This window comes from Rickettsia endosymbiont of Pantilius tunicatus, assembly GCF_964291875.1.
Taxonomy (GTDB): Bacteria; Pseudomonadota; Alphaproteobacteria; order Rickettsiales; family Rickettsiaceae; genus Rickettsia.
Genome location: NZ_OZ198175.1, coordinates 978,450 through 1,035,652, shown reverse-complemented (window position 1 = coordinate 1,035,652; position 57,203 = coordinate 978,450). Strand labels below are relative to the sequence as shown.

The window sequence follows — 57,203 nt, the reverse complement described above, 5'->3', positions numbered from 1 at the left end:
ATTCTCATCCAATTGAAGAGGCAATTATGGTGGCAGAGTTTACAGCCATAGAAGTACCAAAGCTTTACACATCTGCAATGATGCAAGCAGCACTGCTTCATGATACTATCGAAGATACAGAACTTACTGAAAAAATGATTACTGAAATCTTTGGGGAAGAAGTTGCAAAGCATGTAGAGGGCTTAACCAGAGTTAAACCTTATGGAAAAATTAGTGCTGAAGAAAGCCTGAATATATTAGTTAAACAAAAACGATACGACACAGTATTAATTAAGCTATTTGACCGCATCCATAACGTACAAACCTTAGGGGCTAAATCTCCTGAGAAAGCACAAAAAATTATACAAGAAACTTTGAGGAAGTTTTTAATTTTAAGTGAGATGCTTGAAATTTCTATAGTTTCTGAACTTATATATAATGAGTGTTACAAAAATAATTTAAAATTTAATTTAATAAATGGTACTATTTTTAATACAGCTATAAATCACAACCCTTTTCCATTTTTTCAAAATAACTTACTCCCATAAAATAAGTTATACCTATAGGAGCAAAAATTAAAAATAATCCCCAATATCCTAGGTAATTAGTATTATAAACTAAACCAAATGATGTTATGAGATAAGTAAATAACTTTGCTATTGCACTTAACATACTAGTATAAGTAAATCTTTTGAAAATAGGAAAATACTGATAAAATATAGGTGTTGCAGGAACATGATCAAATACAAATAATGCCGCTAAACACTGGAAAATAAAAATGTAATGGGAGGTAGGATTATAATGTAACATTACAGGGAAAAAAATTATTGATGCGAAAAACAAATATAGTTTTATCTTAAGTATCTTTAAAGGATAAACTTTATAACTAAGCCAAGCGAGTCCAATAATACCAAATAAATCTACTATAGATACCCAAAAATTTTGATTTATAACCTGATTAGGAGTAAATCCACACTCTCTTTTTAGTATATCGCCACAATATATATATGAAATAAAAGCACGGTGGTCTAGCACATTGAATAAAAAAGTACCAAATAGACGTAGCATTCGGTACTTTTTGATTTAAGACTTCCTTATCAATTTCATCAATTTTGATATTATTGTCTTTAAGCCTCAACTTTAGTTTTTTCTTTTTATTTACAAATTCATCAGCCTCTTTTAAGCTGGTTCGTGCTATAGTACCAACAAATGCAATACCTGCTCCTACGAAAAAAGCTATACGCCAACTTGATTCATTTTGATAAATATTTTGATTGGTAAAAATTGCTGCAATACCGAGTGCTACTGTAGTACCAACTGCAGAAAAAACAGTTATTAAGGCTACTAATGGATACCGAATAGGTGGAGCTGAGCTTTCAGTCAAATACAATTCAGCCCCTCTAGATTCTGCAGTAGCCGACATTCCTTGAACTACACGACAAATAGTAAGAACCCAAGATGCTGTTATTCCTATCTGTGCATATGTTGGAATACTTCCTATAATTACACAAGTTACAGCCATTAAAATAGTGGTTAATATCACTACTATTTTTCGCCCCAGATGATCTCCTATATATCCAAATATTAAAAGCTCCTAGAGGTCTTAAAAGGTACGTAGAACAAAAGGAAAAAGCAGATAACAGTGCAAAAGTAAATGGATCATATTCTGGAAAAAATAAAGTATTTAAAAGTAAAGCCATATGCACGTATAACATCAAATCAAAGTACTCTAAAAACGTACCGATTGATAGCAATCCAACTGCTTGCTTTTGCTCTCTTGTTAAGCTTCTTTGCTCTTTTGCGCAACCTAGCATAAACCCTTTACGAAAAATTAAATTGTAAAGAAATTATACCTTTTTATATAAAAGTCAATAGGAATTTTTACTGTATAGCTTAATGCGATAAGGTAGTGACTTTTTCAAGAGCATAGTAAACCGCATCAAAAAAGTGCTCAAAATTAGAAACAGTTTTTCTTATTTCGTTCTTGATTTTAAACCAGTAATGCTCAATAGGATTTAAATCAGGAGAGTAAGTTGGTAAAAATAAAATACTGCAACCAACAGATTCAATTAACGTTTTCACTTTTGTACTTTTATGAAAATTAATATTATCCATTACTACTATCTGACCAGGCTTTAACTCTTTAATCAATATCTCTTGTACATAAGTTTCAAAAATGTCCTTATTACATGTCCCATCAAATATTATTGGGGCAATAATATCTTTGGCAGACACCCCAGCAATCATACTAATCCGTGATTTATGTTGATAGACCCTTTCACCATAACATCTTTGACCGATAATGCTCCACCCGTGTTCTCTACAGCTATTATCTTCTATCCCAGATTCATCGATAAATACTAAATCTTGTTTGTCTATAGTTTTTAGTTTCAATATAAACTCATTCCTTAGACCAACATCTCTTTTGGGATGAAGAAAAGTTTTTTTTATAACTATAACCTAATTTATTAAGCAATCTTGATATCGTACTTGCAGATACTTTTTGACTCCAGTTGTTAGCTAGTTCCATGGTGGTTTTATCAAAATTTAATTCTATAAATTTTTTAAATCCCTCTATGTCTCTTATTATTCTACGATGTCCTGTATGATAACCACTTTTTGCTTTGATATCGCCGGTTTGTTTCTTTAATTTTTTCCATTCTATTATAGTCTTCCTACTAATAGAGTATATCTCAGAAGTCTCTTTTATTGTTTTACCATCTGTTAAACTTTTTATTACTCGTATTCTTAAATCGTATGAATATGCCTTTGCCATAAGTTTTTCATTTAGTATAATCTAACTCATACTCTAAGTCATTATCTTATCGCATTAAGCTATAGGTTAAAATTTATCACTTGATTGGTAGTATAATCGAATAGAAATTCAAAATAATGAAGAGTTTTGTATATTCGTATATCAATTTTTTTAGGAATATATAACGGTAGAGAGAAAAGAAAATAAAAGCTTTAGAAAAAAGTACTACTTAATATGTGTTAATTTTTAGCTGGCGGATAGAGGGGGATTCGAACCCCCGACACGTTGCCGTGAACACGCTTTCCAGGCGTGCGCCTTAAACCGCTCGGCCATCTATCCATGAATAATGAGTATTTAAGATGAAAAGCAATTCTTATCTAAAATACAAATTTAATTTATTATCCATTTATGAGAGCTATAATAATTTATTATTTGAAAAAATATTGTTAGCTTCCAGAAGCTCATTTTTAGTGTTAACACCAACAATTAGATCATGATTATCAGATAATAAATACGAAACTTTTTTTCCGTTATCTTTACACAATTTTACCAGTTCTGTTAAATAAACTTCTTTATTATCCCTAGAATCATTAGCAAATAGGGGGAGATATTTATTTAAAATTCCAGGATTAAATGCCATAATTCCGGAATTACAAAGCTTTATTTTCTTTTGTTCTTCAGTAGCATTTTTATATTCAATTATTTCCAAAAATTCACCATTTTGATCTATGGAGATTCTACCATAAAAAGCGGGATCATCTCTCTCAAAACATAATGTTACTAATGAAGCATTGCTAAAATTTAGGTATTCTACTAATTCATTCATTAAGTCTGGAGTAATAAGTGGGTGATCACCGTATAACACTAAAGTTGTTTTATTCTCATCAATCAAATCTATTGCTGCATGAGTTGCGTGAGCTGTACCTTTAGGTTCTTTTTGCAGAGCAAAACGACACATATTTTCATAAGGTGTCAAATATTTTTTTAAATCTTCTGAATAAACTATAATAACGTCATTAGTTACTTTAAGGGAGTTCTTTAATACTGTTTCAAGCATTGGAACGCCACCAACTTCATGCATTACTTTTGGTAAATCAGACTCCATTCTGCTGCCTTTGCCAGCTGCTAAAATAATTATTTGAATATTATTCATTCGCTACCTTGTAAAATTTCATAAATTTCATCTGATAATTCGTAATTACCAAAAACTCTCTGCACATCGTCGCTTTCTTCCAAAAGATCAACAAGCTTTAAAAGCTTTCCAGCTTTTTCTTTATCATCGATAATTATTGTATTTAAAGGAATCCATCCTATATAAGCTTCTTCAGCAGTACCATATTTATCCGTTAGAAATTCTAGCACCTTAGTAAAATTTTCAATATCAGTGTATATAGTATGAAATAACTCATCTGAGACTATATCATCCGCTCCTGCTTCTATCGCAGTTTCTAAAATACTTTCAGCTGAGCTAATTTCTAAAGGATATTGAATGACACCACAATGTTTGAATAAAAAATTAACACTACCAGTTTCACCTAAATTACCGCCATATTTAGTAAAGCTAGAGCGTACCTCAGCAGCAGTACGATTTTTATTATCAGTTAAAGCCTCAACTATTATAGCAATACCGCCGGGTGCATACCCTTCATATCTAATTTCTGTATAATTCTCGTTATTAGAAGAATCATTAGCACTATTAATAGCTTTATCAATTCTTTCTTTAGGAAGATTTTGGCTGCGGGCAGTGGCTAAAGCAGTTCTAAGGCGTGGATTATTATCGGGGTTTGTAGAGCCAGCTTTGATGGCAGTAACTATCTCACGGATTAATTTAGTAAAAACTTTTGCTCTTTTCTTATCTTGAGCACCTTTACGATGTTGAATATTTTTAAACTTTGAGTGTCCTGCCATTTTATCTATACTTTAAAAATATTTAACCTTGTTTTGCTTTAAATCTTTTATTCTTTTTATTTATTACAAAAATCTTGCCTCTTCTTTTAACGATTTGGCAATCTTTATCACGTTTTTTCAATGATTTTAACGAACTAACGACTTTCATACATGTCCTAACTATATTTAACTTGAGGTGATAATAAACTTTTTTGTCTAATCCGTCAATTACCAATTTATATAGTTACAATATATCGACCATATTAAATCAATTATCTTTGAGAACTTTCTTGTTTACGGTTTTTTGGTATTATATTTAATTTTGGTTGGATATCTAATTTTACGTTCATTTTATTAAGTCTTGCTGTTTGAATTCCTTCTTTTCCGCTTCTATTATTCATTAATACCTCCCTTATATCTGACGTAATATTTTGTACATTTTCAAATTTATTAATTTTGTTTAATGTTTCAGGATTAATTCTTGCTTTAAGATCATTTGCTATCCCTTTAAAACCAATTTTTTTTACAAAATTTTGCTAATTTATAATGAACTTTATCTGTTTTTGATATATCAATTTTGTTATCATTATTTATGAATTCTGTAGTATTTTTAATTCTCTCTTGAAAACCTTTATCATTTTTAATAATTGCTATATCTTGATCTGTTAGCAATTTTTTATCTTTCATCACCTGAAGCGTATCATCATATAATTTTTCCATTGCTTCTATTGTTATAGTATTTTCTGAATTATTTTTACAAATTTTTGAGCTATGGTAAATTAAGTTGAAGTTTGCGTATTAAAGAATTGAATTAAAGCATTATATAATTGATCAAATTGAGTAATTGTAGCTTTAATCCATCGCTTCATATTGGTCCAAAATTTCTCTATTGGATTTAGATCAGGGGAGTAAGGTGGTAAGAATATTATCCTACAACCTACTGATTCTATTAGTTCTTTGGTCCTTTGAGACTTATGGAAAGCAGCGTTATCCATCACTACAACTTGTCCAGGTTTTAGCTCTTTTATTAAAAATTCTCCAACCCAACTTTCAAATAATTGTCTATTACATGTTCCATTAAATATCATCGGTGCTATACACTCTTTATTAACATAACCAGCTATGATATTTGTTCTGTTGTAATATTTACCGCTTTTTTTACCAATAAGTTTTTCGCTTTTTTTGCCCCATCCTCTATCTTTGCAGATATTTATCTCAATACCACTTTCATCAATATATACAAGATGTTCTATTGGTGTATCTTTTATGACCTCTTGGTACTTATCTCGCTTTTCTTGACTTGCTTCCAAGTAGGAAAAGTCTTTTTTTTATAGCTAAAACCTAGTTGCTTTAACCAATAATACGCACCCACAGAACTCATATTAAAATACGTACCCATTTCTAATAATGTGAAATTAGGATTAGAACTCACGTACAACTCAACATCTTGACTTGTTACCCGTCCTTTTTTGCCTCCTATTCTTCTTGCTAAATAATGTCCTTCGGACTTATATCTCTTATACCAATTCCTTACTGTGTTTGCTGCTATTTCAAATCTTATCGCAGTGCTATTGCAGCTATTACCTCTTTCTACATATCCTATAACTCTTTTTCTAAAATCTTGACTATATGATCTTGGCATTTTCCTTTATATATATCATCCCTATACTCAAACCTCAACTTAATTTACTATAATTTTTCAATTTCAGCATTTATAGCTTTATCGTCTCTACTAAGATTTTTAATTATATTATCATCTTTAAAGCGTGTATTTTCTTTATAAGACTCATCAAGATTGTTTTTTATATCTAAGTTTATAGCTTGATTTAAAAACTCTTTTTCTGATTTTGATATTGCAACTTGATTTCTAGACAATATATATTTTAGAGGGTCTATAGATCGGTATTCTTTTTGTTTTTTTCTACTTCTACCGAAGTCTCTTCCCATTTTCCGTTTGCATTTTTACTCCATTGGTTTTCTGTTACTTTTTCAGTTTTTACTTCTGATGTTGATATTTCAATTTTATAGTTATTTTCATGTGCCCACTGTAAGGCGTTTTTGCCTTCAATTTGAATATCATTATGTGCTGCATATGCTATAGCTTAATGCGATAAGGTAGTGACTTTTTCAAGAGCATAGTAAACCGCATCAAAAAAGTGCTCAAAATTAGAAACAGTTTTTCTTATTTCGTTCTTGATTTTAAACCAGTAATGCTCAATAGGATTTAAATCAGGAGAGTAAGTTGGTAAAAATAAAATACTGCAACCAACAGATTCAATTAACGTTTTCACTTTTGTACTTTTATGAAAATTAATATTATCCATTACTACTATCTGACCAGGCTTTAACTCTTTGATCAATATCTCTTGTACATAAGTTTCAAAAATGTCCTTATTACATGTCCCATCAAATATTATTGGGGCAATAATATCTTTGGCAGACACCCCAGCAATCATACTAATCCGTGATTTATGTTGATAGACCCTTTCACCATAACATCTTTGACCGATAATGCTCCACCCGTGTTCTCTACAGCTATTATCTTCTATCCCAGATTCATCGATAAATACTAAATCTTGTTTGTCTATAGTTTTTAGTTTCAATATAAACTCATTCCTTAGACCAACATCTCTTTTGGGATGAAGAAAAGTTTTTTTTATAACTATAACCTAATTTATTAAGCAATCTTGATATCGTACTTGCAGATACTTTTTGACTCCAGTTGTTAGCTAGTTCCATGGTGGTTTTATCAAAATTTAATTCTATAAATTTTTTAAATCCCTCTATGTCTCTTATTATTCTACGATGTCCTGTATGATAACCACTTTTTGCTTTGATATCGCCGGTTTGTTTCTTTAATTTTTTCCATTCTATTATAGTCTTCCTACTAATAGAGTATATCTCAGAAGTCTCTTTTATTGTTTTACCATCTGTTAAACTTTTTATTACTCGTATTCTTAAATCGTATGAATATGCCTTTGCCATAAGTTTTTCATTTAGTATAATCTAACTCATACTCTAAGTCACTATCTTATCGCATTAAGCTATACTGGATCTTGCATAGGCGAATTAGCCATATCTTTTAACCATTTACCATTTTCAAATTCTGGTGAAGGGTTACTATATTTTGCCACTATATCAACTTTTTTTGCTATTTCTTTCATTTTAGAAAGATTTTCTTTGATATTATCTTTATAATATTTTCTTAGCTCTTGTTCGTTATTAAAAATAACGCTCGTATCTAGTCCTTTTATATCCAGTTTACCCGGACATATCCCTTTAGCATCAAACCCATTTTTCACTAATTCGTCTACTTTCTGATCAATTATATTATCAATCTGATTATCATCTAATTGATTAAGCATTTGATTTAGTGATTTACTATATTCCTTAACATTAAATGTTAATTGTCCTTTTTCTATGTTTCTGTTATATCCAAAGCGTTCAAACTTTTCATTTGCATCCTGAAGCATTGAAGTAAAATCTTTATTAAAATTCATAAAAGATCTCCCATGATCAATCTTTACTACAGTATCATTATTTTGAACCATTAAATTTTGAGTATGATAATCCGATTCGCCTAATATATGAGAGGCAGCAATAGCTTTTTCAAAGCCGGCTAATTTTGGTACATTAGTTTCTTTTAATACCTCTCCCAAATGTTCAGTATTCTCTAAAAATTTAGAACGTACATATAAGAGTTTAGAAACAAAATTAGGTAGTTTAGGGGTTGCATAACCAGTTACTAACTCTTCTTTGGGAGCACGATTATATAATAATTGCTCATACATATTACCGCCTATTAATTCACGCACTGCGTCATTTCGATCCATCCATTGTTGAGTTGTTTCTACATCTGCTCCTTTCTTATAAAAATTTTTAAGCATAAAAGTGTTATGTGTTGCCTGTTCATTTGCTATATAGCCTCCTGATACTCCCTCACTTTTATCACCCTCTTTTTTAAATTCTTGAAGACTTGCAACTCTTCTATCACGTATAAGATCAGAAACAGCTTTTTGATTAACTTTATTTTTTTGGGGAAAATTTTCTTTTTCTTGATTATATTCTTTAGATTTTTTTTCTGACAAATATTCTACTAGTGGCATATCAAGAATTTCTTTTACTTCGGGATTTTGAATAGAAGGTAAAGTATCTTTTATGGCTGTTAGCATTTGAGCTAGTTTTTTTCTTTAAAGTCAGGAATTTGTTTGTTTATTTTTTCTATTTCAGTTAGATAAGTTGTAGCTGTTTCTGAATTTAATTCCTTATTAATATTTATAATAGAATTAGCTAAATTATCGCATGAAGCTTGAATATTTGCATTTTTAGTTTGATCAGTGTCTTTAAGTATATAAACAATTTAGAAGATAGTTGCTCAATTTCGTTACCTGCCATAAATACCTTTATTAATAATAATTAAATTTTATAGTTGATTATGAATTTTTGTTAATAATGTATTTTAAAATGAGTTATTTTTTAAAAAATGTGGTAAAAATACGAAAATAAATTACCATGTTTCATGGTTTTTCTTGACATATATTAATAATATAGCATATTGTATCTTTACAAAAATTAATAAAACCATATTTTATGGTTTTTGCTAATAAGTCTTTATAAACATATGGAGTATTTAAATATGCAGCAATATTCAATTCATAGCCTTAGAGAAAACTTAGATAAAATTGTCAGAGATAATAAAGAATGGAGTCTTATAGATTTTGGGGGTTTTGAAGCTCTTCAAAAGTTACCTGAGATAGTTAAAAATAGCCCATTATTTGCTAAAGCAGTAAAAAACTTTAACCCTACAGTTGAGGGAACAAGCTTGTCTATATTTAATTCTGTAAATAGTACAATACCTTATACATACCTGTTAAATTCACAAAAGTTGCTCTTGAATTGGAGGCAGAAGGTAAAAATGCTACCCATGTATGGGAAACCTTGTCAGTGATGTTAGAAAAAGCTCAAGGGAAAGGAATAACTTACTTAAGTTTAGGTAGAGGCTGGGATGGTAAGCAAGACATAGCAGGTGGTAAAAAGATATTGGATCTTATGTCACAAAATTTACAAGCAACTCGAAATGATCCACTCAAATCTAAAATATTTAATATATTATTAGATGAAGCGGATAAAAAAACAAGGTTTATTTGTTATTCCTGATACCCATAAGGAATATCCAACTGTAATGAAAGCATATGCAGAATATGAAGCACTTGTTGAAGATAGTGAATTTGTAGTACTTGGAGTACAATTTAATACCCTTAAAATTCAGGAACAAGAAAATCTACCTGAAGCAAATAATGATAGTGAACAAGCGGAAGCTACAAGTGTGGAAAACGATATTTTAGGTATGCCTGTTAATCAAATGTCAACTTCGACTGATTGGTTCACTCAAATTTTGGGAGGAAATGCTGATCATCAAGGTAGAACAGCTAGAGACTTTTTTACTCAGGCGATGAATCTTGTAGATGCGTCAGGTGGTAATCTTGAGGGGTTAGCTAATATAGCTCCTGATATAATAAATAATCCTCAAAATACTAACTCTCAACCTAATGTTCAAAGTGAAGCTAATACAGATTTACCAACTAGGGCACAAAATCTTGCTGCAACAGTAGATTATAATATAGAAACGCTATTTGATATTGCTCCTCATATAGCACGCAATCTTAGTGATGCAGATGCAAACGAATTAATTGGTCTTGCATGTGATATAATAAGTAATCATAGCTAATAACAATTAAAATTATTAAATGTCATAACTTTTTTTGTCCTATAAAGAGAGTTATGGCATTCTACTTTATGTCTTAAAAACTCCTAAATTTTTTTAACCTATCCGTTTTATTGAAAAATCTTAATAATATTAATATACTGCATTTCCAAAAATTAATACCATATTTTAAGGTAAGATTTGACATTGTAAAACCCATAGAATCAGGTAAAGAGATATTTTATAAGCAGCCAGAGTTAACCCTAAGCAATAATATAAAAATACTCGAAGTCAAATTAACAAATCTATTTTCTGAATTAGAACAATTATTAAAAACCTTAGGGGAAGTAGAAAGTAATATAGATGTTAATAATTTAGAATAATTATTTAATCTTTTGTAATATAACTTTTCTTGCTTAATTAGAAAAGTTATGTTACGTTAATTTATCCAAAAATAATTAAAATAATTTAGGGTAAATGTTTGTTAAGCTATTGATCTTCGCAATTCCTTATATCTTCTTTTCATCAATAGCTATTGCTGATCTTGAAATAGCTGAGTCTTTAAAATGTTCTAAACTTTTCCCTTATTTTGAAAAAAAATTTAATATCCCGTCTAACACGCTTCATTCAATTGCTTTAAAGGAGTCGGGTAAAAAACATAAAACTCGTAACCTTAGAGTAGTATGGTCTTGGACTGTTAATGTTGAGGGTAAAGGTTATTACTTTAATACTAAAAGAGAGGCAGTAAATTTTGTAAGAAAAGAGATTATAAGAGGGCATGAAAGCATCGATATTGGATGTATGCAGATTAATTTAAGGCATCATCTAGGGGCTTTTAACTCTCTTGATCAAGCATTTGAGCCAAGTAATAATGTTCGTTATGGTGCAGAATTTCTACGTTCAAAATATGATCAACTTAAAAACTGGCATAAAGCTATAGCACATTATCATTCAGCTACTCATTCTTTAGGTTTTAAGTATAACCAGGATGTAGTAAAAATAGCAAGTAATATGGCTCTTTATAAAGAATCATTGCATAATTACTTAAGTAATAGTGAGGATATTTTAGTGGATAAGGTTGTAGTCAGTAATCATAAAGTTCAAAAAAAGCCATTTTTTACTAGTAATAAAAGATATAAAAGTAGTATTATGGTCCCAATCCCAGTTAAAATTAACTAAATTTATGAGTATTAGATCAATAATATGTTTTGTAATATTAATAAGTGCGGTAAAAATTAATGCCAATTTTAACGATATTCAAGTTACAGAAATTACTCAAGATATAGTAATAGAGCAGGAAACTATAAAATTGCCCTGGAGTGATTGCACCGAAATACATAAATCATTTGAAAGAAAATTTTCTTTTTCAGAAAAACAGGTTAAAAAAGAAAATAAAATTTATGAAGGATATAGAAAATTTTATTTAGATCATAATAGTCCTAGCAATTTTTCTACGCAATTTATTGAAAAAGAAAACAATAAAGCCGAAGTAATTATTTCAAATTTCTTTAAGTTTTGTGAAGATAATTTTCAAACTAATAAATCTGACTCTTTAAATTATAATATGAAAAAACAGCAAGAACAGTGGTCTAATAGTATAAGAAGTGAGAATTATAAAATATATTATAAGCAAAAATACTATAATAACGCTGTGTTACCCTCATATAATAAATAATTAATTACTCATTAATACTTGCATTTTGTATTTATTAATTTATTTTAATAAACTCAATATAATAGGTAGGTATTAATGTTTAGAAAGTTTATATTGATAGCATTATTATGTTTAAATAGTTATAAAGCTTTAGCAGAAGATAATAAATCAAAATATGTAATAAATAATTCGATATATGTTATGGAAAGTTTTAAAAATAAAGATTCATTAGTAAAAAATAAAAAAAATATCTTAAGGAAGGTATCAAAGAAAAGTTATTAGAGCCTATTTATTTTAAAGATCCAGCCCTAAATAGTGTAAAGCCATCAAAAGAAAACCAAGCAAATCCTTTTCCAAATAATAAAAATCAAACTGATTTATTTCAGCCAGATTTTACGAAATTAGATCAAAATTTTCCCTATAATATGCACATAAAAAGACAGCAAAAATTTCTAAAAGATATGCAATTAAGACTTCCAAAATCACGTTTTAAAAGCAAAAAAGATGGTAAATATTATCCTCACCAAATCTATCCTTATCCAGAAATAAAAGAATTATATTAAGATTAATAATGTCTATATTTGATCGATCGAAGCTAAAAAATAACCGCAATAATGCAGTAATTGGAATTAGCAACAGCTTATTTATAAAGCAGGCAGCAGATGATCTAATTGATCGTTTAAAAATGATCAATAAAAACTTTTCTAATATTTTAGAAATATCCGCTAAATGTGGTTATCTGACTAAATTATTAAAGGTTATCTATAAGGATGCTAAAATTACTGCAACTGATATGTCGCATTTATTGCTTGATTCATTTGAGCATAATAATAAGTTATGTATTGATGAGGAGCATTTAGAATTTCTAGAGGGTTCATTTGATTTAATAGTTTATTCTTTAGGTTTGCACTCTATAAATGATTTACAGCGTTTTTTGTTTAATATAAGAAAATTCCTAAAAAGTGATGGTGTTTTTGTTGGTAATTTTATTGGAGGTAGCAGTCTTCAAAATTTGCGTAAATTTTTAATAGAGCTTGAGATAGAAAGTAGCTCTCAACATTCCCCTCATATCTCACCGTTTATTCATTTCGATCACGTTCCAATCTTATTATCACAAGCGGGCTTTAATGAAGTAATTGTTGATTACGAAAATGTAGAGCTGAAATTTGATAATCCATTAGGGTTAATGAGAGAAATAAAAAATATAGGCGAGTCAAACTCGTTAATTCTACGTCAAAATTACTCTATTTCTAAAAAAATGTATTCTTTGCTACAAAATCATAAAAATGGCTTTGAAGATCATATTACCTTAATTAGTTTTATTGCTTCACCTAATAAAAATAGTATAAGATTAAAGTTGTTATAAAAGTTATAATATAGTATTTTTTGAAAAAAATGTAAGGTCAACAAATATGCAAGAATTTGATTTAGTAGTAATAGGAAGCGGTCCTGCCGGTTATACAGGTAGTATCAGAGCAGCGCAGCTTGGTATGAAAGTAGCGTGCATTGAAAAAAATGATATGCTTGGTGGTACATGTCTAAATATAGGATGCATCCCCTCTAAAGCACTTCTTAATTCTTCTGAAAAATATGAAGAAGCTTTAAAGCATTTTGAGAATATTGGTATTACTGCGGAAGTGAAACTAGATTTACAAAAAATGCTTGCTAATAAAGATAAAGTGGTTTCAGACCTTACAAAAGGTATAGAAAGTTTATTTGCTAAAAATAAAATTACTAGAATAAAAGGTGAAGCTAAAATTATATCAAATAATATTATTGAAATAGGTGGTGAGCAGATTTCGGCTAAAAATATTTTAATTGCTACAGGATCGTACGTTATAGAAATTCCAAATATTAAGATTGATGAAGAGTTTATAGTTTCCTCGACTGGTGCCTTAAAGCTTTCAAAAGTGCCTGAAAATTTAATAGTAGTGGGTGGTGGCTATATCGGTTTAGAACTTGGCTCTGTTTGGAGACGTCTAGGTTCTAAGGTAACAGTGGTAGAATATGCACCTAGTATAGTACCGATGCTTGACAAAGAAGTCGCTAGCCAATTTATGAAGCTTCAGCAAAAACAAGGAATAGAGTTTAAGCTAAACACTAAAGTATTATCTGCGGAGGTAAAATCCGGTAAAGTTAACCTTACAATCGAGGAGGGGGGTAAAAGCTCTGTAATAACTTCGGATGTAGTACTTATGTCAGTCGGCAGAAAAGCCTACACGCAAAATTTAGGTCTTGAAGCCGTCGGCATTGCTACAGATAAACAAGGTAGAATCGAGATTAACGAGCATTTCCAAACAAGTGTACCAAACATTTACGCAGTTGGTGATGTTGTAAAAGGTGCTATGCTTGCACACAAGGCTGAAGAAGAAGCAGTAGCTGCTGCCGAAATTATGGCAGGGCAGGCTGGTCATGTAAATTATAACCTGATTCCAAGTGTAATATATACTTTTCCTGAAGTAGCAAGTGTTGGTAAAACTGAAGAGCAATTAAAGGAAAAAGGTGTTAGCTACAAAGTGGGTAAGTTCCCATTTTTAGCTAATAGTAGAGCAAGGGCAGTAGGTAGAACTGAAGGGATGGTGAAGATTCTTGCCGATAGTAAAACTGATAAGGTTTTAGGGGCTCATATTATCGGGGCTGATGCAGGAACTTTAATCGCCGAGCTTACGGCTTATATGGAATTCGGTGCAGCTGCAGAAGATATAGCAAGAACTTGCCACGCCCACCCAACGTTGAGCGAGGCAATTAAAGAAGCAGCTCTTGGGGTGGATAAAAGAACTATAAATATTTAATGGTCATCTAGTTGCTTGTGGCTTCAATGTCATGCCCATCTACGCAGGAATGACATCGGAATCACGCAACAATGCCATCACGGGATGACAGGAGAAAATGATCCACGCGGGCAATGCCATCACGGGATGATAAAAAAACTGAATATATTTAAAAAATATGAAAATAATAAAAAAGTTATCAATTATTATTTTGCTCTCATTAGCAGCAAATTTTAAAGTATTTGCTGAATCTAACAATAATATAGAGCAAGCTTTTTTATATATAGATCAAAAAAATTGGTCACAGGCAGAGCAGTTATCTAGGGAGTTAAATAACAAAGCTTTAACAAAGATTATTCTGTCGCAAAGATTTTTAGATAGCGATTATCCAAATAATAGCTTTGAGCAAATAATTAAGTTTTTGAGTGATAATCCAAATTGGTCTCAAGGTAAGCTATTAGAAGAAAAAGCAGAAAAATATTTAAATAATAATACAAATAAAAAAACAATTTTTGAATGGTTTAGTAAGCATCCTCCTCTTACTGGTAAAGGTTATAAATATTATGCATTAGCTGCAAGTAGCTTAGTTAATGATCAAAAAATATTATTACCTATTATTAAGGATGCTTGGATATATGCTGATTTTAGTCCTGAAGAAGAAAGTACATATTATAGCAGATGGAAAAAATACTTAACTATAAATGATCATTTAGAACGAATAGAAGAACATCTTTGGAAATCTGATATTAGATCAGCTGAGCAATCACTAAAATATGTAGATCGTAATTATCAAAACTCTTTTAGAGCTCAAATTGCTATTATAAATAAATCGCCAAATGCTGAAAAGCTTTTCCGAAAAGTCTCTGAAAAATATTATACTTCTGGTTTGTTATATCGTTACTTAGATTCTAAGAAAAAACAAAAACCAACTGGCGAAATTATTACTTTATTTAAGAAAGCAAAGAATAATCGTAAGCATTTTGCTAAATGGTGTCGCTTGCAGCTCTACTATGCTCGTGAGTTTATCGATTATAAAGATTTTGCTAATAGCTACAAAATAGCATCCTTGCCCTTTGCTACCTGTCCTGAAACGATAAGAGAGCAAGAGTGGATGGCTGGATGGCTGTCTCTAAGCTTTTTAAAAAAGCCTGATCAGGCATTAGCACATTTTAATAAATTTATCAAAATTGTTAAAACTCCAATTAGTTTAGCACGTGGATATTATTGGTTAGGACGAAGTTACGAAGCAAAAGGCAATAAACAAACTGCCAAACAATTTTACGAACAGGCTGCTAAATACTCTTTTACCTTTTATGGTCAGGTAGCAAGTATTGAGTTAAATAAGACTAATTTAGTATTGCCTCCTGTACCTGCAGTTAATAATGAAGAAAGAAAAGCTATTGAGAATAAAGATATTATTAAAGCAATAAGATTATTAGTTAAATATGATAAAAATAAATTAGCCGTTATATATTCTAAAGCTGCTATTAAAGAGACTAAGAATCCTGCTGAAACTTTAGTAATCGCAAATATTATTAAGTCAACTAATAATGCTAACTATATGGTTGATGTTGCAAAAATTGCTGCTCAAAATAATATTTTTATTCCAAATTGTGCTTTCCCAACACCTTATAATCTTGCAGGGCTTCCTATAGATCCTCATTTAATTTATGGAATAATTAGGCAAGAATCAGTTTTTGATCATAAAGCGGTAAGTAGTGCAAATGCTAGGGGCTTAATGCAGCTTATTGACAAAACCGCTTGTGATACTGCTAAATCTATAAGCGTTAAATGTAGTGTAGCAGATTTAACTAAAAATCCTGCATATAATATTAAACTTGGTACTCATCACTTTAAGCAATTACTAGGTGATCATCGTGGATCTTATATTTTATCGATTGCATCTTATAATGCTGGCAGTCACAATGTCTTAAAGTGGATAGATAGATTTGGTGATCCAAGGAATATCAAGGATATGAGGAAAGTTATCGACTGGATGGAGCTTATACCTTATCGAGAAACAAGAGATTATGTTCAAAGAGTTCTTGAGAATATTCAGATTTATCGTACAATCTTAAATAAAAATAGTACATTCAAATTTAGGCAAGATTTGCACGCTTGTGATATATCAAAAAGTTAATTTATATTAATATTTGTTTTGACACATGATAAAATATCAGTATTATTCATATACACAATAATAAATTAACGGAGGAAATTATGCCATTTGGAAAAGCACTTAAAAAATTGGGTAATCAAATAAAAAAAGAAGGTAAAAAAAAACCTAATGATCATGATAATAATGTGCACAATATTAAGGAGATGCTTAGCAATTTAGGTATTAATAATGAAAATAAAGAAACTTTTGACATTGGGATGCCACATCCTTTGAAGCCTCTTGATAAACAAGAGCCAATTAAATATAGATGGATAGCAAGTACTTCTGGTTCAGGTGATAATAACCAAAAAAAGGGTGAACAAGCTAAGCTAGTATTAAAAGCTTTGTTAGAAACAAAACATAGCAATGAACTAAGTGATGTAACAAGTGAATTTATAGATCATTTCTCAAAGTTAAATCCTGGTAGTGTAGTAGCATATATGACTACAGCAAAAAAATTAGGTATTAATCTCGATGGATGTGTTGCTACTGCTCTTAAAGATATGGGAAAATATCCTGTAAAATGGAATAATGTCTCAACAAAAGAATTATTTGCAAAATATGATGTAACAAATCCATATTGTTCTTTTGATAATAAAATAGAACAAGAAGAGATTATATCAGAGAACTCCTCTTCATTAGAAACTCCTAAAGAGTCAATTGAGTTAGCAGCTAAGGATAAAGAACTCATATTATTAAAGCTTGCATATAAAATTAGTAAAAAAGAGTTAACTATGTCAGAAGCTTTTGTAAAAATTGGCTCTTTTAACGACAATACTTTAGCTACAAAATGGTCAGATTATAATAATCTTACTACTGAAGAAGTAATAAGTAAGGCAGTAGATATTACCGGTGATGTTTCTTGCTTATTAATAGATTAAATTTTCTATATTGTTCTATAATAAGTTTCGCCTTTTAATGTCATTCTTGCGTAGGCGGGAATCCAGGGAAAAAAGTATAAATGCAGCAAATTTTTAAAATTAAAAGCTTGATTTATCTCGCTTTATACTGGATTCCTGCTTTTAGCTAAGAATGACATTCAGGACATTTTCCGATCCACGCAGGCAATGCCGCCACAGGATGACATAATAGTAAAACTCTAATAATAAATATCATGAAACTTAAAAATTTAATTTCATTAATATTACTATATTCTTCATTATCAGCTTTTTCGCAAGCTACAATACCCAATCTTTTAAAAAATATTCCAATTAATGTTGTTGCACCGGCTTCAGGTGCTGATAGCAAAACTTTAGCCGATTTAAAAAATATCAAAACTCTTAACTTAAATATACCGATTAAGTGCCTTAGTAAAGGTGATTTACCATTTTTAGCAAGTACTGATGAGATAAGGTTCAATTGTTTGAAAGATACCTTATATAATGAATCTAGCAACATAGTATGGAGCTTAAGAGGTGGTTACGGGTCAGCAAGATTAATTCCTGATTTATTAAAACTTCCAAAACCAAATAAAGAAAAGTTTTTTATAGGATATAGCGATATAACAGCTTTGCATCTTTTTCTATCGCAAGAATGGGGATGGAAAACAATACATGGCACTAATGTAGCCGGTTTACTGAAACCCGAACAAGATCAAGGTAACTTTATAAAACTTGCTGAAATATTACAAGGTAAAGTAAAACAGGCTACCATTAATGAGTTAGTATCTCTTAATGATGTAGCCAAGCCAATAGAGCTTGTTAGCGGCAAGCTAACCGGCGGTAACCTAACTATGGTATTAACTAGTATAGGAACTAAATGGCAAATAAAAACTGCTGGTAAAATTCTTTTTTTAGAAGATATAAATGTAGCTCCTTATCAATTAGATCGTGCTTTGCTCCAATTGAAACAAGCCGGATTACTTAATAATATTAAGGCTATAATATTTGGTACGTTTGATAAAGATTCTAAAGTCACAATGTTAGTGCTGAGTAATTTTGCCAATAGTTTAAAAGTACCGGTATTTAAAACTGATAGATTCGGTCATGAAAAAATCAATGATCCAATTATTTATAACACGGATAGTAAAATTATAAGTAACGGCGAAAAATTTAAGTTGATAATGGATTTGTGATAACTCCTATTGCTTTATACACACAAATATACTAAAATAGGAAAATAGGAATTTTGTAAATGAAATATTATGATAGCAGAAAGTCAAATAGAAACAATAAAGCAAGTTGGAGCTAACGGGCAGGTATCACTTGGGGAAAAATATGCTGGTAAGCAAATCCAAGTTTTAACGTTAATAGATGGTACTATAATAATTAAACCTGGTAAATTTATTCCTGATAATGAAATGTGGCTTTATAATAAAAATAACAATGAGATAATTGATAGAGCTATAAAATGGGTAGAAACAAATAAAAGGCATGAAAATTTTGATGAAATAGTAGATTTGGTACAAAATGACTAAAATATTACTAGATATGAATTATCCTGCTTTTCAAGAACAATTATTTAGCATAGAAAAGCAAGAGCAACGTGCTTTACTTACTACTTTAAAGAAAATAAACAATTAGAATGGGAAGAATTAGATAAAGGTATAAGGTGGGAATTAATTACCTCAAAAACAACATCAAAAGGTAATAATGTATATTCATTTAGATTTTCACAAAAATATCGTGGCACAGCATATAGAGATGGTAATTATCTTGTATTGCTCGCACTATTTCCTGATCATGATGGTGCTTATATCTAGTTAAATAGTGTGAAAGTCATTATAAGAAGAGGCAAGTGTTATTGCATGGCTTCGATGTCATTCCCGCAGAGCGTTGTTGCGTATATCATTTCCCCTGTCACTCCGTTGCTTGACCACGGGGTCCAGCTAAAAAATAATAATAATATTAGTATTTTTATTATTTTTCTGGATCCCGCGATCGAGTTGCGGGATGACACTGAGAAACTACTTTCACCCCCTCAAATGCAAATAATCATTATATTTAGACATATCCAAATCATAAACAAAAGACTTGTTTATAACATAATATTCAAGCAATCTAATTAATCCTTGTTTATGTTTTTCTAGTGTTTCCATGCTTAAACTTATTTCTGTTGTTTGTACATAAGGCTCGGTGCTAGTTATTTTTACATAGGCAATGGTGATGTCTTCAACTGGATTCCCGCCGTTGCTGGAATGACATACAGGAGAGTGAGAATGACAAATATTAAAGCCGTTTTCGAGTATCATCAAACTTTCTATAATAAGCTGAGGTGAAAGTCCTAGCTCTATTTCTTTTTTAGTTGGGATAGTACCAGTTTTATAATCTAATATAGTTATGCGGTTTGATTTACTGATTTCAATTCGGTCAGCTATACCAATTATTTTTATATTCTGTCCTGCTATATTTAAGTTCAGCTCTCCCTTAATTTCAAAATAAATTTTTTGACAATTTTTTCTGCGTTCCATATCAAATAGAATAAAAGTTTTGCTAAGTAGTGTTAGTTTTGTTTGCCAAGTTTTCTTTGTATATGTTGGTAGAATAGTGCTATGTAAAATATTATTGCCAATATTTAGCAAAGCCTGCTGTTTATCAAGCATATTTTGCTGGTCATAATTCTTAGAATATTCTTCTAAAACTTTATGAATAAAGTTCCCAAAATCTGATATTTTTGGCTCTTCCCATATCTTATCTTGAGTCCGTAGCTTTAGAATTTTCTTAGCATAAAAACCATATGGATTCCTGATTAAAGTTTCTATATCTGTTACAGATAATATATTGGGGAAAAAAGTACTGTGTGCCGCCTGTTCTATGTCATCTTGCGTGCTTGTAGTGGAATCCAGAAATATAACTCCAGAGATACCGCGATCAAGTCGCGGTATGACACTTTTATTCGGGATGATATTTTTGTTTGATAACTTTAAAAATAAATTACAAGGAGTGGATAATTTTCCGGCATATTTTTTTGCATTTAATATGATTACTTCTTCATTTTGTAATAACAAATCAAAATAGTCTGAATATATTTGGGTATTAACTTCATCATAATCTATGTCTAATATTTGCTTTGCTTCCTTGCTTAAATAAGGGTGAGTAGTGGCAGCAGTACTCCAATTATCGCTATTAAAATGTGGTAATATAACTAAATCGAAACGAGATAAAGCAAGTTCTTCAGGTAAACCAATAATTATCTTAGATTCAACATTTTTGTAATATTTAACGTTAGAAAGTAATAAAGTAAAAATTTTAGGAAAATCTTTTTTACTGGTGTTTATACTACCGCTAAACTCTATTAAATTATTTAAAAATTCTAATAGCTCAGCTCCTCCCTCTTTTTCCCAAATTTCTGGTAAAAGCTTTTCAGCTATTTCTTTAGAAACTACTAATATATCATTGATATTATAAGGTTTTGTAGCAAATAAAATATCTATTAAATTATGGCTGTAACTTCTTAGATCCTCATTATCAAATTGTAACTGTAGTAAATATTTTGGTGAAGATATAAAACGATTTTTACCTGATAATAATAACTCAAGTTTTTGAACATTAGTGCAGTTTATTAAAGGGTTTTTAAGTAATAAAAATAAAAGTTTTAAATCAAAATTATTACATAATATATTGATGATAGATATTAGTAAGCTACTTACATTTGTTAGTTTTAGATCATTACCGATCAAATCTTCAAACACTAACTCATATTTATCTAAATAGTTACAATATATCCTTTTCAATTTATTGTTATTTATAACAATAGCTATTTTTTTATCCGCATTCTGCTTGCATATGTGAGCTATCTGCTCAGCTTCTTCATAAATATCCGTAGGCTCATAATAATATATGTTATTGTGAGCTAGTTTTATCTCATTATATTTAATTATTTGCAGTTCTTCTTCATATTTTTTTAAGAAAGAATCAGGTTTGAATATGCCGGCTAATATTACCTTTTTATTGCCGTTTTTGGTTCTTGCTATCTCTTCCAAGAGCAATTTTAATTTATAATTATTGCTGCTTTGTTTTTCGTTTTCTTGCCATTTAAAAAAACTATATTCTAAGAATTTATAAATATTTTGCCAATATTCTGAATTATTGTAAGTCTCAATTAGTTTTATATCGATATTATTATTTTCTAAATCTGCAAATAATTTATTTAAAATTCTAGCAGCTTTTAACGCTTCCTCAGGAGTAAAATCTAATTTTTTATATTCGGTAATTATTTTTGACAGGATGAATAATTCTTCCATTTTAGACATGTAATCTTCTGAAGAATCCTTTTTTGAGATGATAGCATTAAACGAGATAATAACAGGTAGATTTTGTACTTTATATTTCTGAGTTAAAATTTCTTTTAATTCAAGGCAGAAACGACTATTTGGGAATATTATTTTAAGTTCTTTATGCAAATTCTCTTTACCAAATTTACTTATAATAAATTCAGCAAAATCCTGTAAAAAAGGAATAATAGGAATCATAAATATCGTTTTTATATTGAATATATCATATTTGAGGTCTAAAACAAATTTTATTAAAAAATCATATTTTATGGTAATTAATTCTTGATTATTAATTTTTGTTAACTATTATGAGGGAAATTATTAACTTAAAATCAAGGAGGATCATATGCCTAACATTTCTAATTTAATAATAAAAGCTCGTAAATATTTAGAGCAAGGAAATATACAAGAACTTTCTCAGTTGATTGATGAAAATCCTAATCTAATCAGTGAGAAATTTGAAATAGAAGAATCTGAAAATAGAAAAAATGTAGTAACATTACTTATTGAAGCATTTAGATGTCTCAATATAAAGGGGATTGAAATTGTTGTTAGACAAGGGGGCTAATATTAAAGCAGTAGATGATACTGGTCAAACCAGCATACTACATCTTTTCAACACTTGGGAGCTGGATCAAAATGTTGTAAGAGATCAAAAAGAACATGATAAAAAAGTTGTGGAAATATTAGAATTACTAAAAGAAAAAATATTCCTATCGATTGCTTTACTGTTCAAGATAGTAATAATGAAATGACCCCGCTAATTAGGGCAGTATTAGCTAACTTACCAAAATCTACAAACTTTATTGTAGAATTATTAGAAGATAATAATTTGTTAAAAGAACAAATCATACATAAAGACGCAGTGGGAAGAGACATTCTAGATCAGTTATTATATACAAAAATTTATCTTTATAAACCATATAAAGAGAATTTTATTGAAAAAAAGTTAATATCTGTAGTTCCTGAAAAAATAATAAATTTTCTTACTGAGAATTCTGATGATCCTTATAAATTTGTCCAATTATTTTGCGGAAGTGGCGAATTAGTATATGCAGCTACTGGAATTAATTTTAAAGAATATTAAAAAAATTTTATTAATTTTTTTAATTCTGAAAGAGTAGAAGATAAATACATATTACAGCTTATTAAAAGCACCGATATTTTATCTAATCCTAAAGCAAATTATGAAGATGTAGATGCATCACCTGCGAAGAATTTAGCCTTAAAAAGAGTATGTTTTCTAATAGCTAATGAAAAAAACCTTGAAATATCAGAAGAATCGGAAGCAGGTAAGTTATTATGGTTTATCAATACTCCAAATAATATTTACGAAGCATATCATGGTAATATTTATAATAATTTTGTAAAACATCTAATAACTGAATGCAAAACTCCTGAAAAATTAAAAGAAGTTTTAGATAATTATGGTAGTAAGATAACTGAATTCATTAAATCTGAAATTGATTTTATATCCAAAGTCAGAGAATTAGAGGATTCATTTAAAGATAATGTAGATATACTAACTAACGAGATTGAAAAGTTACTAAATCCGGATCTTATAGATGTATTACCTCGTAAAGCATTTTTAAATTTTATTGATCAGAAAAGAGAAGCGTTAATTGATCAAAAAACTCAAGAATTTATTCAGGAAAATCTAAAATTTTTCACTGCTCCGCATAAATTTGAAATTCCTGAATATGAAAAATTGGACCAAAAGAGACTCAATTTTTCTATTGAGCATTATAAAAACAATCCGGAAAGTTTATTACCAAATTTAGTATTATTAAAAACTGCTAATGATGAAGCACAACTTTCTAAGTTGGAAAGTATTTTAAATGATCAATATATAGCTTAATGCGATAAGGTAGTGACTTTTTCAAGAGCATAGTAAACCGCATCAAAAAAGTGCTCAAAATTAGAAACAGTTTTTCTTATTTCGTTCTTGATTTTAAACCAGTAATGCTCAATAGGATTTAAATCAGGAGAGTAAGTTGGTAAAAATAAAATACTGCAACCAACAGATTCAATTAACGTTTTCACTTTTGTACTTTTATGAAAATTAATATTATCCATTACTACTATCTGACCAGGCTTTAACTCTTTGATCAATATCTCTTGTACATAAGTTTCAAAAATGTCCTTATTACATGTCCCATCAAATATTATTGGGGCAATAATATCTTTGGCAGACACCCCAGCAATCATACTAATCCGTGATTTATGTTGATAGACCCTTTCACCATAACATCTTTGACCGATAATGCTCCACCCGTGTTCTCTACAGCTATTATCTTCTATCCCAGATTCATCGATAAATACTAAATCTTGTTTGTCTATAGTTTTTAGTTTCAATATAAACTCATTCCTTAGACCAACATCTCTTTTGGGATGAAGAAAAGTTTTTTTTATAACTATAACCTAATTTATTAAGCAATCTTGATATCGTACTTGCAGATACTTTTTGACTCCAGTTGTTAGCTAGTTCCATGGTGGTTTTATCAAAATTTAATTCTATAAATTTTTTAAATCCCTCTATGTCTCTTATTATTCTACGATGTCCTGTATGATAACCACTTTTTGCTTTGATATCGCCGGTTTGTTTCTTTAATTTTTTCCATTCTATTATAGTCTTCCTACTAATAGAGTATATCTCAGAAGTCTCTTTTATTGTTTTACCATCTGTTAAACTTTTTATTACTCGTATTCTTAAATCGTATGAATATGCCTTTGCCATAAGTTTTTCATTTAGTATAATCTAACTCATACTCTAAGTCACTATCTTATCGCATTAAGCTATATACAAAATGTGGAAAAGTTAAAAATATTAATTTATTATGCAAGAAAGTGGATGAGTTCTTAAATATCTATTATTTAACTTTATTATTTGAAGAGTATCATGATAATTATCAAGCAATAAAGTCGGAGGTTAATGAAGCTGAAAAAGTTTTAGGGAATATTGGAATAGAATGGAGTTTTGATATTTAATTAATATATAGTAAAACTAGTACGAAATATAAACTTTATCTCGTACTAGCTTTAACAAGCTTTTTAAATAAGGTTAAATCTATATTGCAAGAAAATTATAAATATTAAGTTGTTGATGCTACATTATCTCCCATAGTTTCAACATTTTCTTCTTCATGAATAGCAGTTGTAGTATCTTGATGAATAGGTTGCTGATTGGCTCCTACATATTCTTTCAAATAACTTTTTATTTCTTCATTGCTGAGTAATTTTACAGCATTAGTCATATTATATTTATCTATAAACTCTTTCGGCATAGTTTCTTTAAGAGCTTCAGAAGCATTATCTAACAAATAAGATGATAAAAAATCCAATATTTTATTACTTTTTTTTAATGGTAAAAAACTTAATACAGATTTATTAACACTTTCAGCTAATAAACAAGTAACAATAATTCCATAATCATTTAATTTTTTACACCATTCTTGAGTTTCATTTATACCGAAATTTGGTTCTTTTACATATGCTTTGGCAAATTTTACAGTTTGTAAAGCATATAATATTTGATCATATGTTTCGTCCATAGAAAATTTAGTTGGAACTATTTTATAAGCTGATCTAACTTCTGATCTGTAATAGTTGAGATTTGATCTTACATTTAGTAAAATAAATTAATTATTAAATGGAGATAAGAAATGAACTTAAATCAAAAAATAATAAAGCCAAAATTAGGATTACTAGAACTCGCTAAGAGTCTTGGTAGCATATCATCAGCATGTAAAGCGATGGGCTATAGCAGAGATAGTTATTACAGATTTAAAGAACTGTATGAAACTGGTGGTGAAGAAGCGTTGTATGAAATTAGTCGAAGAAAGCCAATAATAGCCAATAGAGTTGATCCAGCGATAGAGAAGGCAGTAATGGATATGGCAATAGAATATCCAGCATATGGTCAGCTAAGAGTATCAAATGAGCTTAAGAAGAGCGGTATACTTGTATCACCTGGAGGAGTGAGATCAATTTGGTTACGTAATGATTTAAACAATATCAATAAAAGGCTTAAAGCATTAGAAGCAAGGATGGCTCAGGATGGTATTGTACTTACTGAATCTCAGTTACAAGTACTAGAGAAACGACGTAGCGAAAAAGAAGCCCATGGCGAGATTGAGACACAGCATCCAGGTTATCTAGGATGCCAAGATACATATTATGTAGGAAATTTTAAGGATATAGGTAAGGTTTATTCTCAGGTATTTATTGATAGCTATAGCAGAGTAGCTGATGCTAAACTATAGTAAATTAAGTTGAGGTTTGAGTATAGGGATGATATATATAAAGGAAAATGCCAAGATCATATAGTCAAGATTTTAGAAAAAGAGTTATAGGATATGTAGAAAGAGGTAATAGCTGCAATAGCACTGCGATAAGATTTGAAATAGCAGCAAACACAGTAAGGAATTGGTATAAGAGATATAAGTCCGAAGGACATTATTTAGCAAGAAGAATAGGAGGCAAAAAAGGACGGGTAACAAGTCAAGATGTTGAGTTGTACGTGAGTTCTAATCCTAATTTCACATTATTAGAAATGGGTACGTATTTTAATATGAGTTCTGTGGGTGCGTATTATTGGTTAAAGCAACTAGGTTTTAGCTATAAAAAAAAGACTTTTCCTACTTGGAAGCAAGTCAAGAAAAGCGAGATAAGTACCAAGAGGTCATAAAAGATACACCAATAGAACATCTTGTATATATTGATGAAAGTGGTATTGAGATAAATATCTGCAAAGATAGAGGATGGGGCAAAAAAAGCGAAAAACTTATTGGTAAAAAAAGCGGTAAATATTACAACAGAACAAATATCATAGCTGGTTATGTTAATAAAGAGTGTATAGCACCGATGATATTTAATGGAACATGTAATAGACAATTATTTGAAAGTTGGGTTGGAGAATTTTTAATAAAAGAGCTAAAACCTGGACAAGTTGTAGTGATGGATAACGCTGCTTTCCATAAGTCTCAAAGGACCAAAGAACTAATAGAATCAGTAGGTTGTAGGATAATATTCTTACCACCTTACTCCCCTGATCTAAATCCAATAGAGAAATTTTGGGCCAATATGAAGCGATGGATTAAAGCTACAATTACTCAATTTGATCAATTATATAATGCTTTAATTCAATTCTTTAATACGCAAACTTCAACTTAATTTACCATATATACTGATAAAACAGCTTTAACTGCTGCTGATATGCTTAATGACCGCGTGTTACCATGGTATGAAACTCAAGGCATACAATACTTCGTATTCTGACAGATCGCGGGTCAGAATATAAGGGAAATATAGAGCATCATGCTTTTGAATTATTTCTAAGTATCGAAGGTATAGAACATACTATTACTAAAGCATATTCTCCTCAAACAAATGGTATGTGTGAACGTTTTAATAAAACTATGACACAAGAATTCTTTGATACAGCTATGCGGAAAAAGATCTACACTGATCTTGATGATTTACAATTAGATCTTGATATTTGGTTAGAGCATTTCAATAATGAGCGACCACATTCAGGAAAATATTGTTATGGTAAAACGCCTATGCAAACTTTTAAGGATAGTAAGAAATTAGCTGTTGAAAAGAATAATGAAATCTTGTATCTTGAATACTCATCTGACAGTCATAATTTATCAGATATTCAGATATAATTTTTATAGTGTCTGTAAGATCAAATCTTGACTTCTACATCTGATCTAACTTCTGATCTAACTTTTAATTCTTCTGCCAATTTTTTTATGTCATTAATAACAGGATTTTGAGTATAAGAATTAAGACTAAGTATACTTGCTGAAAATTTACTTTTCATAACATTACCTATTAATAAATTTTAACCTAGTATTAATTTTTATTAATAAGTAAGTATTTTGTTTAGAAGATAGAATTATTATGCCAGATGTGATAAATATAACACATTGATATACTTGTTTACCAACTTTTCATTTATTCGTGATATATTTCTAAGAGCCTGTCTTGAAATTAAGGTTTAGTCAATTTTTTAAGCATAAGTGTAATCATATTGATATAAATAATATGTTCAGAAGTTTTATAGTTATGCTCATAGTCTTTACTCATACGACGAAAATTATTGAGCCAGCCAAAAGTACGTTCAACTATCCAACGCTTGGGAATCACTTTAAACCCCACTTGATCAACAATTTTACGAGAAATTGTCAGTAATGCTCTTACAGTTAAAAAACACCAAATTTGTAATGCTCCAGCATAACCACTATAGTAAATTAAGTTGAGGTTTGAGTATAGGGATGATATATATAAAGGAAAATGCCAAGATCATATAGTCAAGATTTTAGAAAAAGAGTTATAGGATATGTAGAAAGAGGTAATAGCTGCAATAGCACTGCGATAAGATTTGAAATAGCAGCAAACACAGTAAGGAATTGGTATAAGAGATATAAGTCCGAAGGACATTATTTAGCAAGAAGAATAGGAGGCAAAAAAGGACGGGTAACAAGTCAAGATGTTGAGTTGTACGTGAGTTCTAATCCTAATTTCACATTATTAGAAATGGGTACGTATTTTAATATGAGTTCTGTGGGTGCGTATTATTGGTTAAAGCAACTAGGTTTTAGCTATAAAAAAAAGACTTTTCCTACTTGGAAGCAAGTCAAGAAAAGCGAGATAAGTACCAAGAGGTCATAAAAGATACACCAATAGAACATCTTGTATATATTGATGAAAGTGGTATTGAGATAAATATCTGCAAAGATAGAGGATGGGGCAAAAAAAGCGAAAAACTTATTGGTAAAAAAAGCGGTAAATATTACAACAGAACAAATATCATAGCTGGTTATGTTAATAAAGAGTGTATAGCACCGATGATATTTAATGGAACATGTAATAGACAATTATTTGAAAGTTGGGTTGGTGACTAACGAATATTAGAAATACCCTCAACGAACATTAAAATTACCTATAAAAAAGAAGTAACTATGGACAGTAATATCGAATAAAAATTTCTTTTTAAGATTTATTTATTATTCGAGAATTACTGATGACATGTACAAATAAACAAGTAGGTATTTTAATGCAAAAGATCAAAAAATATAATCAGATAATTTCTGCTGCAAAAGCAGGTATGAGTGTAAAAACAGCACGTAAATATTTAGGTGTTAATAAGTATCCAAGCGAATTACGAACAGTACGTAAATATAGGACACGTAAGGATCCATTTGTTAAGCACTGGGATGAAATAGAATCAATGCTAGGATCAGCACCGGAGTTGCAAGCAACTACCATATTAGCATATTTGACAGAAAAGTATCATGGAAATTATAATGGAAAGCAATTACGCTGTTTGCAGAAAAGGTTGAAACAATGGAGAGCTGAACATGGTAAGGATAAGCCAGTCATCTTTTTACAAAATATTCTTCCTGGCAAACAAAGCCAGTCTGATTGGACCAATATGAATCAATTAGGTATTTGTATTGATGGGAAACCATATTCTCATTTACTATTTCATTTTATATTGCCTTATTCATGTTGGGAAACTTTCAGCATATGCCATAGTGAAAGTTTTGATACATTAGCATCAGGGTTTGAAAAAGCTGTATGGGAGTTAGGTGGAGTTTTACCAGAGCATCGTACAGATAATTTAAGTGCAGCTACCAAGCAATGTGGTAATAGTAGACAATTTACAGAAAAATGGCAAGAATTGCTTGGTTATTACGATGTTGCACCATCGCGAAATAATCCCGGTGTCAGTCATGAAAATGGTTCTGTTGAAAAAAGTCATGATACATTTAAGCAAGCAGTGAATCAACATTTGCTATTACGTGGATCACGTAATTTTGTTGATTTAAAAGCTTATGAATTATTCCTTACACAAATTAAAGAAAAGCGCAATAGCTGTAGAAAAGAAAAATTAGCTGAAGAATTAGTTTATTTAAAAGAGTTACCAATCAGGAAATGGAATGCACCTACAATATTATCAGTACGTGTTAACCCAAGCAGTACAGTTAGTATTTTATCTGTAGCTTATTCTGTGCCTAGTCGCTTAATAGGTTATACTTTAAAAGCTTATATTTATTCTGAAGAAATAGAGCTTTACTATGGTAACAAATGTTTACAAAAAATGTTTAGAATCAGCAATGGCTATGTTATTGATTATAGACATATCATTGATAGTTTAGTACGTAAACCTGGAGCATTTGCCCAATATCAATATTATGAAGCTTTATTTCCACGTGCTATATTTCGTCAGGTATATGACCAGCTGATATCTATATATCCATATAAGGGGCATAAAATATATCTTAAAATATTACAATTAGCAAAAATGTATGGAGAATTGAATGTAGTTGCTGCATTAGAAATGCTAGTAGAAGAGAAGATTGAACCAATAATTGATCATATTACAGATTTACTAAATAGTCAGACTAAAACTGTTTGTTCAGTAAAAATTAATCAACCAGTACTGTCCGAATATGATCAATTACATTGCTTTAAAACAATGGAGGTCGCATGAGTAAAAAGATAATAACTCCGCAACCGCTAAATAATTTACTCAAGAACCTTTGTTTACCTACTTTTGCATCATGCTATAAATCAGTTGCAGAAAGCTTTGAGCAAGAAAAGAAAACATATATAGATTATCTACAAGAGTTAGCCATACGTGAGTTAGAACATAGACATCAGCAACGTATCGCCAGATTGCTAAAGCAAGCAAAACTCTCTCGAGATAAGTTATTAAGCAACTTTGATATTAAGCGTATCCCAGGATTATCGTCAACTAAGATCCAATATCTTGCACAAGGAGAATTTATGGATCGCTATGAAAATATACTTATTTTTGGTAATCCTGGTACTGGCAAAAGTCATCTTAGTATAGGTTTAGCACGTGAGTGGTGTCTTGCCGGTAGGCGTGTATTATATACAACAGCAGCTAATTTGGTTCAACAATTACTAGAAGCAAAGCTTAGTTTAAAACTTAAGCAAATTATTAAAAAATTCGATTATTTTGAAATATTGATAATTGATGATATATCATATGTACCATATAATCGTGAGGAAACTGATGTTTTATTTACCTTATTAGCTGAACGTTATGAGATGCGTAGTGTATTAATTACTAGCAATTTAGTTTTTGCAAAATGGAATTCCATTTTTAAAGACGAAATGACTACATCAGCAGCCATTGACAGATTGGTTCACCATTCTTCAATTCTTGAACTGAATACTGAAAGTTATAGAATCGCTACAGCAAAAGAAAAAAAATTAACTATAAAATTGGAGGATAATAATATAATACACTAGACAATATTTTTTACTCAAAAATAGGTAATTTTAATATTCGTCATAGGGAATTCTAATATTCGTTAGTCAGTGGAGAATTTTTAATAAAAGAGCTAAAACCTGGACAAGTTGTAGTGATGGATAACGCTGCTTTCCATAAGTCTCAAAGGACCAAAGAACTAATAGAATCAGTAGGTTGTAGGATAATATTCTTACCACCTTACTCCCCTGATCTAAATCCAATAGAGAAATTTTGGGCCAATATGAAGCGATGGATTAAAGCTACAATTACTCAATTTGATCAATTATATAATGCTTTAATTCAATTCTTTAATACGCAAACTTCAACTTAATTTACCATATCTGCAAAAAATTTGATAATACTAGGATATTTTGCTTTTGCCTTGATTATTACATTTTTAGTACCATCTCTGTCTTGTATACCTGCTGAATGTACTTCACATGATAATACTAAACCAAGTGTATCTGTAACTATATGGTGTTTCCTACCCTTAATCTTCTTGCCTGCATCATATCCTCTAGCTCCCCTTTTTGGGTAGTCTTAACAGACTGACTATCTATAATCCCTACAGTAGGAGTGGATTTCTTACTTTCTTTCTCCCTTACTTTTTGGACTAATCTATCATGTATTTCTTGCCATCTACCATTCTTACGCCAACGTAAATAATAGTCATATACTGTTTGCCATGGGGGAAAATCTTTAGGTAATAATCGTCACTGACAACCACTCCTCATTACGTAACGAATGCCATTAATTATATCTCTTATATTATGTTTACGTGACCGTCCTATCTTGCAAGGACCAACAAATGGAGCTAAATGTATCCTTTCTTCTTCCACTATATCACTGGGATACATATTCCTACTTTATTATTTTTTGACAATATAAATTATTTCTTATATCTTTTCAAGACAGGCTCTAAGTGATGACCATTAATAAACACTTCAGCTTCTTTATGATTAGCTTCATAATCAAAATTTATTAATAGCTTTTTTTCTTTCATAAATTTCACGTGCCAATAACCTTTTATCAGCTCTAATCTTAACTTCCACAGCCTTTTCTTCAATAAATTTTACTCCATTTATACCATATTGATGATGTATTATTCCTTTTTCCATGGCTTTCTCAAAACGAGGTAACAAAGAGCCAACTGATTCCTTTACTTTATCACTAATGATACCATAACAGTCTTGCCCCTTATATTTACCAATATAAGTAGCTTCAGTGCTTTTAACATGAATTTTTCCTGGAATATTCCATGAAGTGGTATAATGGATAATTTTCTGACTTAATATATGAAGTTGTTGTTCTTTTTTATCTTGATAATATTGATGAATTTTTTTAGCATCATATTGTGCAAGTAACTGATCTAAATCATCTATTTTTGAAGCTTCTTCAGACTCACCTACAAAGATTTCTTCTTGTTTTTCTTTACTTAATTGGTTTGCTTATTCTCTAGCTTTATCTATATCATTATTTAGTAAAGCAGCATTTATCCCTATTTCTAAGGTTTCTTCATTTTGTGGATGGTGTTCTAAAACCTTTTCAATATTTTGTAAAACTTTTTGGACATTTTTAGAAACTAGATTTTCTCTATCTTCTGCCATTAAAGAGGTGTTAGCAGCATTAAGAACTTCGATTGTGTCTTCTTTTTTTAATGTATCTGCATCATAAATTATAGAATTCGGATCAAGATAACTTCTTAAGAGCGATAAATTTAACATTTTACACTTGTCTATTTCATGTTCTGGAACTGTATTTAATATATTGCGAGCTATGTCAAATTGTTCTGTATAAATAGCTAAGGAAAGAGCTAATAATTTATCAATATCAGGATTTTTTTTGATTATGGTAAATTAAGTTGAAGTTTGCGTATTAAAGAATTGAATTAAAGCATTATATAATTGATCAAATTGAGTAATTGTAGCTTTAATCCATCGCTTCATATTGGTCCAAAATTTCTCTATTGGATTTAGATCAGGGGAGTAAGGTGGTAAGAATATTATCCTACAACCTACTGATTCTATTAGTTCTTTGGTCCTTTGAGACTTATGGAAAGCAGCGTTATCCATCACTACAACTTGTCCAGGTTTTAGCTCTTTTATTAAAAATTCTCCAACCCAACTTTCAAATAATTGTCTATTACATGTTCCATTAAATATCATCGGTGCTATACACTCTTTATTAACATAACCAGCTATGATATTTGTTCTGTTGTAATATTTACCGCTTTTTTTACCAATAAGTTTTTCGCTTTTTTTGCCCCATCCTCTATCTTTGCAGATATTTATCTCAATACCACTTTCATCAATATATACAAGATGTTCTATTGGTGTATCTTTTATGACCTCTTGGTACTTATCTCGCTTTTCTTGACTTGCTTCCAAGTAGGAAAAGTCTTTTTTTTATAGCTAAAACCTAGTTGCTTTAACCAATAATACGCACCCACAGAACTCATATTAAAATACGTACCCATTTCTAATAATGTGAAATTAGGATTAGAACTCACGTACAACTCAACATCTTGACTTGTTACCCGTCCTTTTTTGCCTCCTATTCTTCTTGCTAAATAATGTCCTTCGGACTTATATCTCTTATACCAATTCCTTACTGTGTTTGCTGCTATTTCAAATCTTATCGCAGTGCTATTGCAGCTATTACCTCTTTCTACATATCCTATAACTCTTTTTCTAAAATCTTGACTATATGATCTTGGCATTTTCCTTTATATATATCATCCCTATACTCAAACCTCAACTTAATTTACTATATTGTATTTAAATCTTTTGTAAAGCGTGTTTTTTTACTAATTTTTTGATCAATTGGAAGAGCATTGTACTTAGCACTATATTTGTAAAGATCAAACATTTGAGTATGGTGAGGTTGTAAATCAGAGCGGTTAATATTATCTAATTTGGAAGTAGTAATATTTGTTAAATTTCTGCCTAATTTTAGTAGATCTTTAAGACTAGATTCTGGCATTTGATTTAATAACGCTTCTATACTATCATCAGCATCATAATAACTATAAATACCCCATAAATTATAAGTAATAGTTTGTATAATATATTTATCTGTAGCTGGTAATTTGTCTAAAGCATTCTTATAGCACTCTACAGCATATTCTTTTTGCCCATTTCTATGATTAAGATAACCTAATTTATAATAACACCAACCTATATCTTGATTTTTTGGTTTATCATCTATAGTAATATTATAAAGTGCTGCTGTAAGTAATTCTTCAGCTTCATTTGAGTGATTATTGTTAATTAATATATCTGCAAACTCTGCCGTAATATTAAAATAATGCTTTAAATGAGGGGTTAGATCTATGATAGTTTTAATTTGATGTTCAACAGACATAAACTTGTTTACTAAGTCAAATAGAATAGTCGTATATTTCTTATGATTAACATATTCTTGTTTAGAGAATATAGAATCTAAATTTGTTCTTGCATTTGAAAATATATCAGTAAATAATTTTTCTGCTACTTCATAGTGGTTATTTTCTATGCTACACTCTAATGCCATTTTCATTGTTTCAAGCTGAGAAAAAATACTTTCTATAGAATTATCATTCTCAGTTTTTATACTTTTAGAAAATTTTTCAGTATAGACAACATTATTTACTAAAAAGGTAATATCTCCATTAGATTTTTGCTCAGGGTAATACTTTCTTAATATTTCCTTTAGTACTTTGTGTTCTTGAATATTTTTATACTCATAATTGTTAAACAAAATCTTTAGCAAAGCAAATTTCATTTTTTTTATTTGTATCAATAGGAATTTTTTTTGCTGTGGGACTATTGCCGTTTAAAAAATTCAAGATATTTATTATTACCTCTGCTCCAGCTTCTATAGAACCTTTCATATTTGAAAGTTTTGACCATGCATTATCTTGCAAAATTATGGAAAGAACTGGGGCAAATTTTATTACCTTATCTTTATCTAGTGCTGTAAAATTAAATTTTACTTCAGTAGGAGATTTGGATTTTTTCATAATAAATACTTAATATAAATTAGGTATAAATTATAGGATAAATTTAATAAATTGTAAAGTAAGTATTAACTTTTTAAATAAAAATTAAATATATTATAAAAACTTAGGAAATTACGAAGCTATAGATAGAGCAGCTTCCGAGTATAAAATGATAGAAACAGATGCGAGCGTTCCTTTAATAGGAGAGTAAAAGATATAGTATGTTGGGATTCTGTGTTATGCCGTGGTGATGGTGTTGCGTGATTCCGATGTCATTCTTAGCTAAAAGCAGGAATCTAGTCAATTATATTGTCATCCCGTGACTTGATCACGGGATCTTGTGCCATAGAATGTGTCCTGAGATACCGCGGTCAAGCCGCGGTATGACAGACTTTTTTCTGGATTCCTGCTTTCGTAGGAATGACATAACCCCGTGGTCAAGCCACAAGATGCCACTTAGCACTATATCTTGAGGTTGCTTTGTCGTCTACGACTCTTCGCAATAACAGGTTGGCTTTAGAAGTCCATACCTCCCATTCCGCCCATGCCACCCATACCGCCACGCATTGGCATTGGGTTTTCTTTATCTTCAGGCTCATCAACAATTAAAGTTTCTGTAGTAATAATTAATGAAGCAACAGAAGCTGCATCTTGCAAAGCAGTACGTACTACTTTAGCTGGATCAATAATTCCTGCTTTAATCATATCAACATATTGCATATCTTGAGCGTTAAAGCCGAAATTCTTATCTTTATGCTCTAGTAATTTACCAACTACTACGCCGCCATTCTCGCCGGCATTTTCAACGATTTGCTTTATTGGATCTTTTAAAGCTTCGATTACTAACTCAATACCTGCTTGTTGGTCTTTATTTTCTACTTTCAGATTTTTTAAAGCTTGTGAAGCATGTAGTAACGTCACACCACCACCAGCAACAACGCCTTCTTCAACAGCAGCACGTGTAGCAGCAAGTGCATCTTCAACACGGTCTTTACGCTCTTTTACTTCAACTTCAGTAGCACCGCCAACTTTAAGTACAGCAACACCGCCAGAAAGTTTTGCTAAACGCTCTTGTAATTTTTCTTTATCATAGTCAGAAGTAGTTTCAGCGATGTGTGATTTAATTTGTAATACTCTCTCTTCGATATTTTTCTTATCGCCGTTGCCGTCAACGATTACAGTATTTTCTTTAGAGATAGTAACTCTTTTTGCATGACCTAAACTTTTAAGGCTAACATTTTCAAGCTTCATGCCTAAATCTTCGGTTATAAGCTCACCATTAGTTAAAATAGCAATATCTTCCATCATCGCTTTTCTTCTATCACCAAAGCCTGGAGCCTTTACAGCTGCAACTTTTAAACCGCCACGTAATCTATTTACTACTAAAGTTGCAAGAGCCTCACCTTCAACATCTTCAGCGATAATTAATAAAGGACGTTGTGACTGCACTACTGCTTCAAGGATAGGTAGCATTGGTTGTAGATTTGATAATTTTTTCTCAAATAACAAGATGTAAGGATTTTCAAGTTCAGCAACCATTTTCTCAGGATTTGTTACAAAATATGGTGATAAATAACCTCTATCAAACATCATACCTTTAACTACTTCAACATCGAAGCTGAAATTCTTTGCTTCTTCAACAGTTATTACGCCTTCTTTGCCAACTTCTTCCATTGCTTTAGCAATTTTTTCACCGATTTCTTTATCACCATTTGAGGATATAGTACCAACTTGTGCTATTTCTTCTTGGCTATCGATTTTTTTACTAGCTTTTTTAACTTCTTCTAATACTGTATTTACCGCTAAATCCATACCACGTTTTAAATCCATTGGATTATAACCAGCAGCAACAAGCTTGTTACCCTCACGTGCTAGAGCTCTAGCAAGAACAGTTGCAGTAGTTGTTCCATCGCCTGCAACTTCAGCAGCTTTAGTAGCAGCTGATTTTAACAGCTGAGCACCAGCATTTCTAATTTTGTCTTTTAATTCAATAGATTTTGCTACTGTAACACCATCTTTAGTAATTTTTGGTGCTCCAAATGATTGCTCGATAAGTACATTTCTGCCTTTTGGACCTAAAGTAACTTTTACTGCATCAGCTAAAATATCGATCCCCTCTAGCATTTGCTCACGTGCTTTTGAGCCGTGCTTAATAAGTTTTGTTGCCATATTTAAATTCTCCTTAAAACAAATAATTAATTAATAATACCAAATACATCGCTTTCTTTCATTACGATAAGCTCTTTACCATTGACTTTAATTTCAGTACCAGCCCATTTACCGTATAGAACTTTATCACCTACTTTTAACTCTAAAGGATGCACTTCGCCTTTTTCATTGCGAACGCCTTTGCCAACTGCTACAACTTCACCTTGCATTGGTTTTTCTTTAGCAGTATCCGGAATAATAATTCCACCTTTAGTTTTTTCTTCATGTTCGATAGGCTTTATTGCAATTCTATCGTATAATGGTTTAAAAGACATTCTAACCTCCAAATTATATAAATATTTTAAATGTACATACTATATATATTTTATTTTCATTAGTTCAAGAGGTAAAAATAAAAATTTTTTGGTTACTGGTCTAAGGCTGAAATTTATTTGCCTAATTACTTGAGATTTAATATTGCAAGTAATTTTTAATTAATTATGATACACCTCCCAACCTTTAGTCTTTAATTGGTTGAATTAAGCAAAAACTTATAATCTTTATAATAAGATAAATGAAAATTTTATTTTGAAATCGGGCTAGGGAATCCTCTCAAATCTTGATTTCTACAACTTTTTTTATAATAGCAATTATAAAAATTAATTTGCTACTGCTAATAAATTAAGGAGGTAGTGTTGTTTCAAAAAGTTATTAAACATTTAAGTCATAATTTATCTAAACATGATATTACTGCTAAAATAACAGGTAGAATTAAACATCCCGTATCAATTTTATATAAGTTGTATCGTAAGGGAATAAAAATAGAACAATTAACTGATATTTTCGCAATTAGGATAGTAGTATTAGATGAAGAAAAATGCTATAAAACTTTAAAGATAGTACATAATTTATATGAGTATGAAAAAGATAAGATAAAAAATTATATTGCTAATCCTAAATCAAATGGTTACCAATCTTTACATACTGTTATCATAACTGAAGATCAATATAGAATAGAAATACAGACACGTGATGAAAATATGCATTATCATGCAGAAAGTGGCGGAGCAGCACATTGGAGGTATAAAAGCGATTTAATTAATGCATTAAAATTTTAACTCACTATTTAAAATCATTTTGAGAGTCTAAAATAGAGTTTTTAAAAGTTGTTGTATTAAGTAAGTTACTCTGTTCACTTTTATAAGGAAAATTTTGTTCTATAAAATTAACACATACATTTAATAATTGCTGTTCTATAGTTCTTATCTCAAGATATGCAGCTATAAGTAAAAAGCTTTCTATAGTTTCTTTAACTGTTTTTAAAGCTTTATCAGGAGATTTAGCATTTATGGTTTGTAAATTATGTAGACGATCAAATACTTTGATAAGTGCTATATCATATTTTTTTTCTTGAATTAATAAATTTAACATTTCACCAGAGCTTATTTTTCCATGCGGTTTAATTCTTGTTAAGCGTTCTACATTATCTGCGATATCTTTATCAAAAATTTTGCTAATATCCCATGTGTTAAATGAGTATCTTCTATTGTGTCATGAAGCAGAGCAACAATTATCATATAAGATTTGTAAAGCTTTGGTGCTTCATGAGCTGCAAACTCAGCTAACATTATTGCTACTTCTATTGGATGGGTATAATAAGACTCACCTGATTGACGCATTTGTCCCTCGTGATACTTACGAGCATAATAAAGTCCTTTTTCGATTTCTTTAATATCTATAGGATTTTTTGCTGTGATATTTAATTCTTTAATTTTATCAATTAGTTTTTTGCCATAATCGCAAGCTTCAAATTTATTCTGCAAAATGTCAATATCTTCCATAACTCTAATAACTTACTATAATTTTAATTTTTAACTTAATACCTTTGATACTTCAAGATTCGGTATAGCTTCATTCAAAAAGCTTGATTCAAGTGAATTCTTTGATATTCGCCTTTATTCAATTAGTTTTCTACGCTCCGCAAGCTCACCACTTATTCAACTTTCAAATCTTAAAGTATCTACTGTATACTTATTTAAGTTACTATATTTTTTCAGGAAAATTAACAGTATTTTAAAAAGATATTATTTTTTGCATCAAAAAATTTTATTTTTGGGTAAAGATAGCAATATAATTTGCATTTTTATTATTTTATTGCTGAGTTGTAACTCGTTTGAATTAAATATAAAGTGAGTAAATAATATCTATTCTAACGTTGATTCTATTATTGTGGTTTTTTTACATTATAAAATAACAACATAATTAATTTTTATTAATATAATAAATAGTATACGTACATTCAATATTTACTGCTAATTTCAGTAAAATATAAATTTAATGTCCCCCTTCGGGGATCAAAAATCCCTCGCCTTTAGGCGAAGGGAAGATATAATGAAATTGCTTTAGCAATGAATTTATATCAAGAAATATGAGAAGTTATAGAAAGAATAGTCATAGTCAGTATGATTTAAAAGTGCATCTTATATGGATACCAAAATATAGGAAGAGAATATTGATAGGCAAAGTATCGGAAAGGACTATAGTAAATTAAGTTGAGGTTTGAGTATAGGGATGATATATATAAAGGAAAATGCCAAGATCATATAGTCAAGATTTTAGAAAAAGAGTTATAGGATATGTAGAAAGAGGTAATAGCTGCAATAGCACTGCGATAAGATTTGAAATAGCAGCAAACACAGTAAGGAATTGGTATAAGAGATATAAGTCCGAAGGACATTATTTAGCAAGAAGAATAGGAGGCAAAAAAGGACGGGTAACAAGTCAAGATGTTGAGTTGTACGTGAGTTCTAATCCTAATTTCACATTATTAGAAATGGGTACGTATTTTAATATGAGTTCTGTGGGTGCGTATTATTGGTTAAAGCAACTAGGTTTTAGCTATAAAAAAAAGACTTTTCCTACTTGGAAGCAAGTCAAGAAAAGCGAGATAAGTACCAAGAGGTCATAAAAGATACACCAATAGAACATCTTGTATATATTGATGAAAGTGGTATTGAGATAAATATCTGCAAAGATAGAGGATGGGGCAAAAAAAGCGAAAAACTTATTGGTAAAAAAAGCGGTAAATATTACAACAGAACAAATATCATAGCTGGTTATGTTAATAAAGAGTGTATAGCACCGATGATATTTAATGGAACATGTAATAGACAATTATTTGAAAGTTGGGTTGGAGAATTTTTAATAAAAGAGCTAAAACCTGGACAAGTTGTAGTGATGGATAACGCTGCTTTCCATAAGTCTCAAAGGACCAAAGAACTAATAGAATCAGTAGGTTGTAGGATAATATTCTTACCACCTTACTCCCCTGATCTAAATCCAATAGAGAAATTTTGGGTCAATATGAAGCGATGGATTAAAACTACAATTACTCAATTTGATCAATTATATAATGCTTTAATTCAATTCTTTAATACGCAAACTTCAACTTAATTTACCATAGAGATTTACTGAGGCAGATTTGTATGGAACATGAAGTACATATAATTTCAGGGAAAATATCATGTGATCACGTACATATGTTTATCTCATATAAGCCGCAAATATCTCTTAGCAAGTTAGTACAGTATTTAAAAGGCATTAGCTCAAGAATTTTATTGCAAGAATTTACTCATTTACGAAAACAATTTTGGGGCAATCATTTGTGGGCTAGGGGCTATATGGCAGTCAGTTCAGGTAATATAACTGATGAAATGATACAGCACTATATTGATGAACAGGAAGGTGAACCTGTGAATGATGATCGATTTCTAATCGATTCCACTTTATAACCCCTCAGCTTATAGCTGAGGGTTGTTTAGTTAATAAATCTTAATTTCTAATAGTATAATTTCTTTGTAGTGTTATATAATTTTTTCAACTATTTAGTTTATAATTTCTTGTTTAGCATCAAAAACTCTAGTAATAATATAATTATAAAGATAGTTTTGTCATTCAATCTATCTTTAATTTCAAATTAATAAATTATATGGAGGTTATTATGCCATTACATTATATGATTAGGTCAAAATGGGGAAAAGACCAAGCTGATTGGTATCTTCCTTTAGAAATTACAGTCAGAAATAATACAGATGAGGATGTAAATTCTCCTGCAATAAGTTTTGATGTTAGTAAAATACAAAATATTACTCCAGGTAGTGAAATTAGAGCATATACAGGTTTCGCTCAACAAACATTTACCGGACCTGTAATTAAAGGAAGTTTGTTGAGTATATGGCACTATTAAAAGCTAAAAGTTCTACAACCTTAACTTTTGGTGTTAATTTTTCTAGTACTTCTGTTTATCCTACATTACCTACTGATTTTACCTTTAATGGTAAGCCTATTGTAATACCTGAAGATCATACTCCTCCAACTAAAGTAGAAGATATAGTAACAGCTGCTTCTGGTCCTACAGGTTTCTCTTTAAACTGGACTCCAAGTATAGATGAAGAAACAGGTGTTGATAAATATATAGTAAAATATAGAGCAACTAATGAAACAACGGATCATGAAGCAAGTACCACAACTAACAGTATATCTTTAAAGAATTTAGCTGCTAATACAAAATATCAAGTTAATATTTCAGCAGTTGACTTTGCAGGTAATACTTCTGCTTCTAGTTCATATTATGCTTCTACAGATGAAGCTTTAAAAGGTCCTGCAAAATGGAATACTGGTAATTGGGTTAAAGGTTCTCCTTTTGTTGATTCAACTGCTTGGTCAACTCCTCCTATTGATAAATGGGCTGCAGAATATAATTTAAAAGGTTATTTCTTAGGATTTATTACAGCTGCATTTGATACTGCTAGTGGAAGCCATAAAGCTTGCTGGGGCGGTAATTTAAAGATGTATTATGGAATTGATAGTCAAGAATATGATGGTGATGTAACAATTTCTAATTATTACAAAACATACATTAATAATATTAGAAAGAATGGTGGTGATGTAATTTTATCTTTTGGTGGTGCATCAAATGAACCAATAGAAACTCCAATATCAGATGTTAAGAAAATCATTGATATTTATTTGAAAGCTATTGCAAATTATGGATTAACCTTAATTGACTTTGAAGGTGGTTTCTTAGGTCATACAGATGCTTTAGATAGACATATTGCAGCCATAACCGAAGTAATTAAAGCAAAATCTGATATAAAAATTTCTTATACCTTACCTGTAGACGGGGCTCCTGGCTTAATGGGCTTTAATGGAAACGGTACCACATTCCTTAAAAAATTACATGATGCAGGTATCACACCATCGCTTGTTAATGGTATGTCTATGGAATTTGGTCAAGGTTCAAATGCTAATCTGTTTGAGTGTGCTAGACTTTCTCTTGAAGGTGATGCTGCTAACGATACAGATGGTAGCAAAAAAGGTGCAATTAAACAGCTTTCAGAAATTTGGACAAACTTAACTCCAAAAGAACTTTATTCAATGACTGGTCTATGTACTATGTTTGGCAAACACCTAAATGGAAAAGTCAATACTGTTGCAGATCAAAAAGAAATCAATAAATATTTTGTTGGTGATAAAGGTCTTGGAAATGTCAGCGGTTGGGATGCTTCAATAGATAGTGATCCTGCAAAAGGTGGCGGTGGTTATAATGTTGGTGATTATAGTAAAGCTGTTGCTGACTATAATCCTGAATTATTAGGAAGTCATGTTGTTGCAGACGCTCACTAAACCTTAAAATAATAAAGTTAGTTAACTTGAACTTGCTTACAATTTAAGCTTCTGCATGCAAATCTAACTTAATTAACTAGTCGTAATGCCTTAAATCTTAAGGCATTACTTCCCCTTCTTTTTTTCAGAGATAGTAATCCTTACTATTTCTGAAAGTTTTTTTCAATAATAATTTTATCTCCTTATGTTGTATTTTTAACGATATAAATCACAATAATATTAATTTTTATTAATACCTCAAATCATATAATTTCTTACTAAAAGCCCCTATATTTCAATAAAATTTATAAATAATTAACTAATTATTTATAATACTGTAATATGTATTTCCTTGAATAATAGCAAAACCTCAGTAACTATTTTATCTATAAAGATAAATTTAAATTAAGTTTATTTTTACATAAATGCTAATTTATATAAATTTTAATTTAAATAAAGGTTAAGTTATGTCGAAAGAGAAAATTAATGATGGTATTGAAACAAAAGTAAAAGATGAAATAGCTGGGGATGTTAGAGCTGATGAAAATAAAAGTGAGGCGGTTGTAGCTTCTGAATTAAGTCCTGAAGCAATAGCAGTTATTGAGAAAGAGCTTAACTCATTAAAAGAAAGTGAGCAGGGTGATGATAAACCTGAAGCTGAAAAGCTTACTGATGCTTCTATGGTGATTTCATCTGAAACTGGTGAGGAGGAAGTAAGTAATTCACAAGATTTTGATGAAGTTGATGCATTGGGTGACGTAGTACGCAGTACTGAAATTGCAGAATAATTGAAGTCTTATATGTGATTTGTCATTGCGAGGAAATTATGAAGTAATTGACAAAGCAAGGAAGTATAAAAAATGCTAACTTATAGCATTTTTTATTATTTTTTCTGGATTGCCACGCTCCTTTTATTCGCTCGCAATGACTAATTGGTATCCACGCAATAATACCATTACGGGGTGACAACAAAAAATCGAGCCATGCAATAATGCCCTTTAATTCTTGCAATGACTATTTCGGTATAGTCAATCATAATAAAATTTAAAAATACCAATTATGTCAAAATATGTTCCTAATAAATATAATATTAAAGAAAAAAAGGATGATGAAAATATATTGGGTCAATTAAAAGATTTAGAAGAAGAAACAAGTGAAAAGTATGAAGTTAGTATAGTAGGTGATATAAGGGTGAGATTTCCTTACCCCTATCAATGATATGTTCGTTTAATTTGAAAAGGATTCCTCACTCTTTTCCAAATTAAATTTCGTCTATCTGTTATGGCATTGTTGCGTGGCTCCGATGTCATTTTTAGCTAAAAGCAGGAATCCAGGAAAAAAAGCATAAATACAGCAAATTTTTAAAATTAAAAGCTTAGGTTATCTTGCTTTATACTAGATTCCTGCTTTCGCAGGAATGACATCCAAGACGTTTTTTGATCCACGCAACAATACCTCCCGTGGACAAGCCACGGGATGATAGTAGCAAGATTGACTCCACGGGATTTATCCAACTGCCTGTTGGAGAATTTGTTCATTATTATTTCCCACTGCCAGCATTCATAGCTAGACTTGCTGAGACGAATTTTTCAAGATCGCCATCAAGTACGCCCTTAGTGTCAGATGTTTCGTAATCGGTGAGTAAATCTTTCACCATTTGGTATGGCTGCAACACGTACGATCTAATCTGATGTCCCCAGCTGTTATCAGTTTTAGCGGCATTCTGCTCATTGACGCTATCAGTACGTTTTTGCATTTCAAGCTCATAAAGCTTTGCTTGTAGCATTTTCATAGCTTGAGCTTTATTTTTATGTTGCGATCTGTCACTTTGGCATTGTGTAACTGTGCCGGTCGGTATGTGAGTGATACGCACAGCTGAATCGGTGGTATTAACGTGTTGTCCTCCCGCTCCTGATGCTCTAAAAGTATCGATTCTTAAATCTTTATCCTCAATAGTAATTGCTATATTGTCGTCAATTTCCGGATATACCCAACTACTTGCAAAGCTGGTCATGCGTTTACCTGCTGCATTAAACGGCGAAATACGCACCAGCCTATGCACCCCTGCTTCAGTTTTAAGCCAGCCATAAGCACGCTTGCCGATTATCCTAATCGTGCATGATTTGATGCCTGCTTCTTCGCCGTTAATCATATTGATTATCTCAGTTTTAAAGCCTAATCTTTCGGCAAAACGTAAATACATACGCATCATGATAGACGCCCAATCATGGCTTTCTGTTCCGCCGGCTCCGGCATTTATTTCCAAAAAGCAGTTATTATTATCGGCTTCACCTGAAAACAAACATTCAGTTTCAAATTTTGCTGCAATAGTGCTTAAGGATTGTAAATCTTTCTCAACTTGCTGCATTATCTCTAGATCATTTGCGGCTTCAGCCATTTCTTCAAGCTCTAACGCATCTTTTAGATTAGATTTAATTTTATTATAAGCTCCTAATTGTTCTTCTAGAGTGCTTTTTTCTCGCAGTAATTTTTGAGCACTAGCCTGATCATTCCATAGATCAGGATTTGCTGTTAGCTCTTCTAACTCTGCTAATCTAGCTGCTGATGTTTCGACGTCAAAGTGACCTCCGAAGCAGTTCTAAAGACTGCTCAATTTTCTTAACGTAATTCTCTATTTCCGCTCGCATTATTTTTTCCTGTTATATATTTTAGTTTTATTGTATATTATCGTGACTATAGCCGTCATTGCGAGGAAAAACTATAAGTTTTGACGAAGCAATCTCAGGATTTATATTCTATTTTATGAGATTGCCGCGTCGATGCGTTGCATCTCCTCGCAATGACGTATGGTGACAAAACGCAAATTATATCACAATAATTATGAATAATCAAAAATATATAAGAAACTTCTCAATAATCGCTCATATCGATCACGGTAAATCTACTTTAGCTGATCGGTTAATTGAGTATTGTGGTGGCTTGCAAGCTAGAGAAATGAGCCAGCAAGTACTAGATTCGATGGATATTGAAAAGGAGCGTGGTATAACGATTAAAGCCCAAACTGTACGGCTTGTATATAAGGCTAAAGACGGCAACACATATTATTTAAATTTGATGGATACCCCTGGGCATGTTGACTTTGCTTATGAGGTTAGTAGATCGCTTGCAGCATGTGAGGGTTCATTATTAGTGGTTGATAGTACGCAAGGGGTGGAGGCTCAAACTCTTGCTAATGTTTATCAGGCAATTGAGAATGATCATGAAATAGTACCGGTACTTAATAAGATTGACTTACCGGCTTCAGAACCTGAGCAGGTAAAGCAGCAAATAGAGGACATAATAGGGATTGATGCGAGTGAGGCGGTATTGATTTCTGCCAAAAGTGGTATAGGTATTGATTTAGTTTTAGAAGCGATCGTAAATAAGTTGCCTCCGCCAAAAGAGAGTGATACGGATTTTTTAAAAGCACTGCTTGTTGATAGTTGGTATGACCCGTATCTTGGTGTGGTTATTTTAGTGCGTGTTATTGATGGATCGTTACGTAAGAATATGAAAGTCAAAATGATGGCAACGAATTCAGTTTATACAATAGAGAATGTTGGATATTTTACTCCCAAAAAACATATTTCAGATGTTTTAAATGCAGGGGAAATCGGCTTTTTTACTGCTTCTATAAAACAGGTAGCAGATTGTAAAGTTGGTGATACTATTACCGATGAGAAGAAGCCTTGTGAGCAAGCTCTGCCCGGGTTTAAACCAAATTTGCCGGTAGTATTCTGCGGGCTTTATCCGACAGATAGCTCGGAATTTGAGCATTTAAAGGATTCGCTGGCAAAGTTACGTCTTAACGATGCCAGTTTTGAGTATGAAATGGAAAGTTCTTCTGCTTTGGGGGTTGGTTTTAGGTGCGGCTTTTTAGGATTGCTACATTTAGAGATTATACAAGAGCGTTTAAGTAGAGAATTTGATTTAGATTTAATCACTACTGCTCCAAGTGTGGTATATAAAATTCATATGCGGGAGGGTGAAAGTCTAGAGATTCATAATCCTGCCGATTTACCTGATTTGCAAAAAATCGATTCAATGGAAGAACCTTGGATAAAAGCAACTATAATGGTGCCTGATGAGTTTTTAGGTGCAGTATTAACGCTTTGTACTGAAAAAAGAGGCATGCAGCTGGATCATAGCTATATAGCAAATAGGACAAAAGTAGTATATAAATTACCCCTAAATGAAATAGTATATGACTTTTACGATCGTTTAAAAAGTTGCTCCAAAGGTTATGCAAGTTTTGAGTGGCAAATGGATACATACGAACCATCTGAGCTTGTTAAACTTGGGATTTTGGTTAACGGAGAGGCAGTTGATGCGTTATCGACAATCGTACATCGCTCTCGTGCTGAGCAGAGGGGTAGGGCTTTGTGTGTAAGGCTAAAGGATTTGATACCAAGACAGCAGATTGATATTGCAATTCAGGCAAGTATCGGCAGTCGTATTATTGCCCGTGAAACTATTAAGGCATTGCGTAAAGATGTGTTATCTAAATGTTACGGCGGTGATATAAGCCGTAAGCGTAAGCTGCTCGAGAAGCAAAAAGCTGGTAAGAAGAGAATGAGGCAGTATGGCAATATCGATATCCCACAATCTGCCTTTATTGCTGCGTTGAAGATAGGGGATGAATAATATGTAATAGTTGAGATTTGATCTTACATTTAGTAAAATAAATTAATTATTAAATGGAGATAAGAAATGAACTTAAATCAAAAAATAATAAAGCCAAAATTAGGATTACTAGAACTCGCTAAGAGTCTTGGTAGCATATCATCAGCATGTAAAGCGATGGGCTATAGCAGAGATAGTTATTACAGATTTAAAGAACTGTATGAAACTGGTGGTGAAGAAGCGTTGTATGAGATTAGCTGGAAGAAGCCAATAATAGCCAATAGAGTTGATCCAGCGATAGAGAAGGCAGTAATGGATATGGCAATAGAATATCCAGCATATGGTCAGCTAAGAGTATCAAATGAGCTTAAGAAGAGCGGTATACTTGTATCACCTGGAGGAGTGAGATCAATTTGGTTACGTAATGATTTAAACAATATCAATAAAAGGCTTAAAGCATTAGAAGCAAGGATGGCTCAGGATGGTATTGTACTTACTGAATCTCAGTTACAAGTACTAGAGAAACGACGTAGCGAAAAAGAAGCCCATGGCGAGATTGAGACACAGCATCCAGGTTATCTAGGATGCCAAGATACATATTATGTAGGAAATTTTAAGGGTATAGGTAAGGTTTATTCTCAGGTATTTATTGATAGCTATAGCAGAGTAGCTGATGCTAAACTATATACTGATAAAACAGCTTTAACTGCTGCTGATATGCTTAATGACCGCGTGTTACCATGGTATGAAACTCAAGGCATACAATACTTCGTATTCTGACAGATCGCGGGTCAGAATATAAGGGAAATATAGAGCATCATGCTTTTGAATTATTTCTAAGTATCGAAGGTATAGAACATACTATTACTAAAGCATATTCTCCTCAAACAAATGGTATGTGTGAACGTTTTAATAAAACTATGACACAAGAATTCTTTGATACAGCTATGCGGAAAAGGATCTACACTGATCTTGATGATTTACAATTAGATCTTGATATTTGGTTAGAGCATTTCAATAATGAGCGACCACATTCAGGAAAATATTGTTATGGTAAAACGCCTATGCAAACTTTTAAGGATAGTAAGAAATTAGCTATTGAAAAGAACAATGAAATCTTATATCTTGAATACTCATCTGACAGTCATAATTTATCAGATATTCAGATATAATTTTTATAGTGTCTGTAAGATCAAATCTTGACTTCTACAAATAATAAGGCTTCATCCTACCGAACTAGAAGCAAATAGTATGTCATTCCCGCTTAAGGCTTGCCCTGCGTGGATCATTTTCCCCTGTCATCCCGTGATTTATTCACGGGATCCAGTTAAAAATACTAATAAAATTAGTATTTTTTATTATTTTCTGGATCTAGTTCCCAAGCCACGGTATGACATCAATTACGTTTTTTATCCACACGGGGCAAGCCTCGTGCAGGAATGACATATGGTTATTAGGATGAAAAAGCAGATTTAAACTAACTATCAAAAAACTCAGATTCAACTATATCCGTTTCACCACCTAAAGAGGTTTGATTTTCTTTAAATGTATTAATTTCCTCAAGAGAAGAGAATTTTAATTTAGGGACGTCGTTTAATCCAGAACTTATTTGTGTTGTTTTAGTCTCTACATCAGTCTTAGGCTCAAGATCAGCTTCTATTTTTTTTCTTGTATTACTTTTTCTATTATTTCTTCTATTATTAGATTGTTTATAATTTCTGTATAACTTTTAAACTTCGGAGTATCAGCCCCATGCTTAATTAATAATTTACCTATAGCTTTATATTTATCATTTTTTGGCTCATCCATAAGTGCAGATAATACTATAAGAATTACTGTGCCTCTTTCTAGAATTTCAGCATTAGGATTACCACCATGCTTTAATAAAAACTCAAGCGTTTTTACATAATTAGATAAGTCTTCTTTTGTTTCAGAATTCGAACTTTTGCAATAAGTAGGATCATTAGCTGGTATTGCAGCATTTACTAATAAAGCAACAAGGTCTTCTGAATAATTATCTTTAGCTGTTGCACCATATTCAAATAACTTTTTTAAGATTTCTACATTACCTTTTAGTATTGCGGATATGACACCTTGAGATGGAATCGCCTTTTTTTCTAGGAGATAATTTATTACGTCAATAAGTTCTTGTATGGCGGCAATACTTAATATAGCCCCTCCATGTAGAGGATTATTAATTGTAGTGTTCACATCAAACTTTTTTTTCTTCAATAAAATATTTAACTAAATCTAAACGTCCTTTATGGACAGATTTATAAAGAAACTCATTAAGAAGTTCTGCTGGAGATAAGGAAATTAATGTTTTAATTTCTTCTAGGGTATGTTCATGACCTATTGCAAAATAAATAGCATTATCTATATCAACTTTTTTATCTAATAATTTATTTATTAGTTTTTTTATCACCTATCTTAACTGCTCTATTTAATGCTGTTCCATGTATAGGATCAACATCATTAATTTTTTTGGTTTTTATAAGTTCTTTAATTTTTTCTTTTAAAATTTGTTTTTCATTTTTAAAAGAATCTCTTAGAGCTTTAAAAGAGAAGCTTCTATACATAATTTACCTTAATTAATTTATAGCGGGCGTACTATAAAGTAATAAAGGTAAATTATCAATATAAAATATTAACTAAATATTAATGAATTAACTATCAGTTTACTTTCTTAATTTTTAGTTGTAGTTTGTGGTTTTCTAGCTCGATTTCACTAATATGATCAGGGGTGAAATCTTTAACAAATTCACCTAAGGTTTGTTCCTTAATAAACTCACCATAAATATCAATTATTTTTGGTAAATCTATATCAATTAAAATCCTGTCTGTTATGGCAAAATCGGCATTTTTCCGAGCTTGTTGTATGAAGCGCACAATGTCACGAGCTATTCCTTCGTCTATTAACTCAGGGGTTAGCTCGAGATCAAGTATCAATAAACTGCTATTATGGGCAAAGCTGCTAGCACCTTTAATATGTGAATGAGGCTCTAATATAAGCTTGTATTCATCGCTATTTAAGGTCTCATTACAAATCTTTAAACCGCCGTTTGTTATTTCCCATTCGTTCTTTTTAGAAGCAGCTATTATATCTTTCATTTTAGTCGGAAGACGCTTGCCAAGTAACGGGAAATTAATCGATAGTTTTTTGCTTGCATAATTCTCTAAATCATCACGATAAATTACTGATTTAACATTGATCTCATCTTTAATCAAATCTTCAAAATCTTTTAGTTTATCATTATTTTTGCTGATAATAGTTATACTGCTAAGCGGTTGTCTTACACGTGCGTTTTCGCTACTTCTGATAAATAGGCTGTTACTACAAATATCTAGCACAGTATCCATAGTATCCACTAGCTCACTATTTATTTTAAACTCTGAAAGATCAGGATAGTTGCATAGATGGACAGAAATAGAGCCGTCATTGCGAGCCACTGAAAGTGGCGTGGCAATCTCGTGAGAATGTCCTGAGCTTGCTTCGTCAAAACTTAAGTCTTTCCTCGCAATGACGTCTGGTTGTTTATGACGCAATCCCAAATATATCGCTTCCGAAATAAGCGGCACTAGAGACGACATAGAGGTAGCCATAGTCTCTAAGCAGGTATATAGAGTATTGTAAGCATTTTGCTTATCTGTATCTTTTTCGCTTTTCCAAAATCTAGCTCTGCTTCGTCTAATATACCAGTTATTTAGTACTTCAAAAAAATCTGAAACTGCATGATAAGCTGATTGAGTATCAAAATTGTCTAAACTCTCTTTAATCTTCTCTACCGCTATTTTGAGCTTAGATAATATATAACTGTCTAAAACGTTTTCAGATGTAAAATTAAGTTCGCCTTTAATATGGTCGGCATTAGCATACATAGTAAAGAAATGGTAAGCGTTCCAGATAGGTTTGATAAATAAACGAAGCGTATCAAATACCATTTTGCCGTCTTTATCAATCAGTAACTCTTGCCCTTTAACTACATTTGAAGAAAGCATTGTTACCCTTAAAGCGTCAGAGCCGTATTTGTCGAATAGTTCTAACGGATCAGCATAATTATTTAGACGTTTTGATAATTTTTGACCGGTGGCATCCAAGATTACCCCGTGGCATATACAATTTAAAAACGGTGGACGATCGAATAGGGCAGTAGATAATACCATTAAAGTATAGAACCAACCACGTGTTTGTGCTGAATATTCAACTATGAAATCTGCCGGAAAATGATCCTCAAACCACTGCTTATTTTCAAAAGGGTAGTATGCTTGTCCGTACGGCATTGAGCCGCTTTCAAACCAACAGTCAAATACGTCTTCTATTCTACGCATTGTTGATTTACCAGTTGGATCGTCGGGATTTGGTCTTGTAAGTTCATCAATAAAAGGACGATGTAAATCAGTAATCTTAACACCGAAATCTTTTTCTAGCTCTTCTATAGAGCCGTAAACATCTATGCGTGGATATTTTGGATCGTCAGACTTCCATACCGGCAAAGGTGTTCCCCAGAATCTATTGCGGCTTATTGACCAATCCCTAGCATTCTCAAGCCATTTACCAAATAAATTGTCCTTAACGTGGAAAGGTATCCAATTAATTTGCTGATTCAGCTCTACCATTCTATCTTTAAACTCGGCAACTTTTACATACCATGACGGAACAGCTTTATATATAAGCGGGGTATCCGTACGCCAACAGTGCGGATAATTATGGATATACTGCTCAGTTTTTAGCCAATTGCCTTGCTCTTTCAGCTTGATTATTATTTTGTCGTTTGCATCAAATACTTGTAAACCTTCTAAATCAGGGATTTCTTTGGTAAACTTACCGCTATTATCCACAGGGCAAACAAGTTTTATGCCTTCCCGCTCACAAAGTATTTGGTCATCTTCACCAAAGCCAGGAGCCATATGTACCAACCCTGTGCCATCACCCTCAACAACAAAATCGCCGGCAAATATCTTAAAGCTATTCGGATGATCTTTGAAATAGTCAAATAACGGCTTATAGCTTAATCCTTGAAGTTCTGAGCCTTTGATTATCGTAAATTGCTCATCGCCTTTTAACTCTAATTCTTTTGCATATTTAGAAACTGAAGAGGCAGCTATGATATAGCAAATATCATCTTTAGGAACTAATGCATAATCAATATCGCTACCGACTGCTAAGGCTAGATTTGACGGCAATGTCCATGGCGTTGTCGTCCAAGCCAGGATTCGGTATTCTTCCCCTTTTATCATTCCTGCGAAAGCAGGAATCTCGTCCAGTACAAAACTAACTGTTACTGCTTTATCCGCTCGCTCTCTATATGAATTATCAAGTCTCGTTTCAAAATTAGAAAGTGGAGTTTCGCATGCCCAAGAATAAGGCATTACCCGCATAGATTCATACAATAATCCTTTATTATATAACTCTTTAAATGCCCAAAGCACTGATTCCATAAAATTCTTATCCATCGTTTTATAAGAATTCTTAAAGTCTACCCATCTTGCTTGGCGTGTTACGTATTGCTCCCACTCGCCGGCATATTTCATTACCGAATCTCTGCAATGAGCGTTAAACTTCTCTATTCCGAAATTAGTAATAGCAAGACGTCCTGAAATACCGAGTTCTTTTTCAGATTGCATTTCAGCGGGTAGCCCGTGACAATCCCAGCCAAAACGGCGTTCTACTTTCTTGCCTCTAACTGTTTGATATCTGGCATATACGTCTTTAATAAAGCCAGTAAGTAAATGCCCATAATGAGGTAACCCATTGGCAAAAGGCGGACCATCATAAAAGATAAACTTAGCATCTCCAGTACGATTATCAATAGATTTCTGGAATATATTATTATCTTGCCAAAATTTTAATATTTCTTTCTCTATGACTGCAAAATCAGCATTTGAGCTAACTTCTGGGTAATATTTAGTGTTTGTCATTATTTTGTAAATTATTTATTATAATAGTTTGGTTTATAATAATAGATAATAGCGGAGAGATAAATAGCTAACTATGACAAATAGCGAAAAAATTTATGTAGGACTTTGTATATTATTTTCTACTCTTATAATACTTGGTAACTTAATGTATCAAAAATTTGTTATGTTACAAATACCATTTCATAAGTTTGAGTTATCTGCAGGAGCAATATTATACCCTTTAACATTTTTAATTACTGATATAATTACTGAGCTATACGGAAAGGAAAAAGCTAATTTTTGCATCAGATTAGCAATATATATGAATATTTTAGTTACTATAATTATTATATTTATAAGTTACTTGCCGGCTATTGAATGGTCAAAAATCAATGATGAGACATTTAATAAAGTATTTAGTTATTATAGTGTAGCATTCCTTGCCTCTATTATCGCATGCTATATTGCTCAGGCAATTGATGTTAATTTATATTTATGGATACGCAAATCAACCAACGGGAAATATTTGTGGTTAAGGAGCAATGTTAGTACTTGTATCTCATTATTTATTGATACTACTATTGTGATTAGTTTTATGGCAGCCTTTAGTATTTTTCCTGTTGAACAAATATGGAAATTGATAATTAATAGCTATAGTTGGAAGTTATTTTTTACCATTTGCTGCACACCATTGTTTTACTTGAGCCTTTTTTGTATAAGGTATTTTATTAAATTTGAAGAGGTTAAAGATTTGGGAGGTATTTTTGCAAAACATAAAAAAAATACAAAAGCTTCTTTTGAGGAGATAAGAGATAAAGCATGGATGGAAAGTATTTGCACTAGCGAAAGAAATATTTGTTATTCTCGCGAAAGCGGGAATCCAGGAAAAAAAGCATAAATACAGCAAGTTTTTAAAATTAAAAGCTCGCTTTGTCTCGCTTTATGCTGGATCCCCGCTTTCGCGGGGATGACATTGTACTTGTTTTTCGAGCCATGCAACAAAGTCTTATGTAGGTAGACATAGAGTCGTATTAGTATAACACATTTTACCCCTCCAAACGATAAAATCTACTAGATTTATATAACTTAATCGCATTAAAAAGTAAAATCTTTGTGACGCCAGCTATTGGTATAGCAAAAAATATTCCAATAAAGCCAAATAGACTACCGCAAGCAAAAATTGAGAATATAATCCAAAGCGGGTGCAGCCCTATTTTATCACCAATAATTTTAGGTGTTAGAATATATGACTCACAAATATTTCCGATCAAATAGACCACTATTATATAAAACAGTTTTGTAGTTGCACCAAAAGTTAAATATCCGACAGTTAGAGTTAGAAGAAAAGAGATAAAAGTGCCGATAAAAGGAATGATAACTAAAAAACCTGTTAGGATTCCAAGTAAAAGAGCAAGATCAATACCTATTACAGTAAATGAGATACTATAATAGATAGATAACATTAAGCAGATATTTAGCTGACCTCTTATATAAGCAGCAAGCAGGCTATTAATAGAGGATAATATTCCAAGGATTTTGTGCTTGCTTTTTAGCGGTAGTAATGATTTCATATTTTCGATAATTTTCGTCCAATCACGTAAGAAATAGAATAATATTATAGGGATAAGTAAAAATAAGACAAATATATTAATTGTAATGAGAGTATAGTGCCAAAAATTATTCGCAAGACTACCAAGTATAGTGAATATGCTATTTATGAAATTACTTAAAGAATCCTTTATCTTATCAGCGATATTAGGCTCTACTGCATAAATTTTTGTCATTATAGGCGGTAATATCTCTGCTTGAAAATAATCCTTATATTTAGGGATATTATTCACTAAGGTAGAGACCTGCCCGTAAATTACTGGTACTAAAAGAGTAAGTGCAGTAAAAAATATACTTAAAAATATCAAATAAACTACAATAGATGAAATTTTATTTGATAATTTAAATTTTGACGCAACAAATTCTATAGCAGGTTGAAGTAAATAAGAAATTATAAAAGCAATAAAAAATGGTCTTATTGCCTCTGAAATTAGCATAAAACCACTTATAAAAATTCCTATAAAAAGAAGCCAAAATATAGCGGTTTTATTCATATATATTTACTTTTTTGTTACTTGAACAGTTGCAGGACGAAGTAATCTATCTTTAATTTTATAGCCAACTTGCATTATATTAATAACGCTATTAGGTTCATGATCGGGATGCTCTATTTGAGAAATTGCATTATGCAAATTATAATCAAATGCTGATCCTACTTCCGGCTTTATTTCTTCTATATGATGTTTATGAAATACTTTATCTAGCTCATCTTTAGTCATCTGAACACCAGCAATAATATTTGTTACTTCTACTGAAGCGTCTAGTGGTTTATGCTCTAACGCTCTAGATAGATTATCGCTAACGTTTAGAAGCTCTTTAGCAAATGTAGTAATTGCATAATCTCTTTCATCATCACGTGCTTTTTCTAACCGCTTTCTCGTATTATCTATTTCAGCACTTGCTCTAATTAGCTTATCTTTCAGCTCCTCTATTTGGGCTTTTAAGTCTGCTATTTCTAAATTAGTATCAGTATTTTGTGTTTCTTCGATAATATCATTTATTTCTTCTTCATTGTTTTCTATATTATTGTCCGTCATCGTATAACTATTATTGATTTACTTATAGTATAAGATATAATAAAAAATCTAAAATTTTCAATGGGGTATACTTGTTTTATTTAAAATCTTTTCCAAATAAAACTTCGTCTACCTATTCTTCATCTATTAGAGGTATAAATTTACATTATGAGGCAGTCAGGCAGAAAAAGCAATCAATTACGTCCTATTTCATTAGAATTATCTCCTCTTATTAACGCAGAAGGATCATGTCTTATTAAAATAGGCAACACTCATGTTATGTGTAGTGCAAGTTATGATACGACAGTGCCGCCATTTTTACGTAACCAGAACAGAGGATGGATTACCGCAGAGTATAGCATGCTCCCGGGTTCTACATCTCAGCGTAATAAAAGGGAAGCGGTGCAAGGTAAACAGTCAGGCAGAACGCAAGAGATACAGCGTTTAATAGGCAGAACGATGCGTTTGATAATTGACTTACAAAAACTTGGTGAGCGACAAATTACTATAGATTGTGATGTGATTAATGCCGATGGCGGTACTAGGACTGCCGCCATAACAGGGAGTTATGTAGCTTTGCATTTAGCTATTAGATCATTAATGAAGAAAAGAATTTTAAAAATAAACCCGTTAATTAACCAAGTTGCTGCCGTTTCTTGCGGTATATATAAAGGTCAGCCTATATTAGATTTGGATTATTTAGAAGATAGTGACGCTGAAGTAGACAGTAATTTTGTGTTTGCAGGTAATGGAAACCTAATTGAGATTCAAGGAACGGCAGAAAAAAAACCTTTTTCTGAAGAGCAATTTTTAGAAATGTTAAAACTTGCAAAAGCAGGTGCTTCAGAATTGTTT

Annotated in this window: 65 protein-coding genes, 1 tRNA gene and 9 pseudogenes (1 of these 75 only partly in view); 38 read left to right on the top strand and 37 right to left on the bottom strand. The window is 31.3% G+C overall.

The genetic code is table 11. The features are described from left to right. Positions 1-26: 26 nt before the first annotated feature. A complete protein-coding gene (locus ACICQC_RS06020; protein WP_395476367.1) occupies positions 27-527 on the top strand; it encodes an HD domain-containing protein in 501 nt (166 codons plus the stop codon). On the opposite strand, the pseudogene ACICQC_RS06015 reads toward ACICQC_RS06020, so the two are convergent. The 13 genes and pseudogenes from ACICQC_RS06015 to ACICQC_RS05955 form a co-directional block, all read right to left on the bottom strand. Further along, positions 478-1,793, bottom strand: a pseudogene (locus tag ACICQC_RS06015) (MFS transporter). The gene ACICQC_RS06020 and the pseudogene ACICQC_RS06015 overlap by 50 nt on opposite strands. Positions 1,794-1,872: 79 nt before the next feature. After that, positions 1,873-2,755 (bottom strand): IS630 family transposase gene (locus ACICQC_RS06010; protein ID WP_395476242.1). Its coding sequence is split into 2 segments (ribosomal slippage): positions 1,873-2,427 and positions 2,429-2,755, totalling 882 coding nucleotides; the frame shifts between segments, so codons are not numbered across the junction. Positions 2,756-2,985: 230 nt separating this feature from the next. Next, positions 2,986-3,073: transfer RNA gene (locus tag ACICQC_RS06005), tRNA-Ser, on the bottom strand. A gap of 76 nt (positions 3,074-3,149) precedes the next feature. After that, positions 3,150-3,887 carry an NTP transferase domain-containing protein gene (locus tag ACICQC_RS06000; RefSeq protein ID WP_395476366.1) on the bottom strand — a complete coding sequence of 246 codons (738 nt, stop codon included), beginning with the start codon at positions 3,885-3,887 and terminating at the stop codon, positions 3,150-3,152. Continuing rightward, positions 3,884-4,642, bottom strand: a complete 759-nt coding sequence (locus tag ACICQC_RS05995) for a YebC/PmpR family DNA-binding transcriptional regulator (RefSeq protein WP_395476365.1) — start codon at positions 4,640-4,642, stop codon at positions 3,884-3,886. Before ACICQC_RS05995 ends, ACICQC_RS06000 begins: the two co-directional genes overlap by 4 nt. 22 nt (positions 4,643-4,664) lie before the next feature. Further along, complete coding sequence (gene ykgO, locus ACICQC_RS05990; RefSeq protein WP_004998227.1) at positions 4,665-4,790, bottom strand: type B 50S ribosomal protein L36; 126 nt, start codon at positions 4,788-4,790, stop codon at positions 4,665-4,667. A 103-nt stretch (positions 4,791-4,893) separates the two neighbouring features. After that, on the bottom strand, positions 4,894-5,022 hold the full coding sequence (locus ACICQC_RS05985) for a hypothetical protein (protein WP_395476364.1): 129 nt from the start codon (positions 5,020-5,022) through the stop codon (positions 4,894-4,896). Between the two features lie 106 nt (positions 5,023-5,128). Then, positions 5,129-5,341 (bottom strand): hypothetical protein, encoded by a 213-nt coding sequence (locus tag ACICQC_RS05980; RefSeq protein ID WP_395476363.1) that lies wholly within the window; start codon positions 5,339-5,341, stop codon positions 5,129-5,131. Positions 5,342-5,400: 59 nt separating this feature from the next. Next, on the bottom strand, positions 5,401-5,931 hold the full coding sequence (locus ACICQC_RS05975) for an IS630 family transposase (protein ID WP_395476334.1): 531 nt from the start codon (positions 5,929-5,931) through the stop codon (positions 5,401-5,403). Next, on the bottom strand, positions 5,886-6,263 hold the full coding sequence (locus ACICQC_RS05970; protein WP_395476240.1) for an IS630 transposase-related protein: 378 nt from the start codon (positions 6,261-6,263) through the stop codon (positions 5,886-5,888). The genes ACICQC_RS05975 and ACICQC_RS05970 overlap by 46 nt, the downstream gene beginning before the upstream one ends. Positions 6,264-6,310: 47 nt before the next feature. Further along, a complete protein-coding gene (locus tag ACICQC_RS05965) occupies positions 6,311-6,496 on the bottom strand; it encodes a hypothetical protein (RefSeq protein WP_395476362.1) in 186 nt (61 codons plus the stop codon). A 227-nt stretch (positions 6,497-6,723) separates the two neighbouring features. Further along, a protein-coding gene (locus ACICQC_RS05960) for an IS630 family transposase (protein WP_395476242.1) occupies positions 6,724-7,606 on the bottom strand; the annotation gives its coding sequence in 2 pieces (ribosomal slippage) (positions 6,724-7,278 and positions 7,280-7,606; 882 coding nt in all). Between the two features lie 59 nt (positions 7,607-7,665). Continuing rightward, a complete protein-coding gene (locus tag ACICQC_RS05955; RefSeq protein ID WP_395476361.1) occupies positions 7,666-8,793 on the bottom strand; it encodes a hypothetical protein in 1,128 nt (375 codons plus the stop codon). 464 nt (positions 8,794-9,257) lie between these two features. On the opposite strand from ACICQC_RS05955, the gene ACICQC_RS05950 reads away from it, so the two are divergent. From ACICQC_RS05950 to ACICQC_RS05890, 13 genes are all read left to right on the top strand, one after another. Continuing rightward, positions 9,258-9,569: a hypothetical protein gene (locus ACICQC_RS05950; RefSeq protein WP_395476360.1), complete on the top strand. Its 312-nt coding sequence runs from the start codon at positions 9,258-9,260 to the stop codon at positions 9,567-9,569. Beyond that, positions 9,569-9,778, top strand: coding sequence for a hypothetical protein (locus tag ACICQC_RS05945; protein WP_395476359.1), 210 nt, complete (start codon positions 9,569-9,571; stop codon positions 9,776-9,778). Before ACICQC_RS05950 ends, ACICQC_RS05945 begins: the two co-directional genes overlap by 1 nt. Continuing rightward, positions 9,738-10,349 (top strand): hypothetical protein, encoded by a 612-nt coding sequence (locus ACICQC_RS05940; protein ID WP_395476358.1) that lies wholly within the window; start codon positions 9,738-9,740, stop codon positions 10,347-10,349. The genes ACICQC_RS05945 and ACICQC_RS05940 overlap by 41 nt, the downstream gene beginning before the upstream one ends. Before the next feature lie 110 nt (positions 10,350-10,459). Continuing rightward, positions 10,460-10,708 carry a hypothetical protein gene (locus ACICQC_RS05935; protein ID WP_395476357.1) on the top strand — a complete coding sequence of 83 codons (249 nt, stop codon included), beginning with the start codon at positions 10,460-10,462 and terminating at the stop codon, positions 10,706-10,708. A gap of 94 nt (positions 10,709-10,802) precedes the next feature. Then, positions 10,803-11,504: a lytic transglycosylase domain-containing protein gene (locus ACICQC_RS05930; RefSeq protein WP_395476356.1), complete on the top strand. Its 702-nt coding sequence runs from the start codon at positions 10,803-10,805 to the stop codon at positions 11,502-11,504. Positions 11,505-11,508: 4 nt separating this feature from the next. Then, a complete protein-coding gene (locus ACICQC_RS05925; protein WP_395476355.1) occupies positions 11,509-12,000 on the top strand; it encodes a DUF2532 domain-containing protein in 492 nt (163 codons plus the stop codon). Positions 12,001-12,075: 75 nt separating this feature from the next. Beyond that, positions 12,076-12,261, top strand: coding sequence for a hypothetical protein (locus ACICQC_RS05920; protein WP_395476354.1), 186 nt, complete (start codon positions 12,076-12,078; stop codon positions 12,259-12,261). 289 nt (positions 12,262-12,550) lie between these two features. Then, positions 12,551-13,345 (top strand): methyltransferase domain-containing protein, encoded by a 795-nt coding sequence (locus ACICQC_RS05915; RefSeq protein WP_395476353.1) that lies wholly within the window; start codon positions 12,551-12,553, stop codon positions 13,343-13,345. 46 nt (positions 13,346-13,391) lie between these two features. Beyond that, a complete protein-coding gene (gene lpdA, locus ACICQC_RS05910; RefSeq protein ID WP_395476352.1) occupies positions 13,392-14,771 on the top strand; it encodes a dihydrolipoyl dehydrogenase in 1,380 nt (459 codons plus the stop codon). A 157-nt stretch (positions 14,772-14,928) separates the two neighbouring features. Continuing rightward, positions 14,929-16,890, top strand: a complete 1,962-nt coding sequence (locus ACICQC_RS05905; protein ID WP_395476351.1) for a transglycosylase SLT domain-containing protein — start codon at positions 14,929-14,931, stop codon at positions 16,888-16,890. An 80-nt stretch (positions 16,891-16,970) separates the two neighbouring features. After that, on the top strand, positions 16,971-17,789 hold the full coding sequence (locus ACICQC_RS05900) for a hypothetical protein (protein WP_395476350.1): 819 nt from the start codon (positions 16,971-16,973) through the stop codon (positions 17,787-17,789). Between the two features lie 233 nt (positions 17,790-18,022). Then, the gene (locus ACICQC_RS05895; protein ID WP_395476349.1) at positions 18,023-18,982 is read left to right on the top strand and encodes an LD-carboxypeptidase; all 960 of its coding nucleotides are present in this window, start codon (positions 18,023-18,025) and stop codon (positions 18,980-18,982) included. Positions 18,983-19,051: 69 nt separating this feature from the next. Further along, positions 19,052-19,324, top strand: coding sequence for a hypothetical protein (locus ACICQC_RS05890; protein WP_395476348.1), 273 nt, complete (start codon positions 19,052-19,054; stop codon positions 19,322-19,324). Between the two features lie 495 nt (positions 19,325-19,819). Here the strand turns inward: ACICQC_RS05890 and ACICQC_RS05885 are convergent, their stop codons facing one another. Next, positions 19,820-22,318, bottom strand: coding sequence for a PD-(D/E)XK nuclease family protein (locus ACICQC_RS05885; RefSeq protein ID WP_395476347.1), 2,499 nt, complete (start codon positions 22,316-22,318; stop codon positions 19,820-19,822). Positions 22,319-22,466: 148 nt separating this feature from the next. Between ACICQC_RS05885 and ACICQC_RS05880 the strand changes: the two genes are divergently transcribed. The 3 genes from ACICQC_RS05880 to ACICQC_RS05870 are packed head-to-tail and all read left to right on the top strand — an operon-like array spanning position 22,467 to position 23,207. Then, positions 22,467-22,688, top strand: a complete 222-nt coding sequence (locus ACICQC_RS05880) for a hypothetical protein (protein WP_395476346.1) — start codon at positions 22,467-22,469, stop codon at positions 22,686-22,688. Further along, on the top strand, positions 22,666-22,875 hold the full coding sequence (locus ACICQC_RS05875; RefSeq protein WP_395476345.1) for a hypothetical protein: 210 nt from the start codon (positions 22,666-22,668) through the stop codon (positions 22,873-22,875). The genes ACICQC_RS05880 and ACICQC_RS05875 overlap by 23 nt, the downstream gene beginning before the upstream one ends. Continuing rightward, a complete protein-coding gene (locus tag ACICQC_RS05870) occupies positions 22,872-23,207 on the top strand; it encodes a hypothetical protein (RefSeq protein WP_395476344.1) in 336 nt (111 codons plus the stop codon). The genes ACICQC_RS05875 and ACICQC_RS05870 overlap by 4 nt, the downstream gene beginning before the upstream one ends. Positions 23,208-23,974: 767 nt before the next feature. Here the strand turns inward: ACICQC_RS05870 and ACICQC_RS05865 are convergent. Both ACICQC_RS05865 and ACICQC_RS05860 read right to left on the bottom strand, forming a co-directional pair. Next, positions 23,975-24,857 (bottom strand): IS630 family transposase gene (locus ACICQC_RS05865; protein ID WP_395476242.1). Its coding sequence is split into 2 segments (ribosomal slippage): positions 23,975-24,529 and positions 24,531-24,857, totalling 882 coding nucleotides; the frame shifts between segments, so codons are not numbered across the junction. 355 nt (positions 24,858-25,212) lie between these two features. Then, positions 25,213-25,671: a hypothetical protein gene (locus ACICQC_RS05860; RefSeq protein WP_395476343.1), complete on the bottom strand. Its 459-nt coding sequence runs from the start codon at positions 25,669-25,671 to the stop codon at positions 25,213-25,215. 111 nt (positions 25,672-25,782) lie between these two features. On the opposite strand from ACICQC_RS05860, the pseudogene ACICQC_RS05855 reads away from it, so the two are divergent. The 4 genes and pseudogenes from ACICQC_RS05855 to ACICQC_RS05840 all read left to right on the top strand — a co-directional run. Further along, positions 25,783-26,379, top strand: a pseudogene (locus ACICQC_RS05855) (helix-turn-helix domain-containing protein); the annotation flags it as partial. A 50-nt stretch (positions 26,380-26,429) separates the two neighbouring features. Continuing rightward, the gene (locus tag ACICQC_RS05850) at positions 26,430-26,807 is read left to right on the top strand and encodes an IS630 transposase-related protein (protein WP_395476240.1); all 378 of its coding nucleotides are present in this window, start codon (positions 26,430-26,432) and stop codon (positions 26,805-26,807) included. Next, positions 26,762-27,292: an IS630 family transposase gene (locus tag ACICQC_RS05845; RefSeq protein ID WP_395476342.1), complete on the top strand. Its 531-nt coding sequence runs from the start codon at positions 26,762-26,764 to the stop codon at positions 27,290-27,292. Before ACICQC_RS05850 ends, ACICQC_RS05845 begins: the two co-directional genes overlap by 46 nt. A 6-nt stretch (positions 27,293-27,298) precedes the next feature. After that, a pseudogene (locus ACICQC_RS05840) lies at positions 27,299-27,789 on the top strand (integrase core domain-containing protein); the annotation flags it as partial. A 20-nt stretch (positions 27,790-27,809) separates the two neighbouring features. On the opposite strand, the gene ACICQC_RS05835 reads toward ACICQC_RS05840, so the two are convergent. Beyond that, positions 27,810-27,947, bottom strand: a complete 138-nt coding sequence (locus tag ACICQC_RS05835) for a hypothetical protein (protein ID WP_395476341.1) — start codon at positions 27,945-27,947, stop codon at positions 27,810-27,812. 170 nt (positions 27,948-28,117) lie between these two features. Continuing rightward, positions 28,118-28,273, bottom strand: a pseudogene (locus tag ACICQC_RS05830) (transposase); the annotation flags it as partial. A gap of 147 nt (positions 28,274-28,420) precedes the next feature. On the opposite strand from ACICQC_RS05830, the gene ACICQC_RS05825 reads away from it, so the two are divergent. The 5 genes and pseudogenes from ACICQC_RS05825 to ACICQC_RS05805 all read left to right on the top strand — a co-directional run. Further along, positions 28,421-28,798 carry an IS630 transposase-related protein gene (locus ACICQC_RS05825; protein ID WP_395476240.1) on the top strand — a complete coding sequence of 126 codons (378 nt, stop codon included), beginning with the start codon at positions 28,421-28,423 and terminating at the stop codon, positions 28,796-28,798. Then, positions 28,753-29,031 carry a transposase gene (locus ACICQC_RS05820; RefSeq protein ID WP_395476340.1) on the top strand — a complete coding sequence of 93 codons (279 nt, stop codon included), beginning with the start codon at positions 28,753-28,755 and terminating at the stop codon, positions 29,029-29,031. The genes ACICQC_RS05825 and ACICQC_RS05820 overlap by 46 nt, the downstream gene beginning before the upstream one ends. A 119-nt stretch (positions 29,032-29,150) precedes the next feature. Further along, positions 29,151-30,623, top strand: coding sequence for an IS21 family transposase (istA, locus tag ACICQC_RS05815; RefSeq protein ID WP_395476339.1), 1,473 nt, complete (start codon positions 29,151-29,153; stop codon positions 30,621-30,623). Then, the gene (gene istB / locus ACICQC_RS05810) at positions 30,620-31,411 is read left to right on the top strand and encodes an IS21-like element helper ATPase IstB (protein WP_395476338.1); all 792 of its coding nucleotides are present in this window, start codon (positions 30,620-30,622) and stop codon (positions 31,409-31,411) included. Before istA ends, istB begins: the two co-directional genes overlap by 4 nt. 80 nt (positions 31,412-31,491) lie before the next feature. Further along, positions 31,492-31,743, top strand: a pseudogene (locus tag ACICQC_RS05805) (transposase); the annotation flags it as partial. On the opposite strand, the gene ACICQC_RS05800 reads toward ACICQC_RS05805, so the two are convergent. The 11 genes and pseudogenes from ACICQC_RS05800 to ACICQC_RS05750 all read right to left on the bottom strand — a co-directional run bounded on the left by ACICQC_RS05800 (position 31,740) and on the right by ACICQC_RS05750 (position 37,874). Beyond that, positions 31,740-31,886 carry a hypothetical protein gene (locus ACICQC_RS05800; protein WP_395477661.1) on the bottom strand — a complete coding sequence of 49 codons (147 nt, stop codon included), beginning with the start codon at positions 31,884-31,886 and terminating at the stop codon, positions 31,740-31,742. The pseudogene ACICQC_RS05805 and the gene ACICQC_RS05800 sit on opposite strands and share 4 nt — an antisense overlap. Beyond that, positions 31,883-32,083, bottom strand: a pseudogene (locus tag ACICQC_RS05795) (transposase); the annotation flags it as partial. The pseudogene ACICQC_RS05795 and the gene ACICQC_RS05800, both read right to left, overlap by 4 nt. A gap of 42 nt (positions 32,084-32,125) precedes the next feature. Next, entirely contained in the window at positions 32,126-32,269 is a 144-nt protein-coding gene (locus tag ACICQC_RS05790) for a transposase (protein WP_395476337.1), read from the bottom strand. A gap of 114 nt (positions 32,270-32,383) precedes the next feature. Continuing rightward, a complete protein-coding gene (locus tag ACICQC_RS05785; protein WP_395476336.1) occupies positions 32,384-32,530 on the bottom strand; it encodes a hypothetical protein in 147 nt (48 codons plus the stop codon). A gap of 330 nt (positions 32,531-32,860) precedes the next feature. Further along, the gene (locus ACICQC_RS05780) at positions 32,861-33,136 is read right to left on the bottom strand and encodes a hypothetical protein (protein WP_395476335.1); all 276 of its coding nucleotides are present in this window, start codon (positions 33,134-33,136) and stop codon (positions 32,861-32,863) included. 132 nt (positions 33,137-33,268) lie between these two features. Beyond that, positions 33,269-33,799: an IS630 family transposase gene (locus tag ACICQC_RS05775; protein WP_395476334.1), complete on the bottom strand. Its 531-nt coding sequence runs from the start codon at positions 33,797-33,799 to the stop codon at positions 33,269-33,271. After that, entirely contained in the window at positions 33,754-34,131 is a 378-nt protein-coding gene (locus tag ACICQC_RS05770) for an IS630 transposase-related protein (RefSeq protein WP_395476240.1), read from the bottom strand. Before ACICQC_RS05770 ends, ACICQC_RS05775 begins: the two co-directional genes overlap by 46 nt. A 47-nt stretch (positions 34,132-34,178) precedes the next feature. Continuing rightward, a complete protein-coding gene (locus ACICQC_RS05765) occupies positions 34,179-35,150 on the bottom strand; it encodes a hypothetical protein (RefSeq protein WP_395476333.1) in 972 nt (323 codons plus the stop codon). Then, positions 35,143-35,412, bottom strand: coding sequence for a hypothetical protein (locus tag ACICQC_RS05760; RefSeq protein WP_395476332.1), 270 nt, complete (start codon positions 35,410-35,412; stop codon positions 35,143-35,145). Before ACICQC_RS05760 ends, ACICQC_RS05765 begins: the two co-directional genes overlap by 8 nt. 495 nt (positions 35,413-35,907) lie before the next feature. Then, a complete protein-coding gene (gene groL, locus ACICQC_RS05755; RefSeq protein WP_395476331.1) occupies positions 35,908-37,560 on the bottom strand; it encodes a chaperonin GroEL in 1,653 nt (550 codons plus the stop codon). A 26-nt stretch (positions 37,561-37,586) separates the two neighbouring features. Next, the gene (locus ACICQC_RS05750; RefSeq protein WP_395476330.1) at positions 37,587-37,874 is read right to left on the bottom strand and encodes a co-chaperone GroES; all 288 of its coding nucleotides are present in this window, start codon (positions 37,872-37,874) and stop codon (positions 37,587-37,589) included. 360 nt (positions 37,875-38,234) lie between these two features. On the opposite strand from ACICQC_RS05750, the gene ACICQC_RS05745 reads away from it, so the two are divergent. After that, positions 38,235-38,657 carry a bifunctional (p)ppGpp synthetase/guanosine-3',5'-bis(diphosphate) 3'-pyrophosphohydrolase gene (locus tag ACICQC_RS05745; RefSeq protein ID WP_395476329.1) on the top strand — a complete coding sequence of 141 codons (423 nt, stop codon included), beginning with the start codon at positions 38,235-38,237 and terminating at the stop codon, positions 38,655-38,657. Between the two features lie 4 nt (positions 38,658-38,661). Here the strand turns inward: ACICQC_RS05745 and ACICQC_RS05740 are convergent. After that, a pseudogene (locus ACICQC_RS05740) lies at positions 38,662-39,380 on the bottom strand (HD domain-containing protein). Between the two features lie 749 nt (positions 39,381-40,129). Here ACICQC_RS05740 and ACICQC_RS05735 point away from each other — a divergent pair. The 7 genes from ACICQC_RS05735 to ACICQC_RS05705 all read left to right on the top strand — a co-directional run bounded on the left by ACICQC_RS05735 (position 40,130) and on the right by ACICQC_RS05705 (position 44,421). Beyond that, a complete protein-coding gene (locus ACICQC_RS05735) occupies positions 40,130-40,507 on the top strand; it encodes an IS630 transposase-related protein (RefSeq protein WP_395476240.1) in 378 nt (125 codons plus the stop codon). Next, positions 40,462-40,992, top strand: a complete 531-nt coding sequence (locus ACICQC_RS05730; protein ID WP_395476328.1) for an IS630 family transposase — start codon at positions 40,462-40,464, stop codon at positions 40,990-40,992. Before ACICQC_RS05735 ends, ACICQC_RS05730 begins: the two co-directional genes overlap by 46 nt. Before the next feature lie 32 nt (positions 40,993-41,024). Then, the gene (gene tnpA, locus ACICQC_RS05725; protein WP_395476327.1) at positions 41,025-41,330 is read left to right on the top strand and encodes an IS200/IS605 family transposase; all 306 of its coding nucleotides are present in this window, start codon (positions 41,025-41,027) and stop codon (positions 41,328-41,330) included. A 209-nt stretch (positions 41,331-41,539) separates the two neighbouring features. Further along, positions 41,540-41,785 (top strand): hypothetical protein, encoded by a 246-nt coding sequence (locus ACICQC_RS05720; RefSeq protein WP_395476326.1) that lies wholly within the window; start codon positions 41,540-41,542, stop codon positions 41,783-41,785. Continuing rightward, on the top strand, positions 41,773-43,224 hold the full coding sequence (locus ACICQC_RS05715; RefSeq protein WP_395476325.1) for a fibronectin type III domain-containing protein: 1,452 nt from the start codon (positions 41,773-41,775) through the stop codon (positions 43,222-43,224). Before ACICQC_RS05720 ends, ACICQC_RS05715 begins: the two co-directional genes overlap by 13 nt. A gap of 446 nt (positions 43,225-43,670) precedes the next feature. Then, positions 43,671-43,991 carry a hypothetical protein gene (locus ACICQC_RS05710; protein ID WP_395476324.1) on the top strand — a complete coding sequence of 107 codons (321 nt, stop codon included), beginning with the start codon at positions 43,671-43,673 and terminating at the stop codon, positions 43,989-43,991. Positions 43,992-44,262: 271 nt separating this feature from the next. After that, positions 44,263-44,421, top strand: a complete 159-nt coding sequence (locus ACICQC_RS05705) for a hypothetical protein (RefSeq protein WP_395476323.1) — start codon at positions 44,263-44,265, stop codon at positions 44,419-44,421. 322 nt (positions 44,422-44,743) lie between these two features. Here ACICQC_RS05705 and prfB read toward each other — a convergent pair. Further along, a protein-coding gene (gene prfB, locus ACICQC_RS05700; RefSeq protein WP_395476322.1) for a peptide chain release factor 2 occupies positions 44,744-45,851 on the bottom strand; the annotation gives its coding sequence in 2 pieces (ribosomal slippage) (positions 44,744-45,781 and positions 45,783-45,851; 1,107 coding nt in all). A gap of 193 nt (positions 45,852-46,044) precedes the next feature. On the opposite strand from prfB, the gene lepA reads away from it, so the two are divergent. Next, the gene (gene lepA / locus ACICQC_RS05695; protein ID WP_395476321.1) at positions 46,045-47,847 is read left to right on the top strand and encodes a translation elongation factor 4; all 1,803 of its coding nucleotides are present in this window, start codon (positions 46,045-46,047) and stop codon (positions 47,845-47,847) included. 66 nt (positions 47,848-47,913) lie between these two features. After that, positions 47,914-48,998, top strand: a pseudogene (locus ACICQC_RS05690) (IS481 family transposase). A gap of 484 nt (positions 48,999-49,482) precedes the next feature. On the opposite strand, the gene ACICQC_RS05685 reads toward ACICQC_RS05690, so the two are convergent. The 4 genes from ACICQC_RS05685 to ileS all read right to left on the bottom strand — a co-directional run bounded on the left by ACICQC_RS05685 (position 49,483) and on the right by ileS (position 53,745). Next, the gene (locus tag ACICQC_RS05685; protein ID WP_395476320.1) at positions 49,483-50,037 is read right to left on the bottom strand and encodes a hypothetical protein; all 555 of its coding nucleotides are present in this window, start codon (positions 50,035-50,037) and stop codon (positions 49,483-49,485) included. A gap of 1 nt (position 50,038) precedes the next feature. Beyond that, the gene (locus ACICQC_RS05680; RefSeq protein WP_395476319.1) at positions 50,039-50,251 is read right to left on the bottom strand and encodes a hypothetical protein; all 213 of its coding nucleotides are present in this window, start codon (positions 50,249-50,251) and stop codon (positions 50,039-50,041) included. Then, positions 50,229-50,405: a hypothetical protein gene (locus ACICQC_RS05675; RefSeq protein ID WP_395476318.1), complete on the bottom strand. Its 177-nt coding sequence runs from the start codon at positions 50,403-50,405 to the stop codon at positions 50,229-50,231. Before ACICQC_RS05675 ends, ACICQC_RS05680 begins: the two co-directional genes overlap by 23 nt. A gap of 94 nt (positions 50,406-50,499) precedes the next feature. Then, positions 50,500-53,745: an isoleucine--tRNA ligase gene (gene ileS, locus ACICQC_RS05670; RefSeq protein ID WP_395476317.1), complete on the bottom strand. Its 3,246-nt coding sequence runs from the start codon at positions 53,743-53,745 to the stop codon at positions 50,500-50,502. 73 nt (positions 53,746-53,818) lie between these two features. On the opposite strand from ileS, the pseudogene ACICQC_RS05665 reads away from it, so the two are divergent. Beyond that, positions 53,819-54,463: pseudogene (locus ACICQC_RS05665) on the top strand (queuosine precursor transporter); the annotation flags it as partial. Between the two features lie 307 nt (positions 54,464-54,770). On the opposite strand, the gene ACICQC_RS05660 reads toward ACICQC_RS05665, so the two are convergent. Then, positions 54,771-55,826 carry an AI-2E family transporter gene (locus tag ACICQC_RS05660; protein WP_395476316.1) on the bottom strand — a complete coding sequence of 352 codons (1,056 nt, stop codon included), beginning with the start codon at positions 55,824-55,826 and terminating at the stop codon, positions 54,771-54,773. Between the two features lie 6 nt (positions 55,827-55,832). Further along, positions 55,833-56,369, bottom strand: coding sequence for a nucleotide exchange factor GrpE (gene grpE / locus ACICQC_RS05655; RefSeq protein ID WP_395476315.1), 537 nt, complete (start codon positions 56,367-56,369; stop codon positions 55,833-55,835). A gap of 147 nt (positions 56,370-56,516) precedes the next feature. On the opposite strand from grpE, the gene rph reads away from it, so the two are divergent. Next, positions 56,517-57,203: the 5' portion of a ribonuclease PH gene (rph, locus tag ACICQC_RS05650; RefSeq protein ID WP_395476314.1), read on the top strand. Its footprint extends 36 nt past the window's final position; only the first 687 of its 723 coding nucleotides appear in the window; its start codon is at positions 56,517-56,519; its stop codon lies off the right edge, out of view.

Bases quoted from the DNA above. Each gene is read 5' to 3' on its own strand.
- ACICQC_RS05985 (WP_395476364.1), bottom strand. From the start codon at position 5,022: ATGAATAATAGAAGCGGAAAAGAAGGAATTCAAACAGCAAGACTTAAT.
- ACICQC_RS06000 (WP_395476366.1), bottom strand. From the start codon at position 3,887: ATGAATAATATTCAAATAATTATTTTAGCAGCTGGCAAAGGCAGCAGA.
- ACICQC_RS05885 (WP_395476347.1), bottom strand. From the start codon at position 22,318: ATGATTCCTATTATTCCTTTTTTACAGGATTTTGCTGAATTTATTATA.
- ACICQC_RS05890 (WP_395476348.1), top strand. From the start codon at position 19,052: ATGATAGCAGAAAGTCAAATAGAAACAATAAAGCAAGTTGGAGCTAAC.
- istB (WP_395476338.1), top strand. From the start codon at position 30,620: ATGAGTAAAAAGATAATAACTCCGCAACCGCTAAATAATTTACTCAAG.
- ACICQC_RS05980 (WP_395476363.1), bottom strand. From the start codon at position 5,341: ATGGAAAAATTATATGATGATACGCTTCAGGTGATGAAAGATAAAAAA.
- ACICQC_RS05950 (WP_395476360.1), top strand. From the start codon at position 9,258: ATGCAGCAATATTCAATTCATAGCCTTAGAGAAAACTTAGATAAAATT.
- ACICQC_RS05920 (WP_395476354.1), top strand. From the start codon at position 12,076: ATGTTTAGAAAGTTTATATTGATAGCATTATTATGTTTAAATAGTTAT.
- ACICQC_RS05930 (WP_395476356.1), top strand. From the start codon at position 10,803: ATGTTTGTTAAGCTATTGATCTTCGCAATTCCTTATATCTTCTTTTCA.
- ACICQC_RS05915 (WP_395476353.1), top strand. From the start codon at position 12,551: ATGTCTATATTTGATCGATCGAAGCTAAAAAATAACCGCAATAATGCA.
- grpE (WP_395476315.1), bottom strand. From the start codon at position 56,369: ATGACGGACAATAATATAGAAAACAATGAAGAAGAAATAAATGATATT.
- ACICQC_RS05945 (WP_395476359.1), top strand. From the start codon at position 9,569: ATGTTAGAAAAAGCTCAAGGGAAAGGAATAACTTACTTAAGTTTAGGT.
- ACICQC_RS05955 (WP_395476361.1), bottom strand. From the start codon at position 8,793: ATGCTAACAGCCATAAAAGATACTTTACCTTCTATTCAAAATCCCGAA.
- lpdA (WP_395476352.1), top strand. From the start codon at position 13,392: ATGCAAGAATTTGATTTAGTAGTAATAGGAAGCGGTCCTGCCGGTTAT.
- istA (WP_395476339.1), top strand. From the start codon at position 29,151: ATGACATGTACAAATAAACAAGTAGGTATTTTAATGCAAAAGATCAAA.
- ACICQC_RS05780 (WP_395476335.1), bottom strand. From the start codon at position 33,136: ATGTTAAATTTATCGCTCTTAAGAAGTTATCTTGATCCGAATTCTATA.
- ACICQC_RS05850 (WP_395476240.1), top strand. From the start codon at position 26,430: ATGCCAAGATCATATAGTCAAGATTTTAGAAAAAGAGTTATAGGATAT.
- ACICQC_RS05785 (WP_395476336.1), bottom strand. From the start codon at position 32,530: ATGGAAAAAGGAATAATACATCATCAATATGGTATAAATGGAGTAAAA.
- ACICQC_RS05900 (WP_395476350.1), top strand. From the start codon at position 16,971: ATGCCATTTGGAAAAGCACTTAAAAAATTGGGTAATCAAATAAAAAAA.
- ACICQC_RS05760 (WP_395476332.1), bottom strand. From the start codon at position 35,412: ATGAAAAAATCCAAATCTCCTACTGAAGTAAAATTTAATTTTACAGCA.
- tnpA (WP_395476327.1), top strand. From the start codon at position 41,025: ATGGAACATGAAGTACATATAATTTCAGGGAAAATATCATGTGATCAC.
- ACICQC_RS06020 (WP_395476367.1), top strand. From the start codon at position 27: ATGGTGGCAGAGTTTACAGCCATAGAAGTACCAAAGCTTTACACATCT.
- ACICQC_RS05835 (WP_395476341.1), bottom strand. From the start codon at position 27,947: ATGAAAAGTAAATTTTCAGCAAGTATACTTAGTCTTAATTCTTATACT.
- ACICQC_RS05940 (WP_395476358.1), top strand. From the start codon at position 9,738: ATGAAGCGGATAAAAAAACAAGGTTTATTTGTTATTCCTGATACCCAT.
- ACICQC_RS05925 (WP_395476355.1), top strand. From the start codon at position 11,509: ATGAGTATTAGATCAATAATATGTTTTGTAATATTAATAAGTGCGGTA.
- ACICQC_RS05710 (WP_395476324.1), top strand. From the start codon at position 43,671: ATGTCGAAAGAGAAAATTAATGATGGTATTGAAACAAAAGTAAAAGAT.
- ACICQC_RS05970 (WP_395476240.1), bottom strand. From the start codon at position 6,263: ATGCCAAGATCATATAGTCAAGATTTTAGAAAAAGAGTTATAGGATAT.
- ACICQC_RS05660 (WP_395476316.1), bottom strand. From the start codon at position 55,826: ATGAATAAAACCGCTATATTTTGGCTTCTTTTTATAGGAATTTTTATA.
- ykgO (WP_004998227.1), bottom strand. From the start codon at position 4,790: ATGAAAGTCGTTAGTTCGTTAAAATCATTGAAAAAACGTGATAAAGAT.
- ACICQC_RS05880 (WP_395476346.1), top strand. From the start codon at position 22,467: ATGCCTAACATTTCTAATTTAATAATAAAAGCTCGTAAATATTTAGAG.
- ACICQC_RS05735 (WP_395476240.1), top strand. From the start codon at position 40,130: ATGCCAAGATCATATAGTCAAGATTTTAGAAAAAGAGTTATAGGATAT.
- ACICQC_RS05675 (WP_395476318.1), bottom strand. From the start codon at position 50,405: ATGTATAGAAGCTTCTCTTTTAAAGCTCTAAGAGATTCTTTTAAAAAT.
- lepA (WP_395476321.1), top strand. From the start codon at position 46,045: ATGAATAATCAAAAATATATAAGAAACTTCTCAATAATCGCTCATATC.
- ileS (WP_395476317.1), bottom strand. From the start codon at position 53,745: ATGACAAACACTAAATATTACCCAGAAGTTAGCTCAAATGCTGATTTT.
- ACICQC_RS05905 (WP_395476351.1), top strand. From the start codon at position 14,929: ATGAAAATAATAAAAAAGTTATCAATTATTATTTTGCTCTCATTAGCA.
- ACICQC_RS05790 (WP_395476337.1), bottom strand. From the start codon at position 32,269: ATGTATCCCAGTGATATAGTGGAAGAAGAAAGGATACATTTAGCTCCA.
- ACICQC_RS05995 (WP_395476365.1), bottom strand. From the start codon at position 4,642: ATGGCAGGACACTCAAAGTTTAAAAATATTCAACATCGTAAAGGTGCT.
- ACICQC_RS05895 (WP_395476349.1), top strand. From the start codon at position 18,023: ATGAAACTTAAAAATTTAATTTCATTAATATTACTATATTCTTCATTA.
- ACICQC_RS05770 (WP_395476240.1), bottom strand. From the start codon at position 34,131: ATGCCAAGATCATATAGTCAAGATTTTAGAAAAAGAGTTATAGGATAT.
- ACICQC_RS05715 (WP_395476325.1), top strand. From the start codon at position 41,773: ATGGCACTATTAAAAGCTAAAAGTTCTACAACCTTAACTTTTGGTGTT.
- ACICQC_RS05720 (WP_395476326.1), top strand. From the start codon at position 41,540: ATGCCATTACATTATATGATTAGGTCAAAATGGGGAAAAGACCAAGCT.
- ACICQC_RS05860 (WP_395476343.1), bottom strand. From the start codon at position 25,671: ATGGACGAAACATATGATCAAATATTATATGCTTTACAAACTGTAAAA.
- ACICQC_RS05750 (WP_395476330.1), bottom strand. From the start codon at position 37,874: ATGTCTTTTAAACCATTATACGATAGAATTGCAATAAAGCCTATCGAA.
- ACICQC_RS05870 (WP_395476344.1), top strand. From the start codon at position 22,872: ATGACCCCGCTAATTAGGGCAGTATTAGCTAACTTACCAAAATCTACA.
- groL (WP_395476331.1), bottom strand. From the start codon at position 37,560: ATGGCAACAAAACTTATTAAGCACGGCTCAAAAGCACGTGAGCAAATG.
- ACICQC_RS05825 (WP_395476240.1), top strand. From the start codon at position 28,421: ATGCCAAGATCATATAGTCAAGATTTTAGAAAAAGAGTTATAGGATAT.
- ACICQC_RS05705 (WP_395476323.1), top strand. From the start codon at position 44,263: ATGTCAAAATATGTTCCTAATAAATATAATATTAAAGAAAAAAAGGAT.